Genomic DNA, 55144 nt, shown 5'->3' on the forward strand with positions numbered 1-55144 from the left:
GCAACCGGCCGCGTTGCTCGCGCATCTTGTGCGCTGTCTGCCACGTCCGGCAGATGACCTCGCCCACGCGGCCCATGGCCTGGCTGTCGGAGGCCATGATGCTGATGGCGCCCATGTCGTGGAGGATGTCCTCCGCGGCGATGGTCTCTCCCCGGATGCGGCTCTCCGCGAAGGCCACGTCCTCGGGAATCTCCGGGTCCAGGTGGTGACACACCATGAGCATGTCCAGATGCTCATCCAGCGTGTTCACTGTGTACGGGCGCGTGGGGTTCGTCGAGCTGGGCAGCACGTTGGGCTCGCCGCACACGCGGATGATGTCCGGAGCGTGCCCGCCGCCCGCGCCCTCGGAGTGGTACGTGTGGATGGTGCGGCCCTTGAATGCGGCCAGCGAGTCATCCACGTAGCCGGACTCATTCAGCGTGTCCGTGTGGATGGTGACCTGGATGTCCTCGCCCTCGGCCAGGGTGAGGCAGGTGTCGATGGCGGCCGGCGTGGTGCCCCAGTCCTCGTGCAGCTTCAGGCCGATGGCGCCCGCGCGAATCTGCTCCACCAGTCCCTGTGGCAGGGACGTGTTGCCCTTGCCGGTGAGGCCGATGTTCAGCGGAATCGTGTCCGTGGCCTCCAGCATCCGCTGGAGGTTCCACGCGCCCGGCGTGCAGGTGGTGCCCTTGGTGCCCGTGGCCGGCCCGGTGCCGCCGCCCACCCAGGTGGTGACGCCGCTGGCCAGCGCTTCGTCCGCCTGCTGGGGGCAGATGAAATGGATGTGCGTGTCCAGCGCGCCCGCGGTGACGATGAGGCCTTCGCCCGCAATGGCTTCCGTGGTGACGCCCACCACCATGCCCGGTGTCACGCCCGCCATGACGTCCGGGTTGCCCGCCTTGCCGATGCCGGCGATGCGGCCGCCCTTGATGCCGATGTCCGCCTTGTAGATGCCCGTCCAGTCGAGGATGAGCGCGTTGGTGATGACGCAGTCGAGCGCGTCCGCGTCCCCCACGCCGGCCTGCTGGCCCATGCCCTCGCGCAGCACCTTGCCGCCGCCGAACTTGCACTCGTCGCCGTACACGGTGGCGTCACGCTCCACCTCCGCCCAGAGCCCCGTGTCCCCCAGCCGCACCCGGTCTCCCGTGGTGGGGCCGAACATGTCCGCGTAGTGGCGGCGGTCCATCTTCCGGCTCATCCGCGCTCCTCCTCGTGACCGAAGCCCTGCGTGCGCACCGCTTCCATCGCGCGCTCGCGGCCCTCCGGTGTCACCTTGCCGCTGCCCAGCGCGTTGCCGCCGCGCACCACCGCGTCACCAGCGATGGCGACCAGTTGGACCGTCTTGCGCTCACCCGGCTCGAAGCGCACCGCGGTTCCCGCGGGAATGTTCAGCCGGCGGCCGTAGGCCCGGGCTCGGTCGAACACCAGCGCGCGGTTCGTTTCGAAGAAGGGGTAGTGGCTGCCCACCTGGATGGGCCGGTCGCCCCGGTGGGTGACGCTGACGGTGACGGTGTCTCGCCCGTCGTTGAGGATGACGTCTCCCGGCTGCACGCGCACTTCACCGGGACGTCCTTCCTCCGTTCGCGCCGCCGCGCTGAAGCGCTCCAGCGGAGGAACAGGGAGGAAGCTGCCGTACAGGGCGAGCTCCAGGTTGCCGTGCTCGGCCACCACGGGGTGGTGCACCGTCACCAGCTTGGAGCCGTCCGGGAAGGTGCCCTCCACCTGCACCTCCGCCAGCATCTCCGGCACGCCGTCCATCACCTGCGCGCGTCCCAGGAGCTGACGCCCCAGGTCCATCAGCTCGGCCACGCCGCGGCCGTCGCGGATGAACTCCAGGAGCTGCGTGGCGATGAGCGCCACCGCTTCCGGGTAGTTCAGCCGCACCCCGCGCGCGAGGCGCTTCTGGGCGAGGAAGCCGGCCTGATGCAGCAGCAGCTTGTCGACATCGCGAGGGGAGAGGTGCACCCCACCAGCCTAGTGAGCCGCGTCAATGGCTTCCAAGGAGGCCCCGTCAGACGCGGCGAGCCCAGGGGTCATCGCCCAACAGCGCAGGGAGGAAGGACAGCCACGCGTGTGTGGTGTTCAACAGTGCCTCCACGGAGACGGCCGCGGCCCGGAGGAGCAGGCTGTCCTCGCCCAGGGGGCTGACCACGGGCACGAGCTCCGCGCGCGACGTCACCGGCAGCGCGGCGAGCTGGGCGGAGAGGGGCCCACGGGCCTCCGCGAGCTTGGGGCCCACCAGCAGGACGGTGGCCAGTGCGTTGAAGCGGCCCAGGCGCTCGGGCAGCGTGCCGTGCCGTGGGTCCAAGAGCCAGCGCTCGTCCACGAGCGCACGGCCGCCCACGGAGACGCGCAGGGTGGAGTCGTAGTGGGCGAATGCCCACCGTTCACCACTGGCGCTGCGGCCGGAGGTGATGACGTCCGCGAGCACCAGCGAGGCGCCGGGCGCGAGCCGCACGTCCAGCGTCTGCGCATACCGGGCACCGGCGAAGCACGCGGTGGGGTCCGGGACGAAGGCCAGCAGCGCGCCTTCCTCCACGCGGGCGACCATGTCGTTCCGGCACCCCCGGGGCGAGCGGTAGACGCGGTTGGCACCCTGGCTGGCCAGCAGCGCCGTGGCACCCGCGGCCACGTCCACCTCCAGGGAGACCTGGTCGCCGTCCACCAGGCCGCCTCCGAAGGAGCTGGTGTAGGCCCAGGCCGCGTGGCCGTGGTTCCGGGGCGTGAGCAGCCGCAGGGGGCTGTGCGCCAGCGCGGTGCGCACGATGGTGCGTGGACCGGCGCGTTCGAAGGCGAGCCGCGCGCGCCCGGCCCTCTGGGGTTCAGCCACCGCCATCTGCTCGGACGCCCTCACGGGGACAAGCCTGCGGCAGACAGGGCCGGAGCACAACGCCAGGTCCGTGGACACCCCCGGCCGCGCGGCCAGGACGATTGTCGTGAAAATATAGGTCGAGTGACCTAATAAAGACTTCGAGCAGCGTGGATGGCCCACGCCGGGCGGGTGGAGCGCGCAATGGTGGCTGAGGACAGTGTCGTTCTGGTGGGGGGCTACGGCGTGGTGGGGACGTGGCTCGCGCAGTTGCTGCGGGAGCGGCATCCGGACTTGCCGCTCATCATCGCGGGCCGTCGCCGCGAGCCCGCGGAGGCGTTGGCCCGTCGGTTGGGGAACGCGGAAGCCGCGGTGCTGGACGTGACGGCGCCCGACCCGCTGGCGTCCCTGTCCGGACGGCCCAGGGCCGTGGTGTCGCTGGTCAATGACCCGGACGATGCGGTGTTGCGCTCGGCGGTCCGGGAAGGCGTGGCGGTGCTCGACATCACCCGCTGGACGTCGCGTGTGAAGTCGGCGGTGCTGCGGCTGTCGGGGACGCCCCCACGGGCACCCGTCCTGCTCAGCTCCGCGTGGATGGCGGGACTGGTGCCCAGGCTCGTCGCGGGCGCGTCGGAGCGGGTAGGGGGCGTCGAGCGCGTCGACGTGGGCATCCGCTTCGCCCTGGCGGACCAGGCGGGTCCGGACTCGGTGGAGTACATGGACCGGCTGGGGATGGCCTTCGACATCACGGAGGGAGGGAAGGAGCGGCAGGTGTTGCCGCTGACGGACGGCCGGCGGGTGATGTTCCCGGATGGGCGGCCCACGCGTGTCTTCCGGCTCGACACGCCCGAGCAGGCCACGCTGCCGCTGGTGCTGGGCGCGCGCACGGTGTCGACGCGGTTGGGGTTCGATTCGGGCACCGTCACCTGGATGCTCGCGGCGCTCCAGCAGGTGGGGCTGCTCCGGCTGCTCCAGCATCCCCGCCTGACGTCCGTGCGGCGCGCGCTGATGGCCAGCAGCGGCACGGGCGGTGAGGCGGCGTGGGTAGCGGACGTGGAGGGCCCTCGCGGAGCGATGCGCATCGAGGTGGTGGACCCGAAGGGACAGGCCCACCTCACGGCCGTGGGCGCGCTGCTGGGGACGGAGCGGTTGCTGGGATGGGATGGCGCGCCGCCTCCCGCCCCGGGCGTGTGGTTCCCGGAGCACGACGCGCGTCCGGAGCAGGCCCTGGCGGCCCTGCGCGGGTGCGGCGTCCAGGTCCGGTTCGAGGAACAACCGCGCCGGGAGGCGGCCTGATGCCACGCGCCACGCGGGGGAAGCTGCCGTCGTCGAAGCCTCGCGAGGGGACCGCCGTCCACGCCAAGGGGACCGAGCGCGTGGCGTCCATCCTCGATGCGGCCACCGACACACTGGTGGAGGAGGGCCATTCGGGGCTCACGCTGCGCCGGGTGGCTCAGCGGGCGGGGCTCAGCGTGGGCAACCTCCAGTACTACTTCCCCGCGAAGCAGGACGTGGTGCGGGCGCTGCTCGCGCGCTACCTGGAAGCCGCCAGCCAACGGGTGCGTGCGCGGGTGGAGGAAGGCGGCCGTGCGCCGGTGGAGCGGCTTCGGCGCGCGGTGGAGGCCCTGCTGGAGGACCAGGAGTCACCGCGCCATTGCCAGCTCTTCGCGGAGCTGTGGGCGCTCGCCGCACGGGATGAGATGGTCGCGGACGCGCTCGCCGTCTTCTACGCGGGCTTCCGGGCGGGCGTCGTGGAGCTGCTGCGTGAACTGGCTCCCGAACTCAGTCCGTCTCGCTTGGAGCGCCGCGCGGCCCTGGTGGTCGCCTTCCTGGAGGGGCTGTCACTCTTCAGGGGGGGCGGTGCGCTCCGGAGGGCCTCGGTGCCGGGGTTGGAGCAGGAGCTGCGCGCCGTGCTGGAGGAAGCCCTGAAGGGCGTCCCCGCCGCCGGGCGGCTATGAGCCGGCCGGGCCACCCTCGTCATCCGCGACGAGCACCGACTTGAGCTTGTCCATGGCCAGCGGCGGTACGTCCGTGAAGGCCAGGCCGACTTCAAAGCGCGCCACCGCGTCCTTGGGGAGCTTGCGCGTCCAGGCCACACGCGCTTTGCACTCCAACGAAGTGCCGTCACGCAGGAACAGGTCCAGCTCCAGCTCGGAGTCCTGGGTGTACTGCTCGTCGGAGTAGATGCGGATGCCCCCCAGGCTGGCGTCCAGCACCTGCTGCTTGTCCACGCGCCTCAGTCGCGCGGGCCGGGCATAGAGCGGCGCCTCGAGCCGAGGAAAGCGACGACGATCCGTGGGGGATTCATTCACGCTGGCGCTGTTCATGTTCCAGCCTTCTCCGGGGGGAAGTCCGGCCGGGCTCCCGGGCGACTGCGACGAAGCATAGGGGATATGGCGGGTTGGTACGAAATCCCGGAACCCAGCCAGCCCGCAGCGCACACACCCGACAGGTGTCTCGTTGGACCCGTGCCCCGGGCCTCATGAAGCCCGCTTGAAAGGCGCTCCTTGGCTGTCTGGGGTGTAACAGGGCTCGCCACAGGAGCTGGGTTTCTGTGACGCCGCGCGCTACGTCATGTGCTCGTGAGCGGGGGGGCCGGTGAGCCCGCACCGAGCGACGGCGCCGTCCGCCACGCGCTGGCGCGCTGGGTGCAAACGCGGCTTCCGGGTCTTCACCGGAGACCCGGCAGTCGTCATCCCCCAACGAGAGGTTTTTCATCCATGAGCATCAAGCTGACGGGCCGCCTGATGGCGGCAGCACTCCTGAGTCTGACGGCCGCGGGTTGCCAGGGCGAGGAGTCGAAGCCTGCCGAGGCTGACGCGCTTTCGGCCCAGGAAGCGCCCGTGAAGCAGCAGTGCGTTGAGACCTTCGCCGGCATCACGAACTGCGCCACGGGCAACGCGAAGCTCGCGCGCACGGAGAAGGGCCTCAACGTCACCGGCCTGGAGAAGGCCGCCAACGACGGCGTCTCCAGCAACTTCGCCGCCGCGACGCAGTGGGAGCAGAAGGCCGTCTTCCAGGACCTCGCCAAGGCCGGACAGGGCTTCGCCCTGGCGGCGCGTGATGGCGACCAGGTGGTCAGCACCATCCAGGTCGGCATTGGCCGTGAGCCGGGCCAGGTGACGTTCCAGCCGCAGTTCACCGGCACGCCGGGCGGTTCGGCCTACAGCGTGTACGTGTACAACGACGGTCAGTTCCAGGGCCGGTACATCAACCGCGGCCTCTGGTTCCCGATGGACGCGTCCTGGTACGACATCCACATCCGCTTCACGCCCATCCACATCGGCTTCCGCAACCACATGACCTTCGGATTCAATGACCCCATCCCCACGGGCGCCTGCGTGTGGGCCTTCCGCAGCGCGACGCCGGGAGCCTTCACGTTCAACTTCGACGGCCGCGAGGTCAGCGGCGACCACGTCGAGTTCGTCGAGGAGCTGGGCGATGGCCACTACCCGTACACCAGCTTCTCGGCCATCGACCTGACGGCCGCCGCGAGCGCGCTGACCATCCACAGCGAGTCCATCATCCGCGGCAAGTAGTCCGCGGTCCGAAGCATCCACGCCGGGCGGGAGCCTCTCCCGTCCGGCGTGTCGTTTCTGGAAGGGCTACGCCGCCAGCACGTCCTCGAAGGCGAGGATGCGGCGGAAGTCCGAAGCCCGCCAGAAGGTGTTTCCCTGGGCATGGAAGCGGCGCAGCTCCTCCCGTGCCGGCCAGGAGCGGTAGGGATAGCGCGCCCGGCTCACGTCGATGGGGCGCGCGTCCGGCGTCTCTCCGCGCTCCAACGTCTCCATGTGCCGCTTGAGCAGGGCGATGCCCGCGACGGTCGCCTTCGCCGTCAGCGCCAGGTGGGAATCGGTGGCCGTGCGGGTGAGCGCGCTCTGGGCCAGCACGTCGCCCGCGTCGATGCGCGCGGTGGTGCGGTGGAGTGTCGTGCCAATCTCAGACACGCCGTTCAGCATGGCCTGGAAGACGGAGTCCACGCCGCGGAACTCTGGCAGCAGCGATGGATGGATGTTCAAACAGCCATGGCGCGGCAGACTGAGCAGCGGCTCCCGGATGATTTGATCGCACATGCTGGTGAGGAACAACTCCGCCCCGTGCCGCTCGAGCTCGCTCACCGTGGCCGCTCCGGAGAAGTCATCACTGATGACCAGCGGAATGCCATACGCCTGGGAGAGCGCCTGGAAGCTCATCAACCCCGAGGCGGGAATGCTGAAGGGCAGCGAGCCACTCAGCCCGGCGAGCACGTTGTAGCCGGTGAAGCGCGGGCCAAACTGCTTCAGGAAGACGGGCAGCACCTGGGCCGGGGTGTAGCGCTTCTTCTGGAAGCGCAGGCCCCCCGCGGACAGGAGGATGCACGCGGGCGTCAGCGCTGCTCGCCGCACCAGGGTGTTGGCGAAGTACAGGGACATGACGGAGGGAATGCAGCCGTAGGCGAAGCGGAGCATGGTCAGGCAACTTCCTTCGGAGCGCTCAACCCATGGCGTGTGCCGGGAGCGTCTGGCGCGAAGAAAGGAGGAGCGGGCGCGTCGGGCGCGCCCGCTCCCCGGGCTTCCACGCGTCAGTCGGGCCGCGGGATGGGTTTACGGGTCTTCGGCCGGTACGGTGCACGTCCACTGGCCGTTGTGCATGCACTGGCAGTTGCCGGTGGGCATGTCTTCGATGCAGCACTTCCGCCTGGATCCGCTGGGGGCGCATGCGAGACCGAGGACGTTCACGCACGCCTCTCGTGACAGGCTGCAGTCGAGCGGCGGCGGGGGCGTGGTGGGGCAGTACTGGTAGTTGCCGTCACACTGGACGTAGTTGTTGTCGGACGCGGAGCAGGTCGTGCCCCAACACGAGAGCGACGGGCCCGTCGCACACTCCGTCGAACAGGAGACGAGGGCGCTCGACTCCTGCCCCAGTTCCTCCCGCGGCTCCACGGCTTCAACGCCACCACAGGCCACCAGGGTGGATACGGCGAGCGCTGCCAGGACAGCAAAGGTCTGCTTCATGGGGTGGTTCTCCTTGGGTGAGGGCTACTGGTTGCAACAGACGGAGTGAGCGCCGCTCAGGGCCGCGCGGAGGTTGAGAGGAATTGAAACATTTTGCGTTATAGTCGCGCCATGGCATTGCGAATGACTCGCGGATGCCGTGTGGCTTTGCCGTATAATTGCGTCGCGACGGTTGAGGGGTGGGGCGGAGTGGCCCCAGTCGGTGTAGAGAAGACGCATGCATCCCCCGCTGGAGAATGGTGCCCGCCGAGGGGCCCAGGTCCGCTGTCCGGCCTGCACGCGCTTCAACGCGCCGGGCCTCCTGTGCCCTCGGTGCGACTGCGGCCCGGTTCCTCCGGAGCGGTACGGCGCCGCGCGGATGCTCGTGCACGCGGGGGTGGACCGGTATGCGCTGGCGGACCGGGTGTTGCTCCTCCCCACTTCGATGGCGGAGCAGTTGGAGTCGCGCTACGCGAGGATGTGGGCCCATGTGCGGCGCTTGCTCGTCGACGTGCGGCGCTCCGAACAGGCGTTGTTTCTTCAGGGCTTCGAGGAGGAGGTCGAGGACCGGTGGGTCCAGCGGCTCCCCTGGCACGTGCCCGAGGAGGAGCCCGCCGCCGAGTTGGAGGAGGGGCTGCACACCGCCGTTCCCGCGCAGGAGCCGCGGTGGCTCGCCGCGTTGGTGGACGTCCACGAAGGGACGCCTTCGCACGCGGCGCTCGACACGGTGCTGACGTGTCTGGAGGATGACGGCCGCTTCGGCTGCGAGGCGGCGCTGGCGCTCACCCGGTGGCGGGTGTGGCCACACGCGCGCAGGGCCCGGGTGGCCGCCGAGCGCATCGCGCGGCTCGCTCGCGCCGTCTTCGCCCGGTTTCCGGAGCAGGGGGCGCGCGCCGCCGTGGCGTGGATGCGGGCCACCGGGCAGGCGCCGGACGTGGACCTGCTGCTCGCGCTGCGTGAGGGACTGCGCCATCCGGACGCGGACGTGCGCTTCGAATGCGCGCTCTGCTTACAGGACGAGGACGGCCTCCTCGCGGCCGTGGAGTCCACGGACCTGGCGCGGGCCGCGGAGGCGCGTCGGGCGTTGGCGTCGCGGGGCTCCGTGCGACTGCTGGAGCGGATGGCGTCGCGGGGAGACGCGGACTTCGCGCTCGACGTGTTGCGGCGGTTGCCCGCGCAAGCGCCTCCGGAGGCGTTGAGTGCGTTGCTCGCCGTGTCGGACCGGGTGGAGGGCGGACTGGCGGAGGCGCTGCATGGCTGGGCCCGTGGCCGGCCCTTCGCGGAGCTGTCGCCGGAGGAGCGTGCGTTGTGGGCGGACTGGGCGCTCGCGCGGCTGGCGCGGCTCTCCGCGGAGGATGCCCTTCGCTTCCTCGAATGGGCTGCCGCCGCGCCGGGCGCGGACGGCGTGGAGGAGACGCGCGCCTTCGTCTCCGCGGTGTCTGAGTCCCTGGCGCGAGAGCCGCCATCGCTTCGCGCCACCCGCTTCCGGGATGCGGCCTTCTCCCGCTTCCTCACGCTCACCGACGAGGAGGATGCGCTCCGGTTGCACCTGTGGAGTCGGGAGGCGCCGTGCACGGAGCCGTTGCTGGAGGCTGTGCTGTCGCTGCCCTCGCGGCTGCCGTGGGGTGATGCGCTCGCTCCCGGCCAGGGCGCGCGTTTGTTGATGGCGCTCTGGAAGGGGGAGGGCCGCGAACGCCTGCTGGCGCCGCTGGCGAAGGTGGTGCGCGCGTGGAGTGGCAGCAGTCAGCAGGCCGTGTTCATCGAGGCCGTATGGCGGCGTTTCCAGCAGCACCCGGACGAGCGTACGGACCTGCTGGCCACCTTCATGCCGTGGAGGGCGGCACTCTGGGAACGGCAGCAGGCGGCGGAGCCCGACGCGGTGGTGTGCTTCCAGACGTGGTGGCCGGTGGAGGACCCGGAGCAGCTGCCGGAGCGCGTGGATGCGCTGGTCCGTCAGTCGCCCCCGGAGGACCTGTCGCGCCGCCTCGAACCGGTGTGGAAGGCGGCGGAGGTCCGGGGGGCTGCGTGGCCTCGTGCCACCTCGCTCGCGGTGTCATACGCGGCGGCGGTGTTGTCGGAAGCCGTGAGGCAGGACGTCGACGCGCTCGACCCGGAAGCGGAGGGCTTCCTGTCCTGGTTCCCCGGCTTCCGGGAGCGTGTCGCCGCCGTGTCACCCACGTCGAGCGAGCGGAGCTACTCCCGCGACTTCCTGGAGGACATCGAGGCCCATGTCCGGCGGATTCGGGAGCACCTCGAGCGGAAGCGGCAGCGGGAGGACCAGGCGCGCGAGGCGGAGCTCCGGCGCATGGTCGAGGCGTCCCGCCAGCGGGACCTGGAGCGCCAGCGGGAGTTGATGGCGCGCCAGGTGGAGGCGTCACCGCCCGCGCATGACGTGGAGGTCGCGCCGCTGCGCACGCCGCTGGTGCTGCTGAATCCGCGCGGGCCGGTGCAGCCGCTCGACCTGGAGGTGTGCTTTCCGGAGGCCCGGCTGCGCACGCTGCTGGACTACACGCGGTTGTTGAAGGTCATAAGCGCGAACAACGACGTGATGGCGGTGTTCGAGGTGCACGGCCTGTCGGTGGCCGCCTGGACATCGGAGGCCACCGCCTGGGGCGCGCTGCTGGTGCGGCGCCCGGAGCTGGCCTCGCGCTTCGGGGCGTTGTTCCAGGGGCCTTGGGGCTGACGGAGCGGCGGCGCTCAGCGCCTCAGAGTGGGCCGTTGGGCGTGAGGAGCACCTTGCCGGCGCGCCCACCTTCCATGGCGCGCGTCAGGGCCTCCTGGATGGACTCCAGGGGGAAGGTTCCCTCCACCGGGACGTGCAGTGCGCCTCCCGCCACCTGCTTCGCGAGCCGGGCGAAGAGGGCGCCCTGCTCCTCGCGCGGCGTCTTCTTCATCCACGTCACCAGCCAGAAGCCGCGCAGGGTGATGTCCTTGAAGATGGTGGCGGCGGCCGACAACCGAGGGCCCTTGCCGCTCATCACGCCGTAGTTCACCACCACGCCGCCGCGCGCGAGCGCGTCACCCAGGCGCCGGGTGGACTCACCGCCGACGGCGTCGATGGCCAGCCGGACCTTGGCGCCGCCCGTCACCTCGCGCACGCGCTCCGGCAGTTCATCCGAGTCCAGCAGCACGGCGTCCGCGCCCAGCGCGGTGAGCTCCGGCGCCAGTTCCTCGCGCCGCACCACGTTCAGCGTCTTGAAGCCAGCCTGCTTCGCCAGGGTGATGATGGAGCGGCCCACCGCCGAGTTGGCGGCATTCTGTATCACCCACTCGCCGGGCTGCGGCGCGACGAAGTCCCGCAGCAGCAGGTCCGCGGTGGGAGGATTGATGAACAGCATGGCGGCCTGCCGCAGGTCGGTTCCCGGCGGCACCCGCAGGAGCGAGTCCGCGGGAGCGACCAAGTGGGTGCACCAGGTGCCCGCGCCCAGCGGGAGGAACACGACGTCACCCACCTTCACGGCGCTGGAGTCCTGGACCTCGACGACGCGGCCGACGCCTTCGTTGCCGGGCACCGCGGGGAGCTTCGGGAGCTGTCCGTACTGGCCGCTGAGCGTGAGGATGTCGGAGGGATTGATGGGCGTGGCCAGCACTTCAATCCGGGCCTCGCCCGGCTTCAGCGCCACGTCCGGCTGCTCCACGACTTCCACCACCTTCAGTGGCTGTCCGAAGGCTGAGAACCGCACTGCTTTCATGGGACGCTCCATGCTTCGTCTGGGAGTGTGGGTCGCACCCTAGCGGCCTTCGAGGGGCGCGCCGAGCATCCAAGCAGTCGCCGTGCCCCACCGCCTTGCCTTCCGGGGGTGGGGCACCTGTCCACCGCTGGACGCGGCCCCTGCGTGGGCGGGGACAGGCGAACAGACGGGGCTCGCCAGTCGCGTCCACGCTGCCCACTTTCCGCGTTTCGGAAGTCAGCTGAACGTGGTGTTGGTCGATAGTCTTCTGTGTTGAGCAGTCGGGCGCTGCGGTGCCGGTTCATCTTCGCCACGCCCGCAGCAGGCGCAGCGGTTCCGTGACGCGACAGCATTCACTGCTCACGCAAGTTGCAGACTGTGGCCGTCAGAGCCCCCGGGCGCCACCATCCTCGGGGAGTCGCTCACCCGTCGCTTACGCCTGCTATCATCCACATGTGTCCCGCTGCTTCGCGGCTTGGATGCGAGGCCGTGTTCATGCGGTTTCTCGCGTGCATCGCACTCCTGACTTTCCTCGCGGCCTGTGCCACGTCGCCTCCGCCTCGGGGCGCACACGGAGGCCGGGGCCAGAGCGCACGCAAGCGCACAAAGACGCGCTGCTGCGAGAAGACCAGACCCTGAATATCGTCGTCACAGGGTGCAAACGATGACTCCGCGAAAAAGACTCGGCATCGTCGTCTACGCGCCTGCGCTTGTGGGCAAGGACCGTCGCACAATCGATAGCGTCCATGGAATGGAAAAGGCGCTCCCCGGCTTGAACCTGGAGTGCGGCTCTCCAATGGCGGACGTCCCATTGCATTGCCGCAGCGTGACGCGTGGCTCATGGAAAGGATTGAGGACGGGGGATTCCCCATTGTGTGCAACGGGGACGAGAATTTCCCGGTGACGGTCAATGGAGGGGAAGCGCCGGACTCTTCAGCCCAGGCGGTCAGTCCCAGTTGCTTCCGCAGGGGCTGGGCCTGGTGCTGCGCAGGCTCCTCCATCCCCGGCCGGACGCCCGTTACCAGACGGCGCGGGAGCTGGCGACGGACCTCCGCCGCAGGCTTGGAGAGGGCGATGCCTACGGCCAGGAGGAAGCGGCGGAGCTGCACGACATGGCGAAGCGGGCCCACGAAGTGATGCTTGAGCTGTGCATGCGGCGCCCCCGTGGCCTCCAGGCGTCTCAGGAGGCGGTCAGCACGAACGAGCCATCTGGGTGACATCAGGACCCCAACACCCCTGCATCCAGGTGCTTCAGAGAGCAGGGGTGGGGGCGGTCGCACGAGCTACACCGGCGTGAACTTCACACCGGTGGCCTTCACACGCTCCAGTGCCTGTTTGATGTCCTCGGAGACGATGAGGGCGATGTCCCAGCCCTCCGTGCGGAATACCTTGGTGTTCCCCACCTTCCTGGGGTCGATGCGCATGTCGTCGACGGCGTAGTACTGGCCTACCTTCTTGGGCAGCCCGTCTTCCGGCCTCCAGCGCTGTACCTTGGACGCTGCGTCGTCAATGCAGCGGATGAGCTTCGTGGCCACCAGGATGAGGTACTGGTCCGGGTACCCCTGGATGTGGACGGGGATGAGTTGCACGTCGTTGGGGGCTAGCTCCGTGAAGAGCTCCGCCACCCTGACGTGGACCACAGGCGTCACGCCCACGCCCGCCGTGGAGAAGTCCAGCGCCTTGCCTGGCTCGTCGATGGGGATTTTTAGCGGGCCTGCGACCTGGATGGACCGCCCCGCCCTGAAGAGCCAGGGGTCTTCCACTTCCTGGCCTCGTTCGTCCTCGGGATCCCCCAGGTACCAGTTCCCGGCTTGAACGTTCTCAGCAAGGTCGAAGAATCGGGTCGGCATGGTGCGGTTCTATCGCTGCTTGCGTTCGGTCAGGAGCTTGTTGATGTCCGTCCCTTGCGTCACAGCTTCCTTGGCCAGTCTTTGAAGCGCCTTCGTCAGAATCGTGCGGCACTCCTCCACCGAACGGCAGTGCGCGGTTGCACTGTCAAGCCGTCTGAAGACCAGTTCGTGGTACCTCTGAGGATGGGGCCCCTTGTGACCCGCGACCGGCACGATGTTCTCAGGGTCCTCCAGCTTCATCCCGGCTTTCTTGAAGACTCTTTTGAACCGAGGCGTCCAGGGCCCGCCGCGCGCGGTGGAGACGCTGTTCTTGTTCGTCGCGAGGTGATGGTCCTCGGTGCGGCCGCCGCTCATGCCCCGGGCCGCCATGGCGACCGCGTTGGGCGCCAGTGCGACGGTGAAGCCCTCGGCCGTCATCGCCACCGACTGCACACCTCCAATGGCCACATACTGGTAGCCCGCTTGCGTCTCCACCGCGAGCGCGGCCTGCGCCGAGCCCGGCAGCCTCGAAGCCTTCGCCGCCAGGCCCGCCGTATTGCCGATGGCCGCCGTGGCCAGCATGACGAAGACGCGCGCCGCGTTCTCCCCGAGGACTTCGCCGTACGCCTCGCCCGCTTCGTTGAGCTGCGCGAAGGTGGTGGCCCGGTCCACCGTGCGCACCAGCGCCATCCACCCGTCCAGAATGCGCCACACGGTGTCCACGCCCAGATAGGCAATGGCCGTAGTCGTCAGCAGGGCTGCCAGGCCCTTGCTCACCGGCTCGGGCAGCGACCAGAGGAGCAGGTACATGCTGACCGAGGCACTCACCGTCGCCAGCAGCGCCTGCGGGTTGGCCATGTCCTCCAGCGCCTCGGCCGTCTCTTCCCACACCGAGTCCATGGCGATGGCCATGGCCAGCGAGTACTTGCCGTCGCTGGCCAGCAGCGGGCCTTCGGCCAGCAGGCGCAGGCAGTCGCCGGGCTGCGACTTGCGTTCGCACCAGCGGCCATAGGCGCGCGTCAGCTCATCATCCGCGTAGGACTCAAGGAGGCGCGGGCCGTCCGGGTCCTGCTCTTCCTGGAGAATGAGCCGGGGGCCGCGAGGCTGGTAGAGGTACACGCCGCTTCGCTCGGGGACGCCGAATCGCTGGCGGGCCTCGCGCAGGGGATTGGAGAAGGGCCGCACGTCCCGGGCGAGTTCCACCATGGCCTCCTCGAATTCATCGTCGTCCAGCTCAACGGGCCCGGTGTCATCCTCCGTGAACGGCGTGTGGACCCTGGAAGGCCCATCCCCTGTGTCCAGACGTATGCGCCGAGTTGTCGAGCAGCCCGTGACGGCGACGGCAAGCGCCAGCGACAGCCAGATGACCGCATGCGCTCTCATCCTCGTCCTCCGGTTCCGGGCGCACTCCTGCGAGGCCAGGTCCAGAACTACCAGAAGAGCCTGACGAGACGAGCTGAAGCGCTTCGAGGTGCGCGCCGAGCGCGCAATCGGCCGATGTGCTCCACCGCCGCGTCCGCCCAGGGCGCACGCCTGTCCACCGCTGGACGCGGGCTCCGCGTGGGCGGGGACAGGCGAACAGACGGGGCTCGCCAGTCGCGTCCACGCTGCCCACTTTCCGCTGCGGGCAACGGGACGGCGAGGAGGTCGATGGTGAGCAACGCGCACGGGGAGTTGTCCCTGGCCCCGCCAGCAGGCGCTGTGGGAGCAGCGGCGCCGCAGCGGGTCCTGAAGCGGTGGATGGTGGTGGGGCTTCGACCCGTCTTCGCGCTGGCGGGTGTGGGCACACTGGCGTTGCTGGTTCACAAGGCAGGGCCCCGCGAACTGGGCGCCGTGTTGTCCGGCGCGGCGCCCTGGCTGCCGTGGGTGGTGCTGCTGGAGCTGGGGCGGCAGTGCATGGACGGGCTGGCCACGCGGCGTGCCTATGGCCCGGGAGCGGGGCGCGTGCCCTGGCGTATTCTGGCCCGCGCGCAGCTCATCGGTACCGCGGTGTCCAGCATGGCCCCCGCGGGCCGCGCCGCGGCGGAGGCCACCAAGGCGGCCCTGCTGAGTCCCTACATGGGCGGGGGAACCGCCACCGCGGCGGCGGCGACCTCGCAGGCGGCGTCCCTGGCGGCGGGAGGCTTCATCTCGTTCCCCTGCGCGCTGGCGTCCTACCTGCTGACGGGCATGTCCCTCTTCACGATGCTCATGCTGGCGCATGGCGTGTTGCTGGTGCTGCTGTCGGTGGGCGTGCGCGCGTGCATGCGCGCGAAGCGGCCCGGTACGTGGCTGGTGTGCCGCTTCAGCCGCTGGGCGCTCCATGCGGAGCAGTTCAAGGCCTCGGCGCGGTGTGGCCCGTTGCTGCCGTGGTCGCCCATGCTGGCGTTCCTGTGCAGCCGGCTGTTCCAGGTGGCGCAGTACGGCGTGCTGACCTACGCGGTGGGCATCGACACCTCACTGGTGCAGGCGTTCTTCGCCCAGGGCCTCTACCTGTGCGCGCTGGCGGTGGGCTCGCTGGTGCCGGGGCAGGTGGGCGTGAGTGACGGCGCCTTCGCGCTGGCGGCGGGCGTGCTGGACACCACGGCCGCGCGCGCCATGTCGGTGGCGCTGCTGGGGCACCTGGTGCAGTTGCTGTTCGTGCTGGTGGGGGCGCTCATCCCGCTGGTGTGGCGGATTCGGGCGCCGCTGCCCGTAGCACCCGCACCGGCGTGCCGCTGAAGGCGGCGTTGCCGCAGAGCGCGTCCACGGACTGCGCGTCCGTGAGGTCGTTGTGGCTGGCGCCCGCGTGGGCGGTGGCCACGGCGAGCCGGGTGCCCTCGCGGCCATGGCCGTAACCGTGCGGCAGGCTCACCACGCCGGGCATCACCTCGTCCGTCACGTGGATGGGCACCGTCACCGTGCCCACGCGCGAGGTGACGGTGGCCTCCATGCCGTCGGCGAGCGCCCGCCGGGCCGCGTCCTCCGGATGCATCATCAACGTGCAGCGCGGCTTGCCCTTCAGCAGGCCCGGTACGTTGTGCATCCAGGAGTTGTTGTCGCGCAGGTGCCGCCGGCCGATGAGCAGCAGCTCGCCACTGTTCTGCTCGGGGACGGTGTCCTGGGGAAAGGCTGCTTGCAGGCGTCGCACGTCCGCCACCAGCAGCTCCGGCGCCAGGTGGATGCGGCGGTCCTTCGTCTGGAGCCGCCGGGGCAGGCAGGACTGGAGCGGCCCCAGGTCGATGCCGTGGGGCGACTGGCGCAGCGTCGCCAGGCTGAGGCCGTGCTTCGCCGGGTGGAAGCGCGCGCCATAGGGCCCCAGCCGCAGGCCCAGGTCCAGCACCCGCTCCGGACCCAGACGGGACAGGGCCTGGTACTTGAGTGTGGCGCGCACGGAGGGGCGGCCCTTGCGCAGCGTCATCAGCCGGTGCTGGAGGGCGAGCAGAATCTGCCAGTCCTGGCGGCTGCCCGGGCCGGGCTCGAAGAGGGCGGGCGAGTACTTCGCGGTGTTGCGCACCGCCAGCGCGTGGAAGGCGATGTCGTAGTGGCTGCGCTCCAGCGGTGACACCGGCGGGAGGATGAGGTGCGCGTGGCGCGTCGTCTCGTTGAGGTACGGGTCGATGCTCACCATGAAGTCCAGGCCCGCGAGCGCCTGTTCCATCCGAGCGCCATCGGGCGTGGACAGCGCGGGGTTTCCCGCGACGGTGACCAGCGCGCGGACGCGGCCCGGGCCCGGCGTGAGCATCTCCTCCGCCATCGCCGCCGCGGGCAATTCCCCCGCGAACTCGGGGAGCCCGCGCACGCGGCTCTTCCATCGGCCGAAGCCGCCGCGGCCCACGGCCAGGGCCCGGGGACCTCCGACGACGTCGAATGCGGGCAGGGTGAACATGGCGCCGCCGCGCCGGTCCAGGTTGCCGCTCACCACGTTGAGCACGGTGATGAGCCATTGGCAGAGCGCGCCGAAGGCCTGGGTGGACAACCCCATGCGGCCGTAACACACGGCGGCTCGCGCGGAGAGGAAGTCCCGGGCGATGCGGCGCAGGGTGTGCGCGGGCACGCCCGTGTGCGGGGCGACTTTCTCCGGAGGAAAGTCCCGGGCCAGCGCGCACACTGTCTCCAGGCCGTCGGTGAAGGCATCCAGCGGCCCCAGGCGTGGCGCGTGCTCCACCACCGCCACGTGCAGCAGGGCGAGCAGCGCGAGCGCATCGGTGCCCGGCCGGATGAAGACGTGCGTGTCGGCGATGGCCGCCGTCTCCGTGCGGCGCGGGTCCATGACCACGATGCGGCCGCCGCGCTGCTGGATGGCACGCAGGCGGGCGCGCACGTCGGGCGCCGTCATCAGGCTGCCATTGGACGCCAGGGGATTGGCGCCCAGCACGAGCATGTAGCCGGTGTGGTCGATGTCGGGAATCGGCACCATCAACTGGTGGCCGAACATGAGGTAGGCGGTGAACTGGTGCGGCAGCTGGTCCACGGACGTCGCGGAGAAGCGGTTGCGCGAGCGCAGCGTGCGCACCAGCTCCGGGCCGAACAGCATGTTGCCCAGGTTGTGGACGTTGGGGTTGCCCAGGTACGAGCCCACCGCGTCGCGGCCGTGCTCCCGCTGGATGGCATGCAGGCGGCGCGCGGTCTCATCCAGCGCGTCGTCCCAGGAGACGGGCTCCCAGCCGCTGGCGGTGCGGCGCATGGGGCCTCGCAGCCGGTCCGGGTCCTGGTGCAGGTCCTCCAGCGCCAGGGCCTTGGGACAGATGTGGCCCCGGCTGAAGGGGTCCTCCGCGTCACCCCGGATGGAGGTGATGCGTCCGGCGTCCAGTTCGATGCGCAGGCCGCACATGGCCTCGCAGAGGTTGCAGGTGCGGAAGTGGACCTGGGGACCCGGGGCGGCGCTCATTCGCGGAACTGTAGCGCGCGGCGGAAGGCCGTCCGCCCGGCGTCGCGGGTCGCGCTTCCATCCGTCTGGGTTCAGACGATGGGCTTCCTGGCGGACTGCACGATTTCAGCGGCACACGTGCGAGGGGCCCGTGAAAGGATGGCGTCCCAGGAGGGCAGCACATGCACCGCGTGTATCCGTTCGTCGTCTCCCTGGGGCTCTCGCTCGCGCCGCTCGCCGCCAATGCCGCGGCGCCGGCCGCGCCCGCGGCCGAGGTGAAGGCGCCGACCATCCAGTTCAAGCAGGTGAATGCCCGCGTAGGGGACCAGGAGGAATTGGACAACGCCGTGGACATGCGGCTGGCGCTCGACCTGCGCGCTTCGGACATGGACAAGCCGATGTCGGTGGCGATGTCGGTGACCTCGTCCAGCCGCCACACGGTGACGGTGCTGGCCGCGAAGGGGACTGTCGTCTCCAAGGTGAAGATGGCGTTCGGCGACGTGGGCGAGGTGGCCGAAGAGCAGGGAAAGGTCCAGCGCAAGGCGAGCCCCATCAGCGGGAAGACGTACCTGGCGGAGTGGAAGAAGGCGCGCGTGGTCATCACGGATGCGAAGGGCAAGCCGGTGCCGAAGGAAGAGGAGGCCGAGGTGACGAAGCACCTGCCGGAGCTCGGCAAGCCCGACCGGCTGGAGTCCGCCTTCCCGAAGAAGCCGCTGGCGGTGGGCGCCACCCTGGACGGCTTCTCCGATGCGCTCGCGAAGCAAATCGTGGACGAGCAGGGCGATGACACCCGCGTCACGCAGACGCGCGCGCGGTTGGTCGAAGTGCGTCAGGACCCGCGCGGCGCCGTGGGCATCTTCGACGTGGCGATGACGGTGTCACGCCAGGAAATCAATGCGCCCTTCCTGATGACCATTCCGCTGCAAGGGCAGATGTCCGTCCTCGCGGAGGGCATCCAGTTGCTGGAGCTCACCTTGTCCGGGCCGGTGAAGGTGGAGCTGACCGACGACGCCGTCGAGCAGGGCTTCGAGGCGCGCGGAGAGGGCGCGATGCGGCTGCGGCTCACGGGCCGGAAGACTGACGCCGCGCGTTAGGCGGATGGCCCGGCAGGCCGCCCGCTGTGCGCGAAGGCGCGGAGGCGTGACAGACGGCTGACAGAGTTTTGGGAGGCTGCGCGGTTAGAGGGTTCTGAATGTATCTGCACGCGCTCGGCCACTTCCATCCTCCCAACCTTCTGACCAACGCCTTCTTCGAGGAGCTGGGGCTGGAGACCAGCGATGCGTGGATTGTGGAGCGCGTGGGCATCCGCACGCGGCACACGGTGCTGCCGCTGGACTACCTGCGGGAGACGCGCAACCGCGACGTGCGCGCGGCGCAGGAGGCGGCGCTCTTCAGCAACGCGGAGACAGGACGCCGCGCGGCGCTGATGGCGCTGGAGCGCGCGGGGCTGAAGCCGTCCGACATCGGGCTGGTGGTGGCGGGCGGATGCAGTCCAGACGAATGTATTCCCGCCGAGTCCAACAGGGTAGCGCAGCTGCTGAACATCCATGCGCCGGCGGTGGACCTGCAGAGCGCTTGCTCGTCCTTCTGCATGCAGCTGCACTTCCTGGCGGGCATGCGGCCGGAGCGGCTGCCGGACTACGTGCTGGTGGTCAACATGGACAACTCCACGCGCGTGGTGGACTACACGGACCGCTCCAGTGCGGTGCTGTGGGGAGACGGCGCGTCCGCGGCCATCCTGTCGCCGCGCGTGCCGGGGCGCTGGCACCTCACGGAGACGCTGCTGGCCGGAGACCCCTCGGGCGCGGACAAGGTGCGCGTGCCGCGCATGGGGCACTTCACCCAGAACGGCGGCGAGGTGCAGAAGTTCGCCATCCGCCGCGCGGGGGAGACGTTCCAGGCCCTGCGCACGCGCTTCATGGACCGCCACCCGGACAAGGGCGCGGGGGCCGTCACCTTCATCGGCCACCAGGCCAACCTGCGCATGTTGGAGGCCGTGCAGCGGCGGTGTGAGGTGCCGGACGCGCGGCACTTCTTCAACGTGCACACCCGGGGGAACACCGGCGCCGCGGGCGCGCCCGGCGTCCTGAGCGAGCACTGGGACGACCCCGCCTTGGGAGACGCGGTGGTGCTGAGCGTCGTGGGCAGCGGCCTGACGTGGGCCGGGGCCTTGCTGGAGCGGACCCCAGCGCCGTGAGCCGTCCGGCGGGCCCCCGCGGTTGAGTGCCCGACGTTGATCCACCAGGACCTGTTGCCGTCCACTGCCGTACAGCGTTGCCCTTCCGGGCGTTGGCGGTGCTCGGGAGCGTGTGCAGCGTATGTCCTGTCGGATTCAGTGGGGTCTGGGGTCGGGGGTCGGGCGCATGCGTACTCAAGCGTGGGGTGGAAATCTTCGGTGTCTCGTGGCGGGCATGCTGCTCGTCGCGGGCGCTGCGCAGGCGGGACAGAAGCAGGTCGGCGGCGTGCACATGCCGGTGTCGCTGAACCTCAAGGGGCGCACCGTCGAACTCGCCCACATGGAGCTGCACAAGCAACTCTTCTTCAAGGTCTACGTCTGGAGCCTCTACATGGAGGACCGGCCACGTTCCACGCACGAGGCCATCCACTCCAACTCCGTGAAGCGGCTCCACTTCCGCTTCCTGCGAAACATCTCCCGGGACCAGCTGGTGGGCAGCTTTCGGGACGGGTTGGAGCACAGCCCCGCCCTGCGTCAGGGGCCGCTGGCGAACCACCTGCGCATCATGCTCGCGTCGCTGAAGGACGTGCAGAAGGGCGAGGACCTCGTCATCACCTACACCCCGGGCGTCGGGCTCGAAATCGGAGGAGACGCCTCCGGTGGCGTCTTCATCCCCGGCAAGCACTTCGCGGACGCACTCTTCTCCGTCTGGCTCGACTCTCATCCTATTTTTCCGCGCTGACTGACACGCCTGGCTGTCCGTCAGTCATTCATTCATTTCAGCTCAAAATATGTGCGAGGTTCTTCCTGACCCGGAGCACCACCAGCGATAGGCTGGCGCTTCATTCACAGGTGTCAGGAGGACACGTACATATGCGGAAACCGTTGGTTCTGGCTGCACTCGTCGCGCTCTCCACCACGGGCTGCGTTTCGCAGGGGAAGTTCGACGCCAAGGCGCTCGAGGCGGAGAACTTCGCCAAGGGCCTCAACGACGAGAAGGGTGCTCGCGAGGCCGCCGAAGCCAAGGTGAAGGCGCTGGAGGAGAAGATCGCCGAACTGGAGCAGGAGCGGGAGGCGCTGAACACCCGCCTGGGCACCGCTGAGTCCCGCCTCACCGCGGGCGCCGCGGAGCGCCGCGCGCTGGAGGAGAAGAACTCGCAGCTGGCCGCCCTCAACGACGAGCTGGCGCGCAACACGAAGAAGCTGGCCCAGGCGAAGGAGGAGCTGGAGAAGCGCAGCTCCGAGTACGAGAACCTGGCCCAGAGCCTCAAGCAGGAGATTTCCGACGGCAAGATTGAGCTGTCCGAGCTCAAGGGCAAGATGACCGTCCAGCTCAAGGACAAGATTCTCTTCGCCTCTGGCTCCGCCCGGGTCGGCAAGGAAGGCGAGGAGGCGCTGAAGAAGATCGCCGACGCGCTCAAGGCGGTGCAGGGGAAGATCATCCGCGTGGAAGGCCACACGGACGACGTCCCGACCGGCGGCGGTCAGTTCCCGTCCAACTGGGAGCTGAGCCTGGCGCGCGCCATGGCGGTGGTCCGTTCACTCCAGAACGCTGGCGTGGACCCGACGTTCCTCTCCGCCGCGGGCTATGGGCAGTACCAGCCCATCGCGGCCAACGATTCGGCGGAGAATCGCAGTCTGAACCGCCGCATCGAAATCGTGCTCGCGCCGAAGTAGGCGCCGCACTAGGAGGGGCGCGGGAGTCCCGCGCCCCTCATGAAAATCCTTCTCGCCGTCCTCTGCCTCCTCGCCGCCACTGGCGCCGCCGCTCAGCAGGACGCGGGCGTCACGGATGCCGACGCCGGCGCGCCCCAGGGCGTGCTGACGAAGCCCCCCGCGCTGATGCGCCAGGTGGAGGCAATCTATCCGCCGGAAGCCGCTGCCCAGCAGCTCGAGGGCACGGTGGTGATGTGGGTCGACATCTCGGAGACGGGCGCCGTCTCCAACGTCGAGGTGTCCCAGCCCGCCGGCCACGGCTTCGACGAGGCCGCCGTGGAGGCGGTCCGCCAGTTCCAGTTCGAGCCCGCCGAGGTGGACGATGTCCCCGCGCCGGTGCGCATCGAATACGCCTACCAGTTCGTCTTCCGTCCACCGCCGCCGCCGGAGGGTGAGGACGCCGCCGCCGTGGAGCCCGAGGCTCCAGTGAACTTCAGCGGCCGGGCGCTGGAGCGGGGCACGCGGGACGCGCTCCTGGGCGCGGAGGTGGTGCTGCCCGCGCTGGAGCGCTCCACCGTCACCGACGAGGAAGGCCGCTTCTCCTTCCGCGGCATCCCGCTGGGCACGCACGAGGTGCTGGTGGTGCAGAGCGGCTACGAGCGCTTCCGCACCGAGGAGACCTTCGTGGAAGGCCAGGAGACGCGCGCCACGTACTACGTGCGCAAGCGCATCTTCGGCGCGTTCGAGACGGTGGTGCGCAGCGAGCGCGAGCGCAAGGAGGTGACGCAGACCACGCTCCAACTGGCCGAGGTGCAGCGCGTCCCCGGCACCCAGGGCGACACGCTGAAGGTGGTGCAGAACCTGCCCGGCGTGGCGCGCCCCGCCTTCAACGGTGGCCAGCTCGTCATCCGCGGCACGGGCCCCCAGGAGTCCGGCGTCTTCCTCGACGGGCAGCGGATTCCGCTGCTCTACCACTTCGGCGGCCTCACCTCCGTCTACAACTCGGAGCTGCTGGAGGCGGTGGACTACCTGCCCGGCAACTTCTCCGCGTACTACGGAGACATCACCGGCGGCGTCATCAACGTGCGCAGCCGCGAGCCGCGCACGGATCGGCTCCATGCCACCGTGGGCGTCAGCCTCATCGAATCCAACGCGGTGGTGGAGGGGCCCATCACCGACACGCTGAGCTTCGCGGTGGCGGGACGGCGTTCGTACATCGACCTGGTGCTGGGCCTGGTGCCACAGGGCGACAACGGCCCCAGCCTCCAGGTGGCGCCGCGTTACTACGACGCGCAGCTCAAGCTGGTGTGGAAGCCGAAGTCGCGCCACACCTTCACGCTGCAGGGCCTCACCTCCAGAGACAGGCTGGGGCTCGTCTTCGACCGGCCGGCGGATGACGACCCCACCGTCACCGGTGGGCTGAACGTCACCACCGGCTTCAACCAGCTGCGCCTGCGGCACCAGTACCGCGCGGACGCGCTCACCCTGGACACGCACGGCCTGGTGGGCAACACGCTGGTCCAGTTCGGCATCGGCGACCGCGGCCTGCGCATCGCCTCCACGGACCTGAACCTGCGCTCCACCGTGGAGTACGCCTTCGCCGAGGAACTCACGCTGGCGGGCGGCATCGACGTGGTGAGCAACTTCGCCCGAGTCACCGCGCGCATCCAGGGCCTCTCCCGCGAGGGGGAGCCGCCCACGCCCACCGTCACCGATGACGTGCTCACCGCGGACGGCGACTTCCTCCAGTACTTCCCCTCCACCTGGGTGGAGGCGCGCTGGCGCCCCGTGCCGCGCCTGCTGCTGGTGCCGGGCCTGCGCGCGGAGAGCTACGTCTTCACCGACCAGACCCAGGCCCGCCGCACCTTCAACCCGCGTCTGGCGGTCCGCTACGGCCTGACGGACACGCTGACGCTCAAGGGCGGCGCGGGCGTCTACCACGGGCCTCCCGTGCAGGACGAGCCGAGCGTGGCCTTCGGCAACCCGGACCTGCGCGCGAAGCGGTCGCTCCAGTACAGCGTGGGCGCGGAGTGGCAGGCGCGGCCGGAGTGGTTCGTGGGCGGCGAGGTCTTCTACAATGACCTGGACGGGCTCATCGTCCGCTCCAACGCCACGGTGGTGCGCAACGGCCAGCGGGTGCCCGAGCGACTGAGCAACGGCGGCGTGGGACGCATCTACGGCCTGGAGGTGCTGGTGCGCCGCGCGCTGACGGACCGGCTCTTCGGCTGGGTCTCCTACACGCTCAGCCGCAGCGAGCGCCGGGACGCGCCGGGCGTGGGCTGGCGCCTCTTCGACAATGACCAGACGCACGTGCTGACAGCGATTGCGTCCTACAAGCTGCCGGCGGGCTGGGAGGTGGGCGCGCGCATGCGCTTCGCTTCGGGCAATCCCACGACGCCGGTGGTGGGTTCGGTGCGCGACGACGGGTCGGACGTCTTCATCCCGCTCTACGCGGCGGTGAACTCGCGCCGGCTGCCGTCCTTCAACCAGCTGGACATCCGCGTGGACAAGAACTTCGCCTTCGAGAAGTGGGCGCTCAACGTCTACCTGGACCTCACGAACGCCTACAACAACCCGGCGGTGGAAGGCATCGCCTACAACTACAACTACACCCAAAGCGCTTTCTTCGAAGGACTGCCCATCCTTCCCATCATCGGCGCCCGGGGGAGCTTCTGAGCATGCGTTCCATCCTCCCCGCGCTCGTGGTGCTGCTGCTCGCCGGCTGCGGTCCCGACTTCGAGCTTCAGAGTGAAATCCGGCGCGTGCGCGTGCTGGCCGTCCAAGCGGAGCCCGCCGAGCTGGTGGTGGACCCGGACGCCTCCACGCTGCCCGGGCCCATGACGTTCAACGCGCTGGCGGTGACGCCGGACGCGCGCCCCGTCACCGTCCGCTACGCGCTGTGCCGCTTCACTGGCAATCCCTATGACGGGCGGTGCCCGGGGGACGACAGCGTGCCGTTGCCGGACGGCGAGCTGTCACTTTCGGACCCGAACGTGCAGGCGGTGTTGCTGGAGGCACTGGCCACAGGCAATCCGGGTGGCGGTGGAACGCTGGACCCGGAGGACCCGGCGCTGCGCGAGGCGCTGGCCCGGGGCATTCCGCTCTTCATTGGTTACGAGGCCACGGACGGCAGCGGCACACCGGAAGGCACGGAGCGCGGCGTGCGCCGGGTGACGTTGCGGGCCACCACCACGCCCAACCAGAACCCGGTGGTGTCGGATGTCCTGTGGGACGGCGCGCCGCTCACCGGCCCGCTGCCCGTGTCGCGCGAGGTGACCTTCACGCCGGTGCTGGCCGAGGGCAGCGTCGAAATCGAAGAGACGGACGAAGGCCCGCGCCCCGAGCAGGTCTTCTTCAGCTGGTTCGCCACTGGCGACGGCGAGGTGAAGGAGTTCCGCTCCCAGGAGCCCGTGGAAGGCCGGCCGGGTGACCCGACGTCGGCGTACGACACCCCCGCCACGCCCCAGCGCGTCACCATCTGGGTGGTGGCGCGGGATGGGCGGGGCGGGGTGGGGTGGCTCAGCCGCACCGTGGACGTGGGCCCATAGGCCCCGTCCCGGACGTCCGGCTCAGACGGACAGGTGCGCCGCCGCGCGCCCGAGCCCTTCGGCCACGGAGGTGAAGGCATCCGCGGTGCGCACGCGCCCTTCGCCGAAGCGGCGCACGTAGAGCTGGCGCACCGCGGGAATCTGCGACGAGCCGCCGGTGAGGAACACCGCGTCGATGTCCTTCGCCTCCGCGTGCTTCTCCAGCAGGCCCGCGGTGCACTGGTCCAACTCGTTCAGCAGCGGCTGGCTGAAGGTGTCGAACTCCTCGCGGGTGATGGGCTCGTGGAGGGTGATGCGGGCCTCCTCGAAGTCCACCGTGGCCGTATCTTCCTGGGACAGGCGCACCTTGGCCGCTTCAATGGCGCGGAACAGGCGGTAGCCCAGGTTGTCCATGACGAGGTCGTACAGGGCCTGGATTTCGGCCTTGCGGTCGCTCGTGTTGAGCATGGTCTCCAGCAGCTCCTGGGTCGACTTCTCCCGGATGAAGGACATCTCGTGCCAGGTGAGCAGCTTGGCCATGATGTGCTGGGGAATGGGCAGCCGCTTGTCGCTGAAGCCGCGCACCTGGTAGGTGGAGCCGGCGCCGAAGCGGGGCAGCAGCTTGTGGCGCATGATTTCCGCGTCGAAGCGGTCACCACCGATGCGCACACCCGTGGAGCCCACCACGTCCTGGCGGCGGTCCGGGTTGCCGCGGCGGCTGGGGCCAAGTCGCATCAGGGTGAGGTCGGTAGTGCCGGCGCCGAAGTCCGCGACCAGCACGAGCTCGTCGCGGGTGAGCTGCGCCTCATAGGCGAGCGCCGCGGCGATGGGCTCGATGAGGAACTGGACGTGCTGGAAGCCCGCGAGCTCCGCGGCGCGCAGCAGGCGCTGCTGGGCCAGGGCATCCGCCTCCGGGTCCGGCGTGAAGACGGCGGGCCGGCCGAGCACGACGGCTTCGGGCGCGCCACCCATGGAGTTCGCGGCGGCGTCCCGCACGCGTCGCAACAGCACGGCCACCAGCTCCTCGATGGTGTAGGTGCGCCCCTTCACCTGGGTGGCGCGGAAGGAGCTGGAGTGGAGGAAGGACTTCACGGACTGGATGAAGCGTCCGGTGTTGTCCTCCAGGTAGCGCTGGATGGCGTTGGCGCCGGCGTAGATGTCCTGCTCGTCGTCCGGGAAGAAGAGGACGGAGCGGAAGAGACGGGCCTCCGAGGTATGGGGTTGCAGGGACAGCACCGTGCCGTCAGGCAGGGCCGCGGCGGTGTTGCTGGTTCCGAAATCGAGTCCGCACGCACGCATGGGGGGCGCCCCTTACCGTTAAACCCCATCCATGGGTAGCGCTTCGTGCACCAACAAGTGGGAGGAGGGCGGCCGGGAGGGCGGACGCCTGGAGCGGATGTGGGTTGGCGCGAGGATGCCGCTCGCCATCTTTCTTCCGGAACGTGCATGAAGACGGGAGGCATCCAATGAGCTTTCGCGCGGGATGGCTGTTGGCGGGCGCCGCGGCGCTGACGCTGGGGACGGCGTGTGAAGAACGCGACCGGGGGACCCAAGGGCAGGCAAGCGGGCAGTCCACGGTGAACGACCAGGTGGCGCAGGCGCAGAATCGCACGGAGGGCGCCTTTGACTCGGCTCGCAAGGCCCAGGAGCAGGCGAGCGACCAGCAGAAGCAGGCCGCCAGCGCCCAGCAGGAGCTCCAGGACAAGCAGCGGGCATACCAGGAGGCGCAGGCCAAGGCGCAGTCTGCGGCACAGAAAGCGCAGCAGTCTCAGCAGAGCGCCCAGCAGCAGACGCAGCAGGCCCAGCAGGAGGCGCAGCAGGCCCAGCGTCAGCAGAGCAACGCGCTGGCGCAGCAGAACCAGCAGGCTCGCCAGCAGTCCGAGCAGCTTCGCCAGCAGTCGCAGCAACCCGTGGCCGTGGCGCCCGCGCCCCAGGCGCATCAGCAGCAGGGCCCCCAGGCGCAGAAGGGCACGGAGCAGCAAATCGTCGGTGAGGTGCTGAGCGCCAACGACGACGAACTGCTGCTCAGCTCACAGGGCGAGCCGCAGCTGCGCCTGCAGGTGTCACCGCAGACGCAGGTCATGGTGGACGGGCGCCAGGCCAGCGCTGGGGAAATCCAGGAGGGCAGTCAGGTCCGGGCCTCCTACCGGACCGATGAGCAGAGCGGAGAGCCCCAGGCGGTGCGCATCGAGGCGACCTCACAGGTCCAGCCCACGGCGCCGGCCGCGCCGGAGAGTGGCCAGTCCACCCCGGGCTCCCGGCAGCCCACGCAGTAGCGGCCTGGACCGTCCGTCCTTCCCTCGCGGTGAAGGGCGGACGCATCATTCCGGCCTCGGGGTGTGCGAAGAGGCCGCGGCATCGTCAGTCAGACCGCACTCTCGCTTTGCCCTGTTGAGCCAGTGCGCGTGTCGTGCTCTAGGCATGCGCATCATGCGCACGGAGAATTGGCTTCCCCTCATCGGTCTGTTGCTCGTCATCCCCCTTCACACCGTGGAGGCCCGGCCCGTCAGCGCGGAAGCCCAGCTCTGGTACACGGTGTCGGCGCAGGGTGGCATCGGGGAACACTTCCTCTATTACCTGGAAGCCCAGCCTCGCTTCGGCAAGGACGACGCCCGCGCCATCCTCCGCTCGGCGGGAGGCATCCGGTTGGCCCAGGACATGTCGCTGTGGCTGGGGCAGGGCTGGATTCCATTGTGGCGCTGGGAGGGCGACCCGGCCTTGCGTCAGGGCGAAAGCCGGCTCTTCCAGCAGTTCCTCTACACGCCGAAGCTCGGCCAGTTTCGGGGCACGCTCCGCGCCCGCCTGGAGCAGCGCTTCCTGCCCGGCACGACGGAGGTCTCCCACCGGGGCCGCGTCATGCTGCGCGGTGCGCACCCCGTGGCCGCGGAGGGGCGGCTGTCGTTGATTGTCTGGGATGAGGTCTTCTACCACCTCAGCTCGGTGGCGAATGGCCCCAGCGCCGGCTTCGACATGAACCGCGTGTTCGTTGGCGCGGGCTGGAAGTACGGGGACCACTCCTCCGTGGAGGTGGGCTACCTCAACGCTTTCATGCGCAGACCCTACGCGCAGACCGAGCAGCTCATCCATACGCTCGCCGTCATGATGCCCTTCAATTACATGTAACGGAATGCGCTACAAAACGCGGGGGCTGGGTCAGGACGGACGCAGTTTCCGCGGATGGCACGTGTATCGCGGTGGTTGTCGACACCGCGTTTCATGTGCTCGGGCGTTGTCTGCTTATTCGGAATGCGCTGACATGCGTGACCTCTTCCCCCTGGAGGTACACGTGAAGTCTCGTTTCATCGTGATGATTGCCGGGTTGTCGTTCGGTCTGTTCGCCGCATGTGGCAACGTGGAGATGGAGTCCGAGCCGCTGGCGCAGGACGAAGTGGCGCTCGTGGAATGTCCCTGTGGCGGCGTGGGTCCCTGGAACTGCAACCCGTGTGCTTTCATCTGCGGCGACGGCTTCTGTGACACCGCCAATGGGGAGTCCAACAGCACCTGCGCCGAGGACTGCCCGCCGCAGCCCTTCTGTGGCGATGGCGTGTGCAACCCCGGTGAGCAGGGCTGGTGTTCGGACTGCAACCCGCCGACGACCTGGTGTGGCGACGGCATCTGCAACGGTAACGAGACGCTGTCGAGCTGCCTGGAAGACTGCAAGTACCTGACGTGTGGCAACGGCCTCTGTGAGTTCCACGAGTTCGGCTGGTGCGCGGACTGCGGTCCCATCTGCATGGGCCCTGGGTGCCCGCAGGTGCCGCAGGAACCGTGAGGCGTGGCGGCTGACAGGGACCGTGCCCGGTGGTTCCTCACGGGCCGGTAGCAAACCCGGCACACGCTCCGTGGCCTTCAGGTCAACATGCGGCGCAAGCGCTTGGGAATCTCTTCCGTGCGCCACCGCTGGACCTCGCGGGCAATCTCCGCCGCGCGTTTCGTTCGCTCCTCCCGGACGAGGGGGAGCAGGGCCCGCGCGGACTTGCGCTCGCGCGGCGCCGACTCCGCGGCCAGCCGCTCGAACAGCTCCAGGCGCACGTCGGCGTCGTGCAGCTCGCCCAGGCCGTCCTGGAGCGGCACGAGCACCTCTAGCAGCGCGTCCAGGGTGCGGCGGATGGCCGGCTGGAAGATCTCCAGCTCGTAGCGCAGCCGCTTCAGCTCCTTGCGCAGCTCGTGGGCGGACGCCGCGTCGGCCGCGTCCACGTACGTGTCGATTCGCTTCTGCACGCGCTTGAGGCGTTGGCGCAGCTCGTCCCGGACGCGGCGGCCGGCGAAGCGGTGCCCGTCATCGAGCCCGTCCAGCTTGCGCAAGAGCCGCGGCACCGTCCTGTCCACCCAGCGCTCCAACTCCGCGTGCAGGCGCGTCTCGTGCGTCTCCAGCTCGGACAGCCGCTTCTTGCGCAGGGTCTGGATGCCGGCGCGCACCTGGGGCTGCTTGCTCGCCTTCCGGGCCACGCTCTCCAGCCACGCGGACTGGACGTGCACGTCCCGAACGCTCCCCAGCGCGTCCTGGATGCGCTTCACGTCGCGCTCCAGTTTCTTCATGCCGCCCAGGGAGCGGAACACCGTGAGGGCGGCGCGAAGCCGCCGGGTGGCCACGCGCATGTCATGGACGGACTCGTCATCCACGGCGTCCTGGAAGCCGGCCTCCGGTTTGCGGACGTCCGCGAGCCGGCCCGCGAGGATGCGGCGCGCGGCGTCTCCCAGTCGGCTGTCGGGCCCGAGTCCTCGGATGGGCGTGGGTTGAGCCATCTATTCCTCCGTGCGTGCGTGTTGGCGGAGCATCCGCTCGACCCCCTCCGGTCCCTCCCAGCCCAGGATGCGCGCGTCCTTGTCCTCGAAGCGCACGGCGGCGAGGAAGAAGTGCTCCAGCTCCTCTCGCTCGCGCTGTGGCAGTTGCTGATAGTCCGTCAGGTGTCCGGCGCGGGACGGGGTGATGGGGACGGCGAGGATGCGGTCATTGCGCTCGCGTCCGCCGTCGCCCGTGTTCTGCTCCACCTGGAGCACGCCGAGCGCACGGCAGGGCAGCACCACGCCGGGAAAGCTCGCGTCGTCCCAGTACACCATCGCATCCAGCGGGTCCCCATCCGGCCCCTGGGTGGAGGGGATGAAGCCCCAGTCGAAGGGATAGCTCAGGCCCCTGGGAAGCGGCCGTGAGAGGCTGAAGGCCTTGAGCGCCGTGTCGTACTTGAGCTTCAGCGTGGAGCCTCGAGGAGACTCGACGATGACGTGAAAGGCGCCTTGTTTCCCTCGAAGGGGCAACCGGGTGAGGTCCGTCACCATAGACAGCAAAGGTTGCGCCTGCCGCGTGTTCCGGCAACCGTGGCCGGGCGGAATCTTCGCCTCTTCAACCTTCGCCAGCGCGCGGCCTCAGGAGCTGCAGCTCACCGCCAGGTGCCGGCCCCAGGCGGGAGGCGCCGCCGCGTAGGACTCCGCGTCGGGGTGTTCGGCGAACGGGTCCGACAGCACGCCGAGCAGCCGGTCCACGAGCGAGAAGTCCCCGGCCTCCGCGCGGGAGATGGCCTCCTGCGCCACCCAGTTGCGCAGCACGTACTTGGGGTTCACCCGCGTCATGCGCGCGTGGCGCTCTGCGTCCACGCTGCCCTCGGCGGCCAGCCGCGCCCGGTAACGCCCGGCCCAGGCGTCGAAGCCCTCGGGGGCGGGGAACATGTCACGCACTGGACGGGCGTCCGCGCCGTCCGCCGAGGCGAAGTGGCCCAGCGCGCGGAAGAAGCGCGTGTAGTCCACGTGGGCTTCGGCCATGCGGGCGAACAGGTCGCTCACCAGCTCGCGGTCCTCGTCGCGCGTCTCCCGCAGGCCCAGCTTCGCGCGCATCCGGTCCATGAAGTGCGCGTTGTAGGCGGGCTGGTAGGTGGCCAGCGCCGCGCGAGCCTCGTCCTCCGAGATGAGGGTGAGCAGCGCTTCGCCCAGGCACGCGAGGTTCCACAGGCCGATGCGCGGCTGCTGGTCGAATGCGTAGCGGCCCCGGTCGTCGGAGTGATTGCAGACGAAGCCCGGCTCGAAGTCGTCCAGGAAGCCGAAGGGCCCGTAGTCCAGTGTGAGGCCCAGGATGGACATGTTGTCCGTGTTCATCACCCCGTGCGCGAAGCCCACCGCCTGCCACTGCGCAATCAGCCGCGCCGTGCGCTCCACCACCTCCGTGTAGAAGCGCGCGTAGCGGCCTTCCTGGCCCGCGAGGTGGGGGAAGTGCTCGGTGATGACGTGGTCGGCCAGCGTGGCCACGTGCTCGGTCTGCTCGGTGTAGTGGAAGAACTCGAAGGTGCCGAAGCGCACGTGCGAGGGCGCCATGCGCACCAGCATCGCGCCCGTCTCCACCGCCTCGCGGTACACCGGCGCCTGACTGCCGAGGATGCCCAGGCCCCGCGTGGTGGGGATGCCCAGGCCGTGCATGGCCTCACCGCACAGGTACTCACGGATGGTGGAGCGCAGCACCGCGCGTCCGTCGCCCCCGCGCGAGAAGGGCGTGGGCCCGCCGCCCTTGAGGTGCAAATCCCATTTCGCTCCGGCGGCGTTGCGGACCTCGCCCAGCAGCAGGGCGCGGCCGTCGCCCAGCCGGGGCACGTACACGCCGAACTGGTGCCCCGCGTACACCATGGCGAAGGGCTCCATGCCCGGCAGGGGCTTTTCGCCCCCCATCGCCGCGACGAACTCCGGCCGCCGCGCTTGCTCGGGCGTCAGGTCCAGGAGCTTCAGGGCGGCGGGGTTGACGCTCACCAGCTTCGCGTCCGGGAAGGGACTGGGGTGGACGCGCGCGCCAAACCCAGCGGGCAGGCGGGCATAGGTGTTGTCGAATCGGAGCTGTTCGAGCGTGGCCATGACGGGGGAGAACACATGGAAGCGCGGCGGCCATCCAGCCACCGCGCTCCGGGGAAGCTGCGTGGGACTACTTGAGCTGGGGGACCTTCATGCCGCGCTCCACGGCGGGCCGGCTGCCCACGCGGTGGAGCCACTGCACGACGTTGCTGGAGCCCCGGAACAGCTCGGGGAAGTACGCGCGGGTGCCGGCCACCCAGGGATACAGCGCGATGTCCGCGATGGAGTAGCGGCCCGCGACGTAGTCCCCGGAGCCCAGCTTCCCGTCGAGCACGCCGACGAGCCGCCGGGACTCGGCGTGATAGCGCTCGATGCCGTAGGGGACCTTCTTGGGGGCGAAGCGGGCGAAGTGGTTGAACTGGCCGAACATGGGGCCCACGCCGCCCATCTGGAACATCAGCCACTCCATCACTTCCGCCCGGCCGCGCTGGTTGGAGGGCAGCAGCTGGCCCGTCTTCTCCGCCAGGTAGATGAGGATGGCGCCGGACTCGAAGACCTTGAGCGGACGGTGGTCCTGCGTCGCGTGGTCGACGATGGCCGGAATCTTGTTGTTGGGGTTGATGTCCAGGAACTCGGGCTTGAACTGCTCGCCCTTGGTGATGTCCACCACGTGCGTCTTGTACTGGAGGCCCAGCTCCTCCAGAGCGATGGATACCTTCTGCCCGTTGGGCGTCGCGAACGTGTAGAGGTCGATCATCCCTTGACTCCCGTGAGCTGCTCGCTCACCTGCCAGAGCCGCTCCGCGAGCGCGTCGTTCCGCGCGGCGGAGGACGGCTTCTTCGGACGGCATTTGTAGAAGTACTGCCCGGACACTGCTTCCACTTCGGGCGAGGACGCCAGATACACGGACGTCCGCGCTCCCTTCTCCGCCGAAATCATGAACGCCGCGCCCAGCTTGACGATGTGGCGGAAGAATCCCTGGGTGTTGTGACCGAAGCCCGTGCGCACCACGCCCGGGTGCAGGGCGTTGGTCGTCACCTGCGTGCCCTCCAGCCGCTTCGCCAGCGCGCGGGTGAACAGGATGTTGGCCAGCTTCGACGTGCCGTACACGCGGAAGCCGATGAAGCTCCGCTCGCTCTGCAGGTCATCGAAGTCGAGCTTGCCCGCGGCGTGGGCATCGGACGAGACGTTGATGATGCGGGCCGGGCCGGTGGCCTTCATCACGTCCAGCAGCAGGTTCGTCAGGAGGAAGGGCGCGAAGTGGTTGGTGGCCAGGGTGGCCTCCAGTCCGTCCTCCGTCACCTGCCGCCGGTCGATGATGAGCCCCGCGTTGTTGAGCAGCACGTCCAGGCGCGGGTAGCGGGAACGGAAGGTCTGCGCCAGCTCCCGCACGGACTTCAAGGAGGTGAGGTCGGCGCGGAGCCAGTCCACCTGGGCGCTGGGGGCGGCCTCCTTCACGGCGGCCACGGCCGCCTCGGTGCGTCCCGCGTCCCGGCCCACCAGCACCACCGTGGCGCCCATTCGCGCGAGCGCCTTGGCGGCCTCCAGGCCGATGCCGCCGGTGGCCCCGGTGATGAGGCACACCTTCCCATCCATGCGCGTCTGTGAAGTCAAAAGGCGTCCTCCATCGCGAAAGGACGCCTTCTATACGCTGGAGCCCGCCCGCGCGCTTGCTCTTGAGCAGGCGCGCGGGGGCCTTCCGGTGGTCAACGCTCCATTCAGGCGTTGGACGGGGGGCTGGAGGCGTCCTGGGGCCGGACGTCCCCCCCGCGGCGCACCCCCGCGCGGGGCTCGCCGTGCAGGTGGCTCTCCAGGAACCACAGGTCCAGCTCGACCTCGCCCAGCGTCTGGGTGAGCAGGTCGGAGGTGACGGGGTCGTTCAGCTCGTCGGAGCGGTGGATGCCGGTGCGGATGCTGGCCCCGTAGCGGGCGAAGCGGTCCACCAGGGCCTTGAGGTGGTCGTCACCGTCCACGGCCTTCAGGTCGTATTCGGGCAGCTCGCTGTTCTTGGCCGCCAGCCGGATGGTTCCCTCGGCGTAGCCGCCCAGCGTGCCCGCGCGCTCGGCGAACTCGTCGGCCTGCTTGCGGACGTGCTTGGCCAGTTCGTCGAACAGCTCGTGGCGGCTGTAGAAGTGCCGGCCGCGGATGTTCCAGTGCGCTTGCTTGATTTGCCAATGCAGGTCGATTGAGTCGGCCAGCAGGGTGTTGAGCGAATCGATGAGCTCCTCACGTGCGTCGGTGGGGAGATTCACATGGCTTGGAAAGTTCATGGTGCGCGGTTCCTCCAGAAGGTCATTCCAAGGTGGGGATTCCTGCCGGGAATGCCAGCCCGTGCGTGACGTCTGGGGGGCAGGCGGACGGGCTCACGGTCGGTATGATGGGCGGACCATGCTTGCTCTCGACCTCGTGGAACGGCTGCGTCAGGTATCTCCCAGCGCGGCGAACGCGCTGCTGACGGTGGCGGTGAAGAACATCATCCCGCTGTCCTCGGTGATGGGCGTCCGGGTGGAGGACGCATCGGATGCGCGGGCACAGGTGTCCGTGCCGCTGAAGCGGCGCACGCGCAACCACGTGGGCAGCGTGTACCTGGGCGTGCAGGTGACGGTGATGGAGCTGACCATGGGCGTGTGGCTCTTTCGCCGCTTCCCACCGGGCCGTTACCTGGCGCTGGTGAACGAACTCCAGGTGTCCTTTCACGCGAAGGCGAAGGGCGGCGTGCGCGCCATCTGTGAGCCGTCCCCAGAGGTGTTCAACACCCTGGATGCCGCGCTCCAGCAGAAGGGGGACAAGGCCCGCGAGTGGATTCCCGTTCGCCTGGAGGACTTCGAGGGCACGCACATCGCGGATGCCCGCTTCCTGGCGGTGATGAAGAAGGCCTGAGGCGGCGTGGGGTTGCCCCCCTTGCGCCGGGCCAGGCGGTGCCGGCAGTAATCCCCCCGTGGCTCAGGTCGCGGCCGAGGTGCGCCGGGTCCTCGGTGCGGAACCGGCGCGCCGGATGAGGTCGCGAAAGAAGACCATCGCCGGGTCGGCATGGGTTCGTTCGTGCCAGCACAGGTTGATGGTGAGGGTGAGCGGGGGCACCGGGCTCTGCACGCTGCGAAGGCCGAGGCGAGGGCCGAGCCGGGAGACCAGTGAGACAGGCAGCGTGGCGACCAGGTTGGTTCCTGCGACCACGGCGGCGGCGGCACTGAAGTTCGGGACCACCAGCGCGATGTCGCGAGCGATTCCAAGCCGGGCATAGGCGCCGGGCAGCGCACGGTAGCCCTTGCCGGGGGCCACCTGCACCTCGACGTGGCGCAGGCTGGCCAGTGCGCTCTTGGAGACACGGTCTCCTGCCTGGGGATGATTGTGGCGCGCCACCAGCACGGTGCGCTCCCGGTACAGGGGCTCCAGATGCAGGCCGGGGGCCTTCTCGCCAACCGCGATGGCGACGTCGACCTCGGTGCTGGCCAGGCCGCCTCCCGTGAGGAAGGTGTCGATGCCAATCACCCGCAGTCTGGCGCGCGGCATCTCGGCGGCCAGCAGGGTGGCGATGCGAGGCAGTCGCACCATTTGTCCGGCATCGGCGATGGCGAGAGAGAACTCCCGTGTGGTCGTGGCGGGGTCGAAGGCCGCGCCGTGAACGGCGTGCTCAAGGTCGCGGAGGGCGCGGGTCAGCACGGGTGCCAGCGCCACCGCGCGGGGCGTGGGGACGATGCCGCGGCCGCTGCGGGTGAACAGCGGGTCGCCGAGCGCGATGCGCAGCCTGGCCAGTGCGTTGCTGATGGCCGACGGCGTGACATGGAGGCGGCGAGCGGCACGCGCAACACTGCGCTCGGTGAGGACAGCGTCGAGCACCACCAGCAGGTTGAGGTCGAGGGCGGAAATGCTCATGAATGGTGAGCATACCCGTCACGAACAATCACTATCCGAAAACGATGGGGCGACACATGAAGAGGCCATGCGAAAGATGAATCCGCTGTTGCCGCTCCTCGCGGTCGCGCTCACCGCGTGCTTGCGTGTAGCGACCTCCCCCTTGCCTCTGGAGACAACCATGCGTGACGTCAACGTTCTCGATTCCCACATGGCCTATCGGGAAGCGGGGCGCGGCCCTCCAGTGGTCTTGCTCCATGGAAACCCGACCTCGTCCTATGTCTGGCGTGACGTCATCCCTCATCTCTCAGACCGCTACCATGTGCTGGCGCCCGACCTGATTGGCATGGGCGACTCGGGCAAGCCTGACATCGCCTACCGCTTCGCCGACCACTCCCGGTATCTCGACGCATGGTTCGATGCACTCGACCTGCAAGATGTCGTGCTCGTGGGCTACGACTGGGGCGGCTCGATGGCCATGGACTGGGCCGCTCGCCACCCCGAAAGGGTACGCGGCCTCGTCGTGTACGAAACCTTCCTCCGCTCACTCAAGTGGAGCGACTACCCGCCACAAGGCGCCGAGCTGTTCAAGAACCTGCGTACGCCTGGTGTGGGGGAGACCCTGGTGCTGGAGCAGAACCAGTTCCTGGCCCGTTCGCTGGGGGTCGGTGTCAAACGGGGCCTGACCGCGGCTGAAGCCGCGGTGTACGCGGCTCCCTATCCAGACGCGTCTTCACGGCGCCCGTTGTTGGCGTGGCCGCGAGAGATTCCCATCGAGAATCAGCCGGCTGACATGACGGCGGTGCTGGAGCGCTACGTCGCTTGGATGGGGGCGTCGCCGGAGGTACCCAAGCTGCTGCTCACCTTCAATAGTCCGACGCCGCTCGGCGCTCCGTCCGTCGTCGAGTGGGCTCAAGGCCGGTTCGCCAACCTCGAGGTCGTGGCGCTCGGCGAAGCCGGCCACCACGCGAGTGAGGACCTCCCCGATGACATCGGACGGGCGATCGCCCATTGGCTTCACCGCCTGGCGCATTCGCAGGAGGCGGGGCGGAATACGGCCAGCAGACGGTAGCGTCCAGGGCCGCGAGGCCGGCGGAGGGGCGTTCCAGCCGAACCTGCCTGTTGAGCCACCCCAGGCTTGCTTGCCATCCAGCGAAGCCGGGTTGTCAGTCGTGCCTTGAGGGGACGTGATGGCGGGTCGCTGGCAGGCAGGAGTCAGCTCCGGGCACCTGTCCAAAGGGGCTGCTTCACTGTGGTGACGCGTCGAGGCAAGCTGTCCGCCGTGTCGCGGCGCGCTCAACTGATTCTCATGCTCCTGGTGTCGGGGCTCCTGCACGTCGCGCTCTTCGTGGCGCTGTCGAGCAGCGAGTCCAACGACCGCCAGCGCCGCGTGGCACCGCGTGCCGTCGAGATGGAGGTCGTCTACCAGGACGTGACGCCTCCCCCCGAGCCGCCGGCGCCGGAGCCCCGCCAGCCGCCTCCTGACGAAGAGCCCCCGCGCCCGCCTTCGAAGAAGGAGGATCCGCCTCGCCACGCGGAGCGTCCGCGCCCCACCACGACGGAGGCCCCCGACACGTCCGAGGCACCTCTGCCCGAGGTCGCCCCAGCGGGCTCCGGCGAGCCGCCACCGGCCCTGGCGCTAGACGTCCCGCGCGACGTCCCTCAGCCACAGCAGCGTCCCAATCTGGAGCCACAGGGCCTGCTGGGAGGCGGCATGCTGCGCGGCAGCCCCCCTTCGACGGGACGGACGCTCCGCTCTGGTGAAGGCCCCGACCCGAAGGCCCTGGCGGCCCGGCAGGCCGAGGAGGCCCGGGTGCGTATGGACGGCTGGGCCCAGGACGCCGCCGCCACGGCACGCGCGTCGAGCGGCGCCACGCATCCCTACTTCGCGAAGTTGCGGGAAGGCTTCGCGAAGCAGTTGGTGAACCCGCCACCCCCGGACCTGAAGGTGTTGGGCTCACGGATGAAGCGCGAGCAGGTGGATGCCATTGCGCGCTTCGGAAAGACAGGCAGCCCCATTGTCGCCGAGCCCCGAGACCGCCGGTTGGAGCAGCGCAATCGCATGCAAGCGGCTGTCGAAGCCGGACGCGCGGCCAACATGTACATGGTGGACGTCACCACACCGGTGCTCGCGCTCGCGGCCATCGTCGAGGTCTGGCAGGCGCGCGACGGGAAGCTGCTCGACCTCAAGGTGCTCGAAGGCTCCGGCGACCCGAACTTCGACACCTGGGCCGTGTCCCAGCTCCGGGATGCGCTCGCCAGCGCCGAGGCGCCGAAGGCTGGAGGCGGCCTGGGCATCCGCGAGGACGGCATGCGCAGTCGATGGCGGCTGGAGGAATACCTTGGGAATCCGCGCGTGCAGATTCACCTGATTGGCGTCTATTGACCCTGCCGGACGCGGAGGTCTTCGAGGTCGTCACGACCCCGTGATGCCGGGGCGCTCGTCCTCCAGCATGAAGTCGACAATGTTCTTCCACGTCGACTCGAACTGGGGCCTGCGGAAGCCGGAGCCGGAGATGAGCCAGTCCACGTGCGGGGGCTGGTGCGCGGGCTGGTCGAAGTGGCCAATCGCATCCAGGTGGTCCGCGCGCACCGCGGCGAGCACCCGGCCATGCACCTGGGAGCGCGTGGGGACGATGCCGTCACACGCCGTGGGCCCCGGCATCGCGCCATACGCCTGCACCAGCGCCGCCGTCTGCGCGGGCGTGTGCAGCGGCAGCGCGGTGAGCGGCATCCGCTGCGTCTGCCCGTACGTCAGCGCGTAGATGGTGTGCGTGAGCTGCGCGTAGGGGTCCAATCCCGCGGCCATGCGCGTGCGCAGCGACGGTGGACGCGCCTGCGTCACCACCGAGCCATACCGCACGCCGGGCCGGTCCAACGTGCTGGCGTTGAACAGGTCGATGCCTTCCGGCGTGAGCTGCGGAATCAGCGAGGTGTCGTTGCCCACGTCGCTGAGGAACTTCGACACCGCGTCACGGCGCTCCGAGGAGAAGTCCCCCAGGAGCTGGTCATAGAGCTGGTCCAGCAGCGTGGGCTTCCACCCGAGCTGGTCATCCGCCCGCGCCAGCAGGTGTCCGAAGCGGAACACCACGCGCAGCGGCAGCCTGCCGAAGCGCAGCACGTAGACGGTGAAGAGCGACAGCAGCTTGAGGATGCGCTGTCCGAACAGGCCCATGAAGAACGTGGCCAGCGGCGTGCCCGCGTGCGGCGTGGACACGGACGTCACGGTGCGCACGCGCCTGGCGAAGGACTCCAGGTCCACGCCCTCCGCCACCTGCGCGCCGGGGCTGACGAACAGCCGCGCGTCCAGCCCGCCCGTCGAGTGGCCGATGAGGTGGATGGGCCCGTCGTCTCCAGAGGCCGTCTCCTGTACGGCCTTCAGCAGGTCCGCGGTGCGCGTGCGGATGGAGGCCGTGGGGTGGGACAGGACGATGATGACCTCCGACTCCACCTCCCTGCGGGCCAGCTCCGCCTTCAAGTAATCCAGGGCGTGGCCGAAGTAGATGAGCTCGCCCAGGTTGATGAAGCCGAAGAAACCGGGGACGAGGTAGACGCGATGCTTGCCTGGCATTGCCTCCACCATATCTGACGCGGCGCATGATACCTGTGGGGAATGCATCCTCCGCTCGGGGGTTGACGCGCGCCGGCCGTCAAGTTCAGAACCGGCAACCCCCACTCACAGTCACGACAGAAGGACGCCCGCACGTGGATCGCAGACTGCTCGCACTCGGCCTGCTCCTGTCCCTCCCCGCCTCCGCGGACGAGGGAATGTGGACCTACGACGCCTTTCCCTCCGACACGGTGAACAAGGCCTACGGCTTCACGCCCACGCAGGCGTGGTTGGACCACGTCCGCCTCGGCTCGGTGCGACTGGCCGGCGGCTGCTCCGCCAGCTTCGTGTCGCCAGAAGGCCTGGTGATGACCAATCACCACTGCATCCGCGGCTGCATCGAGGACCTGTCCTCGCCGAAGAAGGACCTGCTGGCCAAGGGCTTCTACGCGTCGAGCGCCGCGCAGGAGCTGCGCTGCCCCAAGGTGGAGGCCAACCAGTTGGTGGAGATGACGGACGTCACCGAGCGGATGAACGCGGCGACGAAGGGCCTCACCGGCGCGGCCTTCAACACCGCGCTGAAGAAGGAGACGGCCGCGGTGGAGGCCGCCTGCGCCACGTCCGGAGACGTGCGCTGTGACGTGGTGACGCTCTTCAACGGCGGCAAGTATCACCTGTACAAGTACCGCCGCTTCCAGGACGTGCGGCTCGTCTTCGCGCCCGAGTTCTCCATGGCCGCCTTCGGCGGTGACCCGGACAACTTCAACTTCCCGCGCTTCGGCTTCGACGCGGCCTTCCTGCGCGTGTGGCAGGACAACGCGCCCGCGAAGAGCCCGCACTTCCTGCCGTGGGCGAAGCAGGGCGCGAAGGAGGGTGACCTCGTCTTCGTCTCCGGCCACCCCGGTGGCACCGAGCGCAAGGCGACCATCGCCGAGCTGGAGTTCCAGCGCGACGTCAACCTGCCGTACACGCTGCTCCAGCTCGCCGAGCTGCGCGGCATGTTGCGCGAGTACGCCGGCGGTTCGGCGGAGCGCTACCGCACCACGCGCTCCATGCTGCGCGGCGTGGAGAACGGGCTGAAGGCGCTGCGCGGGCGGCACCAGTCGCTGGCGGACCCGGCGCTGCTGGCCGGCAAGCGTCAGGACGAGGCGGCGCTGCGCCAGAAGGTGGATGCCAACGCGCAGGTGAAGGCCGCCACCGACGGCGCGTGGGATGAAATCACCCAGGCGCTGGATGCGTACCGCCGCATGCTGCCCGACTACCGCATGAAGGAAGCCGGAGACGCCTATCCCTCCGAGCTCTTCCGCATGGCCCGGCACCTGGTGCGCGTGGCGGAAGAGAAGGACCGGCCCAACGCGGAGCGGCTGCGCGAGTACACCCAGTCCCAGCTCCCCACGCTGGAGCAGCAGCTGCTGCGCGACGCGCCGATTACGCCCGAGCTGGACCAGGCGCTGCTGACGTTCGGCCTCACCCGCGTGCGCGAGACGCTGGGCGCGGATGATTCCTTCGTCCAGTTGGTGCTCGGACGCGAGGCGCCCGCGGACCTGGCGCGCAGCCTGGTGCGTGGCACGAAGCTGCGGGACGTGAAGGTGCGCGCCGCGCTGCTCAAGGGCGGCAAGGCCGCGGTGGAGGCCTCCAAGGACCCGATGATTCTCTTCGCGCGCAAGGTGGACGCGGAGTCCCGCGCGGCGCGCAAGCGCTACGAGGACACCGTGGAGGCGGTGCTCAAGCGCAACGGCGAGCGCATCGCCAAGGCGCACCTCGCGGTGTACGGCACCTCCGGCTATCCGGACGCCACCTTCACCCTCCGCCTCAACCCGGGGCAGGTGAAGGGCTGGGACGAGAATGGCCGCCCCGTGGCGGCGCTCACCACCTTTGGCGGCGCGTATGAGCGGCACACCGGCAAGGAGCCGTACAAGCTCCCGGACACCTGGCTGAAGGCGCGTGGCAAGGTGCCACCCCAGACGCCGTTCGACGTGGCCACCACCAACGACATCATCGGCGGCAACTCCGGCTCGCCCCTGGTGGACCGTGACGGGCGCGTGGTGGGGCTCATCTTCGACGGAAACCTGCACTCGCTGGGGGGCCGCTATGCCTACGTCCCTGAGACGAACCGCGCGGTCGCCGTGCACGGAGAGGGCATCCTGGCGGGCCTGGAGCACGTCTACGGGGCCAGGCGCGTGGTAGACGAGCTGCGCACAGCCAGCGACGCCGCAGTCGTTCCCGCGAAGTAGTCGCGGTTCTCAAGACCTGAGAGGTCTTGTGGATTGGATTTGGGCTTTCTGAACGCCTTGGCCGCAGTGGCCAAGGCATGTCAGAGGGAGCAGGATAGAATCCGGTTCAAAGCTGAAAACCGGTTACTCATGGCTCCCTCCAAACCCAGTGACATTCCCCTCGGCACGGTGCTGAGGGAGACCTATGAGATTGCAGGCGTCCTCGGCCGAGGTGGCATGGGGACCGTCTTCCTGGCCAACCACCTGCGGCTGCGCGGACGGCAGGTGGCCATCAAGGTGCTGCGCCACGACGCGGGCATGGGGGCCGAGGCCTTCGTGCGCTTCCGGCGCGAGGCGGAGATTGCCTCGAAGCTGGGGCACCCCAACATCGTCGAGGTGCTCGACTTCGACAGCCTCGAGGACGGCTCGCCCTACATGGTGATGGAGTGTCTGCGCGGCATGCCGCTGTCGCGCAGGCTGCGCAAGGGCCCGATGACGCTGGAGGAGGTGTTCTCCTGCGCGCGGCAGATGGGCTCGGCGCTCCAGGCCGCGCACCGCGCGGGCATCGTCCACCGCGACCTCAAGCCGGGAAACGTGTTCCTCGTGCCCACCGAGGTGGGCGGCGTGATGATGGAGCATGTGAAGTTGCTCGACTTCGGCATCTCCAAGGTCATCGACTCGCAGAGCGTGCACACGCAGGGCGGCATCCTGCTGGGCACGCCGCAGTACATGGCGCCCGAGCAGGCCACCGGGAAGAACGGCGAGGTGGACCCGCGCACGGACATCTTCGCCTTCGGGTGCCTCGTCTACGAGATGCTGGCGCGTCGGCTTCCGTTCCGGGACAACGGCAACCTTCCGGAGCTCATCTACCGCATTGTCTATGATCCGCCGGAGCCCCTGGAGGCGTTGGTGCCGGGCCTGCCGGACCACGTCATCGCGGCGGTGGAGAAGTCGTTGGAGAAGCGCCCGGAGGACCGCTTCCCGGACGTGGCCAGCTTCATCTTCGCGCTGACGGGGCGCGCGCTCCAGACGATGGGCGAGGTGCCGATGCTCACGCCGCTGAGCACGCCGCAGCTCGCGGTGGAGCTGGCTCCGGAGTCGAAGCCGGAGACGGTGCCCGGCAGGCGCTCGGGACGCGGGACGAACGACGAAGACGCGAAGCCACAGGACGGGAACCCGCCATTCCGGGAGTCGGAGACGGTCAGCCTGGCCGCGCCGGTGCCCGCGGTGGTCCCGCCCCACGACGCCGCGACCATCGCCGAGGCGATGCCCTTGCCGGAGATGGAGGCGCCCCCGCCTCGGCCCGTCGTGGCGCCCGCGGACGTCGTGCCCGCGCCCATCGCCCGTTCGCCCGTGGCGAGGCCGCACTCCGCGGCGTCTCCGGGGCCCAAGCGGACGCAAGGGGAACCCCCGCCGGAGAAACCCCTCGCACCTGCTCCGTTGCCGCGCCGCACTGACGCGCCACCCCCACGTCCGCCAGCAGGGGACGCGCAGGCCGGTGCCGCGTCACCGAAGGTGGTCCCCGCGCCCATCGCGCGGGCGCCCGTGGCAGGGGGCCCGTCCGCGTCTGGCGCTGCCCGGAATGGACCGCCCTCGCCAGGCGCGGGCGCGGTGGGGTCGACCGTGTTGCTGCATTCGAAGACGGGCGTGGCCCAGTCCGCCTCGCCGGGCGTGCTCGCCGCCCAGCCAAAGCGGAAGCTGACGCCGCTCACGGTGGCGATGATGGTGGCGCTCGTCGCCGCCGTGGCCTTCGCCGTGTGGCCACGGCCGGATCCACGCGTGGAGGCGTCCGGAAATCGCGCCGCGCCCGCTGCTGGCGCGGAGTAGCGTCCTCCCTACGTGGAGGCGTCAGGTGCGATGACCGAGAGTGTCTCGAGCGCGAGGCCGTGCTCGGGCTGAATCCAGAACGTGCCTCGCCCCTCGGGCGACCAGCCGAGCCTCCTGGCCAGCAGGATGGCCTCGCGGGCGTCACGTGGCAGGGCGGCCGAGTCATCCGTCATGCCGTTGCCTTTCCCCTCGAGGTTCACCGCCAGCATGGGACCGACCTTCCGGTCCTCCTCCGTCTGGAACCAGGCGCGGATCCGGACGACCCGGACGCCGGACACGTAGCGCCAGTCCCCGACCCACGCGTACGCCAGGCCGTCGACCACCAGCTTCCGGTGCTTCTTCTTCACGGTACTGAACCCTCCAGCGCCCCTCGAATATCAGCCAGGCAGGACCGTGGGGCCGTGCCCTGTCAGGACTCGGACCGAACCCGACCTGCTGAGTTCGAGGCCCGACACGCCCGGACAGGACGCAGCAGGGCGTTGGTGCGGCGCGTCAGGGATTACGTATCCTGATGAGGACTGACACGTCGGTTCCTGTCATGTCGAACACCGAGCGTATGCGGGCACAGGGAGGGCAAGGGGCCCTCGGGGGGAGCCTGTCATCGCCGGTGGACCCACCGTGTACGGCCACGTCCCCCCGGGGCGGACGGCCGTCCAGGGCCCGGTTCCAGCCGGGAGGGGGCTCGGCTGGGACCGGGGGCCCTGTGTGATGTAGCATCGCTGACAGTGCCGGGGGGAAAGGGGAGATGCGCGATGGTGGTGGAGGCTCCAGAACCCGGGAAACTATCGGCGATTCTCTTCACGGGCATTGAAGGCCCTGATGGGCTCTCATGGCGTGACGAATCGCTCCAGAACGACATGCGGGATGAGCATGCGCTGCTCGTCCGTGAGTTGTTGCCGCGCCATGGAGGGCGCGAGGTGAAGCGGCTGGAGGATGGCTTCCTCCTGGAGTTCGAGGGCGGCCCCGCGGCGGTGGACTTCGGTCTGGAATTGCAGCGCGTCCTGGACGCCCGAAATGGAGACGTGTCCGCCGAGCGCCGGGTCGTCCTCCGTGTGGGTGTCCACCTGGGGATGGTGGTCCACCGCGACGGTGACGTGTTTGGAGAAGGCGTCAACCTGGCCGCGCGCATCGAGGCGCTGGCCCGTCCCGGCACGCTCTATGTCAGCGAGACGGTGGCGCGTCAGGTGGAAGGCCGCCTGGCTTCACCGCCGGTTCGCCTGGGCCGTGGCGAGATGAAGAACATCCGGTTGCCCGTGGCCGTCTACCGCATCGACCCGCCCGAGCACCGCCGCCGGATGCCGCTGCTGTCGCGCATGCGCTCCTTCTGGGGGCGCCGGAGCGCGGCGAACTGACGCGCACAAGCGCGGGCGGGCCTGGGCGAGCGGCGTTATAGAGGCCGCCCCATGCCCCAGCTCACGCTCGTCGTCGGTTCGAAGAACTACTCATCCTGGTCCCTGCGGCCCTACCTCGCGCTGGCCCACACGGGACAGCCCTTCCAGGAGGTGGTGATTCCGCTGGCTGCACCGGACACTGATGACCGGATTGCCCGGTACTCCCCCAGCAAGCGCGTGCCGGTGCTCCAGCACGGCGACCTGACCATCTGGGACTCGCTGGCCATCTGTGAGTACCTCGCGGAGGCCTTCCCCCAGGCCCAGCTGTGGCCCCAGGACACGGCGGCTCGCGCGGTGGCCCGCGCCGTCACCGCGGAGATGCACTCCGGCTTCAGCGCGCTCCGGCAGCACATGAACATGAACCTGCGCGCGCGCAGCCCGGGCAAGGGCCGTGCGCCCGGCGTGGCGGAGGACATCGCCCGCATCCAGGCCCTCTGGAATGACTGTCGCGGCCGCTTCGGCCAGGGCGGGCCCTTCCTCTTCGGCCGCTTCTCCATCGCGGATGCCTTCTACGCGCCCGTCGTCACCCGCTTCGTCACCTACGACGTGGCGCTGGACGCGGTGAGCGCGGCCTACCGCGACGCGGTGCTCTCGCTGCCCGCGCTCCAGAAGTGGACCGAGGAAGGCCGGAGCGAGCCCGGCATCCCGAAGTACGAATGAGCCTTCGCTCCAAGCGCGCTACCTGCTCGCGGGGGCCGGCGTCACCTCTTCGATTCGGGTGGCGCCGTCCTGGTCCACCGCGAGCTTCAGGTGGGGCGTGCCCTTCGCATCATGCAGGACGATGCTCGCCACGCCCTCCTCCACGCCGATGACGATGCGCTCCTTCCAGTCGTGCCGGAAGGTGATGTTGGGCTTGCCCTGGATGAGCCCCATGCACATCGCCTCGTAGCCTTCCTCGCTGTCGAAGCAGAGGCCGTTGATGCCGATGCTGTCGAGCATCCCGAGCCCGCCGACCTCCTGTCCGGACGCGTTCATGAACTGGATGCCGTAGGCCGTTACCGCGCGCTTGAGCCCCTTGGGGTCGGGCATGGGCGCCGCGATGCGGATGCGCGCCTGTCCGTGCTCGTCGACGATGTTCAGCTCACGCACGGACAGCGACGCGGCAGCGGGGGCGGTGTTCACGCTCGTGCACGCGCCGAGCAGACCCAGGGCACAGCAGCCCGCCCACATCGACAACCGGGGGAGAAGGGAAGGGGACATCGCGAGCAGACCTTTCGGAGGACGTCGGGGGAAGGACGCCACCGTAGGGAGCCCGCACAACGCCAGGGCCATGGCGGTGCGGTCGTTTCGTCACGCTTCGGTCATGGCTGTCAGCCCAGCGCGCCGTCGCGCACGCGCGCGAACAGCGCGTCGTAGTGGCCTTCCGCGTAGAGCCGCACCAACTCCGGGTAGCGGCCCTGGCGCAGCTCGCGCAGGTACGCGTACTTCGTGGCGTGGTAACCCGCGACCGCCCATGCCAGGTGGGAGGCCTCCGCGCCGCCGCGCCACAGCGCGCCCTTCAGCAGACAGTCGCGCGCCCAGGACGCCAGGCGTTGCACGCCCACGGGCTTGAGGCCGCGCTGCTCGGCATGGGCGCGCAGGGCCCACAGCAAGGCATAGCGGTCCTCCTTCTGCGCGCGGTACTCCACCGACGTGGCGAAGCGGTGCTCGATGAAGGCGCGGACGCGTCCGCCCGCCAGCTTCGGCAGGGCCTCGTGGACAATCTGCTCCGGCCGCCACACGGCCTTGTCCCGGCGCACCAGCCGCGCTCGCCACTGCGTCCGGTAGCGGAAGCGGTGCGTCCCCAGCTCGGCCCAGTCGCGGCGGGGCAGCCGGTACACGGCCTCCGTGGGCGAAGAGGCCTTCCACGCCCGCAGCGTCTCCACCGCCTCGGGTCCCAGCAGCTCGTCCGAGTCGAGGAAGAAGACGTAGTCACAGGGCGCCAGGGCATTCACCGCGGCCGCGCGCGCGGCGCCGTAGCCCCGCCACGCATGGGACACGGAGCGCGCGCCCAGCGAACGCACCAGCTCCGCTGAGCCATCCGTGGCCCCGGAGTCCAGCGCCACCACGTCATCGCAGAGCGCCAGCAGCCCGCGCAGGCACGGCTCCAGCGTGTCCCGGTTGTTCCGGTGCAGGACGTATCCGCTCAGCTTCATAGACCCAGGGCCTTGAGCTGCGCGTCGAAGGCATCGGCGGTGGTGAAGAGCCGGCCTTGAATCCCCACGGCCTCGGCGGCCTGGACGAATTCGGGCAGGTCGTCGAAGAAGACGGCCTCCTCCGGGGCGCAGCCCACGCCCGCCAGCGCGAGCCGGAAGATGTCCGGCTCCGGCTTCACGTGGCCCACCTCGCAGCTCATCACCACGCTGTCGAAGCGCTGGAGCACCGGCAGCAGCGGGCGCAGGTAGGCGACGTGCAGCGCGTTGGTGTTGGACACCAGCCCCACGCGCACCCGGCCCAAGAGCGACTCCACGCGAGGCAACACGGCGTCATGCAGCGTGAAGTGGCTGCTCCACAGCGGGGCGAACACCGCCATGGGCAGGTCCACGTCCAGCGCGCGGCACACGTCCTGGCGGATGCCCTCCGCGCCCAGCACGCCCCGGTTGGCGTCCGTCCACCCCGCGCCCGTCAGCCGCCGGGCCACCTCCGCGGCCTCCAGGCCCGCGCGGGCACCCAGCCGGGAGAAGAGCAGGGTGTTGTCGTGGAAGACGAGGACGTTGCCCAGGTCCAGCAGCACTGCCTTCACCTGCGCCATGCATGCTCCTTCAGATGCGATAAGCGCGGGCCACGTCCTGCATCTGCTCGGATACATCCTGGAGCAGCTTCGCCGCCCGGGTAGTGGCCGCCAGGCTCTCCTGGGTGTCGTTCATCATGGAGGACAGGTCCGTGACCGCGCTGAAAATCTGGGCGATGCCCGCGTTCTGCTGACTCACCGCGCCGGCAATCTGCCGCACCGCGGTGGCGTTGTCCTGGATGATGGCGGCCAGCTCCTTCAGCCGCTCGCCGGTGCCGCGCACCTGCTCCAGGCCGCTCTCCATATGCGTGTAGCCCTGCTCCGTCATCTTCGCGGTGGAGAGGATGGCGCTGCTCAAATCGCCCAGGATTTCGCGCACCCGGTCCGTGGCCTGGATGGACTGGTCCGCCAGGCTGCGAATCTCGCGCGCCACGACGCCAAAGCCCTTGCCGTGCTCGCCGGAGCGGACGGACTCGATGGCGGCGTTGAGCGCCAGCATGTTGGACTGGTCCGCCAGGTCCTTCACTGTCTGGGTGATTCCGCCAATCTGCTGCGTGCGCTCGTTGAGCTGGGCGATGCGCTCCGTCATCTGCTCGGCCTGGGACAGGATTTCGGAGAAGCCGCCCAGGCTGTCCCGGATGGCCCCTTCGCCCGCGCGTCCCACCTCTTCGGCCATGGAGGCGCGCTTGAGCACGTCCTCCGCCTTCTCCGAGGCCAGCATCGACGTCTGCTTGATTTCCTGCGCCGTCACCTGCGTCTGCTGGAGGGCCGCGGCCTGACGGGCCACGTTGCGCTCCTGCTGCGTCGACGCCGTCTGCAGCTCCGCCACCGTCTCACTGAGCACTCGCGTGCCGGTGTGCAGGCTCTGCGCCGTCTCCCGCAGCTGGAACACCAGCAGGCCGAAGGCGCCGGCCAGCTCGCCCACCTCGTCGTTGCCGGCCTTCACGTCCAGCGTCTGCGTGAGGTCGCCCTCGCTCACCAGCCGCGTCACCGCCGCGCGCAGGGCCAGCACGGGACCGGAGATGCGGTGCGACAGCAGCCACGCGCCCACGACGGCCAGCACGATGAAACCCACCGCCATCAACAGCGCCACCCGGCTCACGCGCACCACCGGGGCGTAGGCCTCCGCCGGGTCCACGCGCGCCACGAAGTGCCAGCCGTCGGCCACGTCGCGCACGTCCGTGCCGTTGACGGCCGTGACGGCCAGCAGCGCGTCATTGCCCTGGGCGTTCGCGCCGCGCGAGTCGTACATCGGCGTGCCGTCCGGCCGCTGGAGGGTAATCGAGAAGCTCTTCAGTGCGCGCTGATGGGCACGGGCCAGCGCCGGTTGCACCAACTGGTCCACGTGCGCCCAGTCGAAGGCGGCCAGCAGCACACCCATCCGGTGCTTGGAGACCGGGTCCAGCACCGGGAAGGCCAGCGACAGCACGTGGCCGGTGAAGATGGGGTGCTCCTCGGTGATGCCCTCGCTGCTGGTGCGCCCCTGCTGGGCCTCCGCGAACCAGGGGCTGCGCCGCACCTCGTCCTGCCGGCGCAGGTATTCGTCGCGCAGGGCGGGGGTATTGGCGGAGATGGCGCGGCCGGTGTCGTCGAAGACGACGATGCCGTTGAGGGTGAGGTAGCGGCTCTGGAGCACGCCGAGCATGGCGTCGGCGGGCGACACGTCACCCCGCAGCGCGGCACGGACCGCGGGGTCCTCGGCCCAGCCGCGGGCGCTCGCCTCCCGTTCGGCCAGCGTCGACTCCAGCAGGTCCTTCACGCCTTCGGCCTCGCTCAGCAGCGACGCGTGAATCTGCTCTTCCATCACCTGCCGCGCGCTACGGGCCTGGAGCCAGGTCAGCGTCAGCAGCGGGACGACCGACAGCAGCGTCGCGTAGAGCGTGAGGCGTCCACGAAGGGACTTGGTTCCAGGAAGAGAAAGGGCCATGTGGCGCGGCGGGCAGCGTGCGGGGGCCTCCCAGAAAGGTCGGCTCCCGTCCTATAGCAGAGCCCCGCGTCTCCAGGGCACCCCCGCGCCTGCCTGCTCAGATGACAGGCACCCGGTTGGGCAACTCCTTCGCCGGGACGTTGGAGTAGTCCGAGTCCACGTCCAGGAGGACGCGCTGCCGGACCCGGGCGCTCAGCGAGCGGCGAATCCTCCCCAGGAATCCCGGCGGCGCCGCGATGACCAGCTTGTCGAAGTCGTGCCGGTCATGTGCCTTGTCCAGGAACACGGACAGCTCGCGGGCGAAGCGGTCGTGCTCCAGCTCCCGTCGCCCATTGGGCTCGTTCTCCGCCGGCGGGCCGTGCAGGGTGCCGGCATTGGGGTTGTCCGCCTGCTCAATCAGCTCTGCCTGACGGGCCCGACTCTCGTCGTGGTGGAACTCCTCCACCAGCCGCCAGTCCTCTTCCGCCTTCGCGTCCGTCGCGAAGAGGCGGGCCCGGCTTGCGTTCCCCACCAGAATCCAGAGCGTCCCATTCGCCATGTCGTGCATCTCCTTGCGCTATAGAGTGGGAGATGCGGACCCCTCGGGGCCAAGGCAAGCTTCCCCAGACGAGCCGCACGCCCGCCGAGCGCAGGGCAGGCAGCCAGACCGCGCGCCATTGACGGGTTTTGCGGGGACTGAGGGCGCCACGGGCGCCTCATTCCGTTGCGCGGAGCGTCGCGATACAAGGGGGCCATGCGTATTCCCGTTGCTCCCGTCACCGCCCTGCTGGCGCTCGCGCTGCTGGCTGCTCCCTCGTGGGCTCAGGAGCAGGGTGGGTTGGGTCTGGACCTCACCTCGGACGCCCCCGCCGAGCAGCAGGGAATGGACATTGGGTTGGACCTGCGTCCCAGCAATGCCAACGCGGACTTGCTGCCTCGCTTCGCGTTGGTGGGGCTCTACGCGACAGAGCGCGCGGGCGCGCAGCAGGCGTCGAGCTGGGTGGAGGCCCTGGCGCGCGGGGCGCTGTCCTCCGCCATGGTGGCGCAGGCGTCGGACCTGGTGGAGACGCGTGAGCGGCTGGCGGAGGGCCACGACGCGGCGGTGCGCTGCGCGGAGGCCGCGTGCTTCGCCGAGCCCGCGGAGTTGCTGGACGCGGACCTGCTGACCACCGCGCGTCTGTCTTTGGAGGACGCGGGCTGGACGTTGCGGACGTGGACCTACGACAGGGATCGCCGCGTGGTGCACGAGGACTTCGTGACGGGGCGCAACCCTCGCGACGAGGACTTCGTGAACGAAGCCGCCGCGATGTTGTCCAAGCGCCTGACGGCGTTGGCCCGGCCTCGCGCGATGCTGACGGTGAACGTCAACGTGCCGCAGGCGGTGGTGAAGGTGGGCGAGCGCATCGTGGGCGTGGGCAGCGTGGAGGTGCGTCAGGCGCCCGGTCCGGTGGTGTTGGAGGTGTCCGCCGACGAGTACGGCACCCACGCGCGCACCCTGGACCTCAAGCCCGGCGCGCGAGAGACGGTGGACGTCATGCTGGAGATTTCCGGCCCGGCGCCGGATGGGCCTCCCGATGATTCCGTGGCTGGCGTGGCGTCTTCCCGGAAGGCGCCTCGCAAGTCCCTGTTCAAGCGGCCCGCCCTCTACACGGCGCTGCTGGGGCTGGCCGCGGTGGGCGCGGGTGTGGTGATGGGCATGGCCGCCAAGGACGTGGAGAAGCGCGGGGGCGACGCGGATGGGGATGGCGTGTTCGACGTCACCCGCAAGGAGCGGCTGGACGCGCAGTCGCAGGCGAACCTGGCCACGGCGCTGCTGGTGGGCGGCGGCGCGGTGACGGCGGGCAGCGTGGCGTGGCTGGTGGTGGTGCCCGCGCGCAGCGCGCCCGCATCGACGTCCGTGGCGCCTGGAAGCAGCGGCGGCGCCTCCACGTCCCTGCACCTCATGGTCGGCGGGAGTTTCTAGAGCCTATGAAGACCTTCGAATCCCGGCTGCGCGTGTGGTGTGGCCTGTTGCTCGTCGCGGGCGCGGTGGGCTGTACGGTGAATTTCCCGGACGACGTGCCCTACACGTGCACGGAGACCGCCGACTGCGGCGGTGACGGCTACGTCTGCACGTCCCTGCCAGACAACGGGCCGCGGTACTGCTGCCTGCCGGACCCCGCGGAAGTCTGCAACGGCCTGGACGACGACTGCGACGGCCTGGTCGATAACCTGGAGACCGCCTGCTACACGGGGCCGGAAGGCACGCTCGACGTGGGTCTCTGTCACGCCGGTGAGTCTATCTGTACCCGGGATGCGAGCATCGCGTGCGTGGGGGAGGTGCTGCCCGGCCTCGAAACCTGCAACGGCCTGGATGACGACTGCGACGGGGCGGTGGATGAGGACTTCGACCTGAAGACGGACCCGGGCCACTGCGGCGCCTGCAACAATGACTGTTCCTTCCTCCAGGACTGCGTGAATGGCGAGTGCGTGCGCCGGCAGGAGCTGGACTGCGCCAACGGTCAGGACGACGACGGGGACGGCTTCACGGACTGCCAGGACCGCGCGGACTGCCCCACAAATACGCAGTGCGGGCCTCTCAGGTCGGCTGACGAAAACGATTATCCTCGCTGCCAGGTGAACGGAGTCTGTCTGTGATGAATCCGGCTCCCGCGCGTCACTGTCCGCCATCCCGCACTCACCGAGGGTGGGTGGCGTCCCTGGGAAGACAGAGTGCAGATCCAGGGTTGCTGTTTGCCCCGGACATGGAAATTTCTTCTCACCATGGGCTCCGATGACGCCTTCATGCAGACCGTGCAGTCCAGGGCCGAGGCCACCGTGAGTGACGCGGGGGCCCGAGCCAGTGACGAGCTCCAGGAGGGCTCCACGCTGGGGAACTACCAGTTGGAGCAGTTCCTGGGCGAAGGGTCCATGGGCCGGGTGTTCCAGGCGCGGCACACGCGGCTGGGGCGCCAGGTGGCGCTCAAGGTCCTGCGGCCGGAGCACGCGCGGGACGGCGGCTTCGTGCGGCGCTTCTTCCAGGAGGCCCGCACCGTCAATCAAATCAACCACGAGCACATCGTGGAGATTTTCGACTTCGTCGACGAGAGCGCGACGGGCGGGCACGTCTACTGCGTGATGGAGCTGCTGCGCGGGCAGAGCCTGAGCTCGCTGGCGCAGGCGGAGCCGCTGACGCTGGCGCGTATCCAGCGCTTCGTGGTGCAGGTGTGCGCGGCGCTCGGCGCGGCCCACCAGGTGGGCGTGGTGCACCGGGACGTGAAGCCGGACAACCTCTTCGTCATCCACCGCGCGGGCCAGCCGGACTTCGTGAAGGTGTTGGACTTCGGTGTCGCGAAGCTGCTCACCGCCGAGGGGGGCACCACCGGGACGGTGGACGGCACCATCATCGGGACGCCCGCGTACATGGCGCCGGAGCAGGCCGCGGGCCTGCCGGTGGATGCGCGCTCCGACATCTACGCGGTGGGCAACATCCTCTACGAGCTCATCTCCGGAAAGCCGCCCTTCCAGGCGCCGGCCTTTGGCCATCTGGTGGTGCAGATCATCACCCAGCCGCCGCCGCCGCTGCCCTCGCACCTGCCGTCCGGTGAGCCCGTGCCGCCGCAACTGGCGGAGCTGGTGATGCGCTGCCTGTCGAAGGAGCCCGAGGCCCGGCCGCAGAGCCTGGCGGAGGTGACGACAGCGCTCCTCCTGTTGCCCGCGTCCGCCCAGGCGCTGACGCCCGCGCCCGCGGAGCTGGCGCTGGAGGCCTCCGAGCGGCCCACGCACAAGGTGCGGGTGGCGGTGACGGGGCGCTGGCACCGCCAGGCGGTGGTGACGGTGGGGACCGCGGCGTTGGTGGTGGTGGCCGCGGTGGTCACCTGGTCCGGCATGCAGCCGGAGCCCGCTCCCGCCGCGGCCCCAGTGGCCCATGCGGCCGACGTCGTGGCCCGGTCTGTCGCCGAAGCTCCGGCCGCGCCCGCCGCCGCGCTCCAACTGCTTCCGCCCGTCACGCTCACGGTGCGCTCCTTCCCGGAGGGCGCGCAGGTGCTGCGCCTGGACACGGGCGAGCTGCTGGGCGTGACGCCGCTGGTGAAGCAGGTGTCCGGTGAGTCCGCGCCGCTGCGCCTGCGCGTGGAGCTGGCCGGCTATGCCCCGCTGGAGCGGATGGTGAACCTGGACAAGCACGCCGAGCTGGAGGTGCCGCTGGTGAAGGCGCTGCCTTCGCCCCGGCAGAAGCCCGCGGCCGGGACGCAGCGCGCGACAGACAAGAAGAGCCGCGCGCGCCCTGTCACGCAGTAGGTGTCGCGGTGGCCCCGCCCTGGGAGGCGGGGCCTGGGCCCGCTCAGCGGGGCGCCGCCGTCTGGGCGAGCACCTGGGCGGCGATGCGGCCAATGCGCTCGTTGAAGTCCTCCGCCTCGTGGAAGGTGAGGCGCACGTCACCCACATGAAGCTGCGCGCCGGGCTGGAGCACGGTGGGCTGCTCCGGCTCCAGGGCCGTGCCGCCCAGCGTCACCGGCCGGGAGGCGGCCACGCGCGTCACCGACCAGCGTCCTTCCAGGGTGGGGGACAGGTGGAGCTGCTCGCGCGACACGGTGGCGTCATTGACGACCAGCGCGTTGTTCGAGGCCCGGCCCAGCCGCAGCGGACTGCCGTCCGTGTGGCCCACCAGTTCGAAGCACAGTGCGTCACCGGCGGGCAGGCAGTCCCGCAGGTCCGTCAGCGGCAGCCGCGTGGCGGCCACGTTGCCCTCCACCACTTCGGGGACATTCCAAGCGCCCGCCTCCCACACCAGCCACGGGTGTGGGTACTTGGCGCGAAACTTCTCCTTGAGAGCCATGTGCTGCCTCACGAGCAGCGAGAGCAGCAGAGCGCGAGCCATGCGGGTTGAATAGCCTTCCTCCCCCGTCGCGGCCCGAGAACGTGCGCGTGGGGGGCCATGGGATGTCAACGAATGGCCAGATGCCGGGTGGGATGCCCCACTCGCGCCCGGGCCGACCCCTGTAGTACACCCGCGACCGGCTCCTGTCCCCCGGACAAGGCATCCCCGCCTCCTGGAAGATTCGATGCGTCGCCTGCTCGCCGCCGTGTTCTGCGCCGCTGCCGTGCTGGCGGCTTGTGAAGACGATTCCCCACCGCCTCCCACGCCGCCGCCTCCCTCCACGGAGACGTACCCGGACGCCGGCACGCGCCCGGACGCGGGCACCCAGGAGCCGTGGGCCTGCCAGCGGAGCACGACGGTGCACAACGCGCCCATGAGGCTGCTCACCCGGCTGCAGTTGGAGATGAGCCGCGCCACGTCCTCCGCGCAGCGCACGGAGGCCATCGACCGCTTCGTGGCGGAGGTGGAGGAGCAGGGCGGCCGGCCCCTGGTGAGTGACGTCAAGGCGGGTCGTCCTCGCGTGGCCTTCTTCGTGCGAGGCGAGGCCGGCCGGGACACCTTCGTCGCCGGCGACTTCAACGGCTGGGCCGCCACGGCCACGCCGCTGGTGCAGGTTCGGGA

General features: G+C 69.7%; 52 protein-coding genes and 1 pseudogene (2 of these 53 running past the window's edge). 27 read left to right on the forward strand and 26 right to left on the reverse strand.

Annotated features, from left to right (window positions below; translation table 11 throughout):
* The 3 genes in view from ureC to BHS09_RS04375 are tightly spaced (at most 46 nt apart) and all read right to left on the reverse strand, a layout consistent with a single transcriptional unit that may run on beyond the window.
* Positions 1–1177, reverse strand: the 5' portion of a protein-coding gene (ureC, locus tag BHS09_RS04365) for an urease subunit alpha (protein ID WP_140797243.1). Its footprint begins 539 nt before the window's first position; only the first 1177 of its 1716 coding nucleotides appear in the window; its start codon is at positions 1175–1177; its stop codon lies off the left edge, out of view.
* Positions 1174–1944 carry an urease subunit gamma gene (ureA, locus tag BHS09_RS04370; protein WP_140787532.1) on the reverse strand — a complete coding sequence of 257 codons (771 nt, stop codon included), beginning with the start codon at positions 1942–1944 and terminating at the stop codon, positions 1174–1176. Before ureA ends, ureC begins: the two co-directional genes overlap by 4 nt.
* 46 nt (positions 1945–1990) lie before the next feature.
* Positions 1991–2815, reverse strand: coding sequence for an urease accessory protein UreD (locus BHS09_RS04375; protein WP_140800607.1), 825 nt, complete (start codon positions 2813–2815; stop codon positions 1991–1993).
* A 177-nt stretch (positions 2816–2992) separates the two neighbouring features.
* On the opposite strand from BHS09_RS04375, the gene BHS09_RS04380 reads away from it, so the two are divergent.
* Positions 2993–4084 (forward strand): saccharopine dehydrogenase NADP-binding domain-containing protein, encoded by a 1092-nt coding sequence (locus BHS09_RS04380; RefSeq protein WP_140797244.1) that lies wholly within the window; start codon positions 2993–2995, stop codon positions 4082–4084.
* Positions 4084–4746: a TetR/AcrR family transcriptional regulator gene (locus BHS09_RS04385; protein ID WP_140797245.1), complete on the forward strand. Its 663-nt coding sequence runs from the start codon at positions 4084–4086 to the stop codon at positions 4744–4746. Before BHS09_RS04380 ends, BHS09_RS04385 begins: the two co-directional genes overlap by 1 nt.
* On the opposite strand, the gene BHS09_RS04390 is transcribed toward BHS09_RS04385, so the two are convergent.
* Positions 4741–5115: a PilZ domain-containing protein gene (locus tag BHS09_RS04390; RefSeq protein ID WP_237078042.1), complete on the reverse strand. Its 375-nt coding sequence runs from the start codon at positions 5113–5115 to the stop codon at positions 4741–4743. The two genes, BHS09_RS04385 and BHS09_RS04390, sit on opposite strands and share 6 nt — an antisense overlap.
* Positions 5116–5508: 393 nt before the next feature.
* On the opposite strand from BHS09_RS04390, the gene BHS09_RS04395 reads away from it, so the two are divergent.
* A complete protein-coding gene (locus BHS09_RS04395; RefSeq protein WP_140797247.1) occupies positions 5509–6327 on the forward strand; it encodes a hypothetical protein in 819 nt (272 codons plus the stop codon).
* A gap of 66 nt (positions 6328–6393) precedes the next feature.
* On the opposite strand, the gene BHS09_RS04400 is transcribed toward BHS09_RS04395, so the two are convergent.
* Positions 6394–7236 carry a formyl transferase gene (locus BHS09_RS04400; RefSeq protein ID WP_140797248.1) on the reverse strand — a complete coding sequence of 281 codons (843 nt, stop codon included), beginning with the start codon at positions 7234–7236 and terminating at the stop codon, positions 6394–6396.
* A gap of 135 nt (positions 7237–7371) precedes the next feature.
* Positions 7372–7782 carry a hypothetical protein gene (locus BHS09_RS04405; RefSeq protein WP_140797249.1) on the reverse strand — a complete coding sequence of 137 codons (411 nt, stop codon included), beginning with the start codon at positions 7780–7782 and terminating at the stop codon, positions 7372–7374.
* Between the two features lie 217 nt (positions 7783–7999).
* Here BHS09_RS04405 and BHS09_RS40035 point away from each other — a divergent pair, with 217 nt between their 5' ends.
* Positions 8000–10444, forward strand: coding sequence for a hypothetical protein (locus BHS09_RS40035; RefSeq protein ID WP_140797250.1), 2445 nt, complete (start codon positions 8000–8002; stop codon positions 10442–10444).
* 22 nt (positions 10445–10466) lie between these two features.
* Here BHS09_RS40035 and BHS09_RS04415 read toward each other — a convergent pair whose 3' ends face one another.
* Complete coding sequence (locus BHS09_RS04415; protein ID WP_140797251.1) at positions 10467–11453, reverse strand: zinc-dependent alcohol dehydrogenase family protein; 987 nt, start codon at positions 11451–11453, stop codon at positions 10467–10469.
* A 762-nt stretch (positions 11454–12215) separates the two neighbouring features.
* Between BHS09_RS04415 and BHS09_RS40100 the strand changes: the two are divergent.
* A pseudogene (locus BHS09_RS40100) lies at positions 12216–12320 on the forward strand (DUF5953 family protein); the annotation flags it as partial.
* 68 nt (positions 12321–12388) lie between these two features.
* On the forward strand, positions 12389–12649 hold the full coding sequence (locus BHS09_RS04425; RefSeq protein ID WP_237080483.1) for a hypothetical protein: 261 nt from the start codon (positions 12389–12391) through the stop codon (positions 12647–12649).
* Positions 12650–12715: 66 nt separating this feature from the next.
* Here the strand turns inward: BHS09_RS04425 and BHS09_RS04430 are convergent, their stop codons facing one another.
* The gene (locus BHS09_RS04430) at positions 12716–13282 is read right to left on the reverse strand and encodes an imm11 family protein (RefSeq protein ID WP_140797252.1); all 567 of its coding nucleotides are present in this window, start codon (positions 13280–13282) and stop codon (positions 12716–12718) included.
* A 9-nt stretch (positions 13283–13291) separates the two neighbouring features.
* Positions 13292–14644, reverse strand: a complete 1353-nt coding sequence (locus BHS09_RS04435) for an AHH domain-containing protein (protein ID WP_140787550.1) — start codon at positions 14642–14644, stop codon at positions 13292–13294.
* A 267-nt stretch (positions 14645–14911) separates the two neighbouring features.
* On the opposite strand from BHS09_RS04435, the gene BHS09_RS04440 reads away from it, so the two are divergent.
* Positions 14912–15961: a lysylphosphatidylglycerol synthase domain-containing protein gene (locus tag BHS09_RS04440; protein ID WP_237078043.1), complete on the forward strand. Its 1050-nt coding sequence runs from the start codon at positions 14912–14914 to the stop codon at positions 15959–15961.
* Here BHS09_RS04440 and BHS09_RS04445 read toward each other — a convergent pair.
* Positions 15897–18110 carry a molybdopterin-dependent oxidoreductase gene (locus BHS09_RS04445; protein ID WP_140797253.1) on the reverse strand — a complete coding sequence of 738 codons (2214 nt, stop codon included), beginning with the start codon at positions 18108–18110 and terminating at the stop codon, positions 15897–15899. The two genes, BHS09_RS04440 and BHS09_RS04445, sit on opposite strands and share 65 nt — an antisense overlap.
* A gap of 161 nt (positions 18111–18271) precedes the next feature.
* Here BHS09_RS04445 and BHS09_RS04450 point away from each other — a divergent pair, with 161 nt between their 5' ends.
* From BHS09_RS04450 to BHS09_RS04475, 6 genes are all read left to right on the forward strand, one after another.
* Positions 18272–19183 (forward strand): hypothetical protein, encoded by a 912-nt coding sequence (locus BHS09_RS04450; protein ID WP_140797254.1) that lies wholly within the window; start codon positions 18272–18274, stop codon positions 19181–19183.
* Between the two features lie 98 nt (positions 19184–19281).
* Positions 19282–20286: a 3-oxoacyl-ACP synthase III family protein gene (locus tag BHS09_RS04455; RefSeq protein WP_140787556.1), complete on the forward strand. Its 1005-nt coding sequence runs from the start codon at positions 19282–19284 to the stop codon at positions 20284–20286.
* A 166-nt stretch (positions 20287–20452) separates the two neighbouring features.
* Positions 20453–21007: a chalcone isomerase family protein gene (locus tag BHS09_RS04460; RefSeq protein ID WP_140787558.1), complete on the forward strand. Its 555-nt coding sequence runs from the start codon at positions 20453–20455 to the stop codon at positions 21005–21007.
* 131 nt (positions 21008–21138) lie between these two features.
* Positions 21139–21942: an OmpA/MotB family protein gene (locus tag BHS09_RS04465; RefSeq protein WP_140797255.1), complete on the forward strand. Its 804-nt coding sequence runs from the start codon at positions 21139–21141 to the stop codon at positions 21940–21942.
* A 39-nt stretch (positions 21943–21981) separates the two neighbouring features.
* Complete coding sequence (locus tag BHS09_RS04470) at positions 21982–24597, forward strand: TonB-dependent receptor domain-containing protein (RefSeq protein ID WP_140797256.1); 2616 nt, start codon at positions 21982–21984, stop codon at positions 24595–24597.
* Positions 24598–24599: 2 nt separating this feature from the next.
* Positions 24600–25469, forward strand: coding sequence for a hypothetical protein (locus tag BHS09_RS04475; RefSeq protein ID WP_140797257.1), 870 nt, complete (start codon positions 24600–24602; stop codon positions 25467–25469).
* Between the two features lie 21 nt (positions 25470–25490).
* Here the strand turns inward: BHS09_RS04475 and BHS09_RS04480 are convergent, their stop codons facing one another.
* Positions 25491–26747, reverse strand: a complete 1257-nt coding sequence (locus BHS09_RS04480) for an Hsp70 family protein (protein WP_140787562.1) — start codon at positions 26745–26747, stop codon at positions 25491–25493.
* A 167-nt stretch (positions 26748–26914) separates the two neighbouring features.
* On the opposite strand from BHS09_RS04480, the gene BHS09_RS04485 reads away from it, so the two are divergent.
* The 3 genes from BHS09_RS04485 to BHS09_RS04495 all read left to right on the forward strand — a co-directional run bounded on the left by BHS09_RS04485 (position 26915) and on the right by BHS09_RS04495 (position 29220).
* Positions 26915–27724: a hypothetical protein gene (locus BHS09_RS04485; RefSeq protein ID WP_140797258.1), complete on the forward strand. Its 810-nt coding sequence runs from the start codon at positions 26915–26917 to the stop codon at positions 27722–27724.
* 154 nt (positions 27725–27878) lie between these two features.
* A complete protein-coding gene (locus BHS09_RS04490) occupies positions 27879–28571 on the forward strand; it encodes a DUF2490 domain-containing protein (RefSeq protein WP_140787566.1) in 693 nt (230 codons plus the stop codon).
* Between the two features lie 163 nt (positions 28572–28734).
* On the forward strand, positions 28735–29220 hold the full coding sequence (locus BHS09_RS04495) for a tenascin-X (RefSeq protein WP_140797259.1): 486 nt from the start codon (positions 28735–28737) through the stop codon (positions 29218–29220).
* A 77-nt stretch (positions 29221–29297) separates the two neighbouring features.
* Here the strand turns inward: BHS09_RS04495 and BHS09_RS04500 are convergent, their stop codons facing one another.
* The 6 genes from BHS09_RS04500 to dps form a co-directional block, all read right to left on the reverse strand.
* Complete coding sequence (locus BHS09_RS04500; protein WP_140797260.1) at positions 29298–30194, reverse strand: CHAD domain-containing protein; 897 nt, start codon at positions 30192–30194, stop codon at positions 29298–29300.
* Positions 30195–30725, reverse strand: a complete 531-nt coding sequence (locus BHS09_RS04505) for an inorganic diphosphatase (RefSeq protein ID WP_140787570.1) — start codon at positions 30723–30725, stop codon at positions 30195–30197. It abuts the gene before it with no gap.
* Between the two features lie 87 nt (positions 30726–30812).
* Entirely contained in the window at positions 30813–32279 is a 1467-nt protein-coding gene (locus tag BHS09_RS04510; RefSeq protein ID WP_140797261.1) for a protein adenylyltransferase SelO, read from the reverse strand.
* A 67-nt stretch (positions 32280–32346) separates the two neighbouring features.
* Entirely contained in the window at positions 32347–32973 is a 627-nt protein-coding gene (locus tag BHS09_RS04515) for a glutathione S-transferase N-terminal domain-containing protein (RefSeq protein WP_140787573.1), read from the reverse strand.
* Positions 32970–33812, reverse strand: coding sequence for an SDR family oxidoreductase (locus BHS09_RS04520; RefSeq protein WP_140796342.1), 843 nt, complete (start codon positions 33810–33812; stop codon positions 32970–32972). Before BHS09_RS04520 ends, BHS09_RS04515 begins: the two co-directional genes overlap by 4 nt.
* A gap of 122 nt (positions 33813–33934) precedes the next feature.
* Entirely contained in the window at positions 33935–34486 is a 552-nt protein-coding gene (gene dps / locus BHS09_RS04525) for a DNA starvation/stationary phase protection protein Dps (protein ID WP_140787574.1), read from the reverse strand.
* Between the two features lie 118 nt (positions 34487–34604).
* Between dps and BHS09_RS04530 the strand changes: the two genes are divergently transcribed.
* On the forward strand, positions 34605–35096 hold the full coding sequence (locus tag BHS09_RS04530; protein WP_237078044.1) for a DUF4442 domain-containing protein: 492 nt from the start codon (positions 34605–34607) through the stop codon (positions 35094–35096).
* A 63-nt stretch (positions 35097–35159) separates the two neighbouring features.
* Here BHS09_RS04530 and BHS09_RS04535 read toward each other — a convergent pair whose 3' ends face one another.
* Positions 35160–36089 carry a LysR family transcriptional regulator gene (locus tag BHS09_RS04535; protein ID WP_140797262.1) on the reverse strand — a complete coding sequence of 310 codons (930 nt, stop codon included), beginning with the start codon at positions 36087–36089 and terminating at the stop codon, positions 35160–35162.
* 160 nt (positions 36090–36249) lie between these two features.
* Between BHS09_RS04535 and BHS09_RS04540 the strand changes: the two genes are divergently transcribed.
* Positions 36250–37140: a haloalkane dehalogenase gene (locus tag BHS09_RS04540; protein ID WP_201800549.1), complete on the forward strand. Its 891-nt coding sequence runs from the start codon at positions 36250–36252 to the stop codon at positions 37138–37140.
* Between the two features lie 180 nt (positions 37141–37320).
* Positions 37321–38454 carry a ferrichrome ABC transporter substrate-binding protein gene (locus tag BHS09_RS04545; protein WP_140797264.1) on the forward strand — a complete coding sequence of 378 codons (1134 nt, stop codon included), beginning with the start codon at positions 37321–37323 and terminating at the stop codon, positions 38452–38454.
* 30 nt (positions 38455–38484) lie between these two features.
* Here BHS09_RS04545 and BHS09_RS04550 read toward each other — a convergent pair whose 3' ends face one another.
* On the reverse strand, positions 38485–39639 hold the full coding sequence (locus BHS09_RS04550; RefSeq protein ID WP_174258645.1) for an esterase/lipase family protein: 1155 nt from the start codon (positions 39637–39639) through the stop codon (positions 38485–38487).
* Between the two features lie 134 nt (positions 39640–39773).
* On the opposite strand from BHS09_RS04550, the gene BHS09_RS04555 reads away from it, so the two are divergent.
* Both BHS09_RS04555 and BHS09_RS04560 read left to right on the forward strand, forming a co-directional pair.
* Positions 39774–41852 carry a S46 family peptidase gene (locus BHS09_RS04555; protein WP_140787583.1) on the forward strand — a complete coding sequence of 693 codons (2079 nt, stop codon included), beginning with the start codon at positions 39774–39776 and terminating at the stop codon, positions 41850–41852.
* Between the two features lie 129 nt (positions 41853–41981).
* Positions 41982–43658 (forward strand): serine/threonine-protein kinase, encoded by a 1677-nt coding sequence (locus BHS09_RS04560; protein WP_140797266.1) that lies wholly within the window; start codon positions 41982–41984, stop codon positions 43656–43658.
* Between the two features lie 8 nt (positions 43659–43666).
* On the opposite strand, the gene BHS09_RS04565 is transcribed toward BHS09_RS04560, so the two are convergent.
* Positions 43667–44005, reverse strand: coding sequence for a hypothetical protein (locus BHS09_RS04565; RefSeq protein ID WP_140797267.1), 339 nt, complete (start codon positions 44003–44005; stop codon positions 43667–43669).
* Positions 44006–44410: 405 nt separating this feature from the next.
* Here BHS09_RS04565 and BHS09_RS04570 point away from each other — a divergent pair, with 405 nt between their 5' ends.
* Both BHS09_RS04570 and BHS09_RS04575 read left to right on the forward strand, forming a co-directional pair.
* Positions 44411–45010, forward strand: a complete 600-nt coding sequence (locus tag BHS09_RS04570) for an adenylate/guanylate cyclase domain-containing protein (protein WP_140787589.1) — start codon at positions 44411–44413, stop codon at positions 45008–45010.
* 51 nt (positions 45011–45061) lie between these two features.
* Positions 45062–45709 carry a glutathione S-transferase family protein gene (locus tag BHS09_RS04575; RefSeq protein ID WP_140787591.1) on the forward strand — a complete coding sequence of 216 codons (648 nt, stop codon included), beginning with the start codon at positions 45062–45064 and terminating at the stop codon, positions 45707–45709.
* An 18-nt stretch (positions 45710–45727) separates the two neighbouring features.
* Here the strand turns inward: BHS09_RS04575 and BHS09_RS04580 are convergent, their stop codons facing one another.
* From BHS09_RS04580 to BHS09_RS04600, 5 genes are all read right to left on the reverse strand, one after another.
* Positions 45728–46321 carry a hypothetical protein gene (locus BHS09_RS04580; RefSeq protein WP_140797268.1) on the reverse strand — a complete coding sequence of 198 codons (594 nt, stop codon included), beginning with the start codon at positions 46319–46321 and terminating at the stop codon, positions 45728–45730.
* Between the two features lie 38 nt (positions 46322–46359).
* Complete coding sequence (locus BHS09_RS04585; RefSeq protein ID WP_140797269.1) at positions 46360–47184, reverse strand: glycosyltransferase; 825 nt, start codon at positions 47182–47184, stop codon at positions 46360–46362.
* Positions 47181–47780: an HAD family hydrolase gene (locus BHS09_RS04590; protein WP_140797270.1), complete on the reverse strand. Its 600-nt coding sequence runs from the start codon at positions 47778–47780 to the stop codon at positions 47181–47183. Before BHS09_RS04590 ends, BHS09_RS04585 begins: the two co-directional genes overlap by 4 nt.
* 10 nt (positions 47781–47790) lie before the next feature.
* Positions 47791–49686, reverse strand: a complete 1896-nt coding sequence (locus BHS09_RS04595; RefSeq protein WP_140797271.1) for a methyl-accepting chemotaxis protein — start codon at positions 49684–49686, stop codon at positions 47791–47793.
* A gap of 97 nt (positions 49687–49783) precedes the next feature.
* Entirely contained in the window at positions 49784–50224 is a 441-nt protein-coding gene (locus BHS09_RS04600; protein ID WP_140787601.1) for a host attachment protein, read from the reverse strand.
* A gap of 195 nt (positions 50225–50419) precedes the next feature.
* On the opposite strand from BHS09_RS04600, the gene BHS09_RS04605 reads away from it, so the two are divergent.
* The 3 genes from BHS09_RS04605 to BHS09_RS04615 all read left to right on the forward strand — a co-directional run bounded on the left by BHS09_RS04605 (position 50420) and on the right by BHS09_RS04615 (position 53943).
* Positions 50420–51628 carry a hypothetical protein gene (locus BHS09_RS04605; RefSeq protein WP_140797272.1) on the forward strand — a complete coding sequence of 403 codons (1209 nt, stop codon included), beginning with the start codon at positions 50420–50422 and terminating at the stop codon, positions 51626–51628.
* 5 nt (positions 51629–51633) lie between these two features.
* Positions 51634–52302: a MopE-related protein gene (locus BHS09_RS04610; RefSeq protein WP_140787604.1), complete on the forward strand. Its 669-nt coding sequence runs from the start codon at positions 51634–51636 to the stop codon at positions 52300–52302.
* Between the two features lie 126 nt (positions 52303–52428).
* A complete protein-coding gene (locus BHS09_RS04615; RefSeq protein WP_140797273.1) occupies positions 52429–53943 on the forward strand; it encodes a serine/threonine-protein kinase in 1515 nt (504 codons plus the stop codon).
* Between the two features lie 43 nt (positions 53944–53986).
* On the opposite strand, the gene BHS09_RS04620 is transcribed toward BHS09_RS04615, so the two are convergent.
* On the reverse strand, positions 53987–54523 hold the full coding sequence (locus BHS09_RS04620) for an FHA domain-containing protein (RefSeq protein ID WP_140787608.1): 537 nt from the start codon (positions 54521–54523) through the stop codon (positions 53987–53989).
* Between the two features lie 184 nt (positions 54524–54707).
* Here BHS09_RS04620 and BHS09_RS04625 point away from each other — a divergent pair, with 184 nt between their 5' ends.
* Positions 54708–55144 carry the 5' end (the start) of an alpha/beta hydrolase gene (locus tag BHS09_RS04625; protein WP_140797274.1) on the forward strand. The gene runs 988 nt beyond the window's last position, so the window shows 437 of its 1425 coding nt (coding positions 1–437); its start codon is at positions 54708–54710; its stop codon lies beyond the right edge, outside the window.

This window comes from Myxococcus xanthus (genome assembly GCF_006402735.1).
Classification (GTDB): Bacteria; Myxococcota; Myxococcia; order Myxococcales; family Myxococcaceae; genus Myxococcus; species Myxococcus xanthus_A.

What these genes read in the sequence shown, in the direction of transcription:
- BHS09_RS04375 (WP_140800607.1), bottom strand. Translation starts at nt 2,815, where the DNA reads ATGGCGGTGGCTGAACCCCAGAGGGCCGGGCGCGCGCGGCTCGCCTTC.
- BHS09_RS04380 (WP_140797244.1), top strand. Translation starts at nt 2,993, where the DNA reads ATGGTGGCTGAGGACAGTGTCGTTCTGGTGGGGGGCTACGGCGTGGTG.
- BHS09_RS04385 (WP_140797245.1), top strand. Translation starts at nt 4,084, where the DNA reads ATGCCACGCGCCACGCGGGGGAAGCTGCCGTCGTCGAAGCCTCGCGAG.
- BHS09_RS04390 (WP_237078042.1), bottom strand. Translation starts at nt 5,115, where the DNA reads ATGAACAGCGCCAGCGTGAATGAATCCCCCACGGATCGTCGTCGCTTT.
- BHS09_RS04395 (WP_140797247.1), top strand. Translation starts at nt 5,509, where the DNA reads ATGAGCATCAAGCTGACGGGCCGCCTGATGGCGGCAGCACTCCTGAGT.
- BHS09_RS04400 (WP_140797248.1), bottom strand. Translation starts at nt 7,236, where the DNA reads ATGCTCCGCTTCGCCTACGGCTGCATTCCCTCCGTCATGTCCCTGTAC.
- BHS09_RS04405 (WP_140797249.1), bottom strand. Translation starts at nt 7,782, where the DNA reads ATGAAGCAGACCTTTGCTGTCCTGGCAGCGCTCGCCGTATCCACCCTG.
- BHS09_RS40035 (WP_140797250.1), top strand. Translation starts at nt 8,000, where the DNA reads ATGCATCCCCCGCTGGAGAATGGTGCCCGCCGAGGGGCCCAGGTCCGC.
- BHS09_RS04415 (WP_140797251.1), bottom strand. Translation starts at nt 11,453, where the DNA reads ATGAAAGCAGTGCGGTTCTCAGCCTTCGGACAGCCACTGAAGGTGGTG.
- BHS09_RS04430 (WP_140797252.1), bottom strand. Translation starts at nt 13,282, where the DNA reads ATGCCGACCCGATTCTTCGACCTTGCTGAGAACGTTCAAGCCGGGAAC.
- BHS09_RS04435 (WP_140787550.1), bottom strand. Translation starts at nt 14,644, where the DNA reads ATGAGAGCGCATGCGGTCATCTGGCTGTCGCTGGCGCTTGCCGTCGCC.
- BHS09_RS04440 (WP_237078043.1), top strand. Translation starts at nt 14,912, where the DNA reads ATGGTGAGCAACGCGCACGGGGAGTTGTCCCTGGCCCCGCCAGCAGGC.
- BHS09_RS04445 (WP_140797253.1), bottom strand. Translation starts at nt 18,110, where the DNA reads ATGAGCGCCGCCCCGGGTCCCCAGGTCCACTTCCGCACCTGCAACCTC.
- BHS09_RS04450 (WP_140797254.1), top strand. Translation starts at nt 18,272, where the DNA reads ATGCACCGCGTGTATCCGTTCGTCGTCTCCCTGGGGCTCTCGCTCGCG.
- BHS09_RS04455 (WP_140787556.1), top strand. Translation starts at nt 19,282, where the DNA reads ATGTATCTGCACGCGCTCGGCCACTTCCATCCTCCCAACCTTCTGACC.
- BHS09_RS04460 (WP_140787558.1), top strand. Translation starts at nt 20,453, where the DNA reads ATGCGTACTCAAGCGTGGGGTGGAAATCTTCGGTGTCTCGTGGCGGGC.
- BHS09_RS04465 (WP_140797255.1), top strand. Translation starts at nt 21,139, where the DNA reads ATGCGGAAACCGTTGGTTCTGGCTGCACTCGTCGCGCTCTCCACCACG.
- BHS09_RS04470 (WP_140797256.1), top strand. Translation starts at nt 21,982, where the DNA reads ATGAAAATCCTTCTCGCCGTCCTCTGCCTCCTCGCCGCCACTGGCGCC.
- BHS09_RS04475 (WP_140797257.1), top strand. Translation starts at nt 24,600, where the DNA reads ATGCGTTCCATCCTCCCCGCGCTCGTGGTGCTGCTGCTCGCCGGCTGC.
- BHS09_RS04480 (WP_140787562.1), bottom strand. Translation starts at nt 26,747, where the DNA reads ATGCGTGCGTGCGGACTCGATTTCGGAACCAGCAACACCGCCGCGGCC.
- BHS09_RS04485 (WP_140797258.1), top strand. Translation starts at nt 26,915, where the DNA reads ATGAGCTTTCGCGCGGGATGGCTGTTGGCGGGCGCCGCGGCGCTGACG.
- BHS09_RS04490 (WP_140787566.1), top strand. Translation starts at nt 27,879, where the DNA reads ATGCGCACGGAGAATTGGCTTCCCCTCATCGGTCTGTTGCTCGTCATC.
- BHS09_RS04500 (WP_140797260.1), bottom strand. Translation starts at nt 30,194, where the DNA reads ATGGCTCAACCCACGCCCATCCGAGGACTCGGGCCCGACAGCCGACTG.
- BHS09_RS04505 (WP_140787570.1), bottom strand. Translation starts at nt 30,725, where the DNA reads ATGGTGACGGACCTCACCCGGTTGCCCCTTCGAGGGAAACAAGGCGCC.
- BHS09_RS04510 (WP_140797261.1), bottom strand. Translation starts at nt 32,279, where the DNA reads ATGGCCACGCTCGAACAGCTCCGATTCGACAACACCTATGCCCGCCTG.
- BHS09_RS04515 (WP_140787573.1), bottom strand. Translation starts at nt 32,973, where the DNA reads ATGATCGACCTCTACACGTTCGCGACGCCCAACGGGCAGAAGGTATCC.
- BHS09_RS04520 (WP_140796342.1), bottom strand. Translation starts at nt 33,812, where the DNA reads ATGGATGGGAAGGTGTGCCTCATCACCGGGGCCACCGGCGGCATCGGC.
- dps (WP_140787574.1), bottom strand. Translation starts at nt 34,486, where the DNA reads ATGAACTTTCCAAGCCATGTGAATCTCCCCACCGACGCACGTGAGGAG.
- BHS09_RS04530 (WP_237078044.1), top strand. Translation starts at nt 34,605, where the DNA reads ATGCTTGCTCTCGACCTCGTGGAACGGCTGCGTCAGGTATCTCCCAGC.
- BHS09_RS04535 (WP_140797262.1), bottom strand. Translation starts at nt 36,089, where the DNA reads ATGAGCATTTCCGCCCTCGACCTCAACCTGCTGGTGGTGCTCGACGCT.
- BHS09_RS04540 (WP_201800549.1), top strand. Translation starts at nt 36,250, where the DNA reads ATGCGTGACGTCAACGTTCTCGATTCCCACATGGCCTATCGGGAAGCG.
- BHS09_RS04550 (WP_174258645.1), bottom strand. Translation starts at nt 39,639, where the DNA reads ATGCCAGGCAAGCATCGCGTCTACCTCGTCCCCGGTTTCTTCGGCTTC.
- BHS09_RS04560 (WP_140797266.1), top strand. Translation starts at nt 41,982, where the DNA reads ATGGCTCCCTCCAAACCCAGTGACATTCCCCTCGGCACGGTGCTGAGG.
- BHS09_RS04570 (WP_140787589.1), top strand. Translation starts at nt 44,411, where the DNA reads ATGGTGGTGGAGGCTCCAGAACCCGGGAAACTATCGGCGATTCTCTTC.
- BHS09_RS04575 (WP_140787591.1), top strand. Translation starts at nt 45,062, where the DNA reads ATGCCCCAGCTCACGCTCGTCGTCGGTTCGAAGAACTACTCATCCTGG.
- BHS09_RS04580 (WP_140797268.1), bottom strand. Translation starts at nt 46,321, where the DNA reads ATGGCCCTGGCGTTGTGCGGGCTCCCTACGGTGGCGTCCTTCCCCCGA.
- BHS09_RS04585 (WP_140797269.1), bottom strand. Translation starts at nt 47,184, where the DNA reads ATGAAGCTGAGCGGATACGTCCTGCACCGGAACAACCGGGACACGCTG.
- BHS09_RS04590 (WP_140797270.1), bottom strand. Translation starts at nt 47,780, where the DNA reads ATGGCGCAGGTGAAGGCAGTGCTGCTGGACCTGGGCAACGTCCTCGTC.
- BHS09_RS04595 (WP_140797271.1), bottom strand. Translation starts at nt 49,686, where the DNA reads ATGGCCCTTTCTCTTCCTGGAACCAAGTCCCTTCGTGGACGCCTCACG.
- BHS09_RS04600 (WP_140787601.1), bottom strand. Translation starts at nt 50,224, where the DNA reads ATGGCGAATGGGACGCTCTGGATTCTGGTGGGGAACGCAAGCCGGGCC.
- BHS09_RS04605 (WP_140797272.1), top strand. Translation starts at nt 50,420, where the DNA reads ATGCGTATTCCCGTTGCTCCCGTCACCGCCCTGCTGGCGCTCGCGCTG.
- BHS09_RS04610 (WP_140787604.1), top strand. Translation starts at nt 51,634, where the DNA reads ATGAAGACCTTCGAATCCCGGCTGCGCGTGTGGTGTGGCCTGTTGCTC.
- BHS09_RS04615 (WP_140797273.1), top strand. Translation starts at nt 52,429, where the DNA reads ATGGGCTCCGATGACGCCTTCATGCAGACCGTGCAGTCCAGGGCCGAG.
- BHS09_RS04620 (WP_140787608.1), bottom strand. Translation starts at nt 54,523, where the DNA reads ATGGCTCGCGCTCTGCTGCTCTCGCTGCTCGTGAGGCAGCACATGGCT.